Below are 57,671 nucleotides of genomic sequence, written 5' to 3'. Positions count from 1 at the left end.
GATTCTCAAACAACAATTCGCTGGGTATAGGGATGAGCTCATTATCTCTTCAAAGGCAGGCTACCATATGTGGGATGGTCCCTATGGTGAATGGGGCAGCAGAAAATATATTATTTCCAGTTGCGACCAATCATTAAAACGCTTAGGAACAGATTATGTTGATATTTTCTATTCACATCGCTTCGACCCAAACACCCCGCTGGAAGAAACCATGATGGCCCTCGATCAACTTGTTCGGAATGGCAAAGCCCTTTATATTGGTATTTCGTCCTATAATTCGCAACGCACCAAAGAAGCTTATGCGATATTGAAATCATTAGGAACACCGTTTATTATTCACCAACCCAGCTATTCAATGTTAAACCGATGGGTTGAGTCGGACGGGCTATTGGACACATTGGATGAAATCGGAATTGGCTCCATTGTTTTTTCACCACTCGCTCAGGGCATGCTCACGGATAAGTATTTATATCATATTCCACAGGATAGCAGGGCATCACAGTCAAAATCTTTGCAGACCAAGTTTTTGAGCGAGGAGAACAGACAGAATATCCAGGCACTTCATGCTATTGCGCAACGTAGAGGACAGTCTTTAGCCCAAATGGCCATCGCTTGGGTATTTCGGAAACAACAGGTAACTTCAGCACTAATCGGCGCATCCAGACCTCAACAGGTCATCGACTGCGTAGGCGCGCTCGAAAACCTATCGTTTACTTCGGAAGAAATCCGAGAAATTGATCTATATGCGAAAGATGGCCACATCAATATATGGGCACAATCTGCTGAGCTTAATAAAGCTTAACGAAATATGAACTACATTAAAAAAGTGTATTGATGTTCGGAAGACAAATCAATACGCTTTTTTTAATAGACTTCATGAAATAAACTCAAATTGCGCTAATGCATGAGTTTTAAAATTTTCTCAAATGTATTTACATTCCTACTGGTGAATTTATCCTTCAGGCTTTTCTTACCTAATATTTTCCCAAATGTTGAATCCAATGTATTTCCTTTGGGCACATACCAGTAAAACAGTCCATTGACCACATCAGCTTTTTCATTATCTGCTTTTATACTACGATTGAATTCGTCCATCAGCACTTCTTCTATTCCCTGTAAACCTACAAAAGTATAAATATGAAAATCAGGATGTCTTTCAAAAGGAATACTACTCCAAAAAAGAGCAGTTTCTGCTTGCGACTTAATAAAAAGGAAGGCGTCATAGGAAAAATAATTGGACATCGCTTCTTCCAAAATTACTTTAAGTTCGTCGACAGATCTTTCTGAAGAAAAAACAATATTTCCAGAAGCCAGCACTGAGCTCACATCGTCCATTCCAGCTTCTCTAAAGACCCGGCATACATCGGCCATCTTCATGTTTGTCCCCTTAACATTTACCCCCCGTAGAAATGCACAGTATTTCATCTTTTATCAATTTTATTAAATTTCATCCATTGGATTCCAAAATATCTTTTTAAAATCCTTAATGCGGAGATTGTTAATTACAACGCCTTCGTTTTCCAATTTAGCCTCAAATGCAGGGACCGACAATACTCCACTGCTCGAAATCACCCGATGTGCAGGCACATCTTTGGGGCATCCCCCCATCGCTTTTCCAACATGGCGGGAATGATTTGGATAACCTAGCGCTTTCGCAATTGCTCCATAAGTTGAAACACGTCCTTTTGGGATCAGTCTTGCCAATTCGTACACTTGCTGTTTGAATATTTCATCCATATTCTATCTATTTAGATCATTAGTTCAACTGCCAGTTGGACCTTAAAAAATTTCCTTCGGTCAGCAATAATACGCCAAACCGAGTATATTTCAAAGTTGACTAAAGATACAAAAAACGAATACCTAATACCTTATAAAAGCGCTGTGAACTTATTTAGTCAACCAATTTAATCCTCTGCCTACGTTTCTACGTAAAAAACAGTTCTATTTTTTATAAAAGGAACAAATTGAAAAGAAAACGCGCAGTGTAAATATTTTATAATTGAGTCGATATCCAGCTCATATAGGCTATAGATACTAGTAAATAAAAAAGTCCTTAATATTCATATTAAGGACTTTTTGCGATTCTGTACGCCAATCAGGATTCGAACCTGAGACCGTCGGTTTAGAAAACCGATGCTCTATCCAGCTGAGCTATTGGCGCGTCGTTTTCGGTAATGCAAAAGTAGACATTTGTTCAACAATTCCAAAATATCATCTGCTTTTTTTTGCGGTTTTCCAATAACTGATTGCTTTTCAACAAGATTATTTTATTGATCTAGGTCAAACAAAAACCAAAAGGTTGCTGTTACCTTTGTGTTGTAAACAAATAAGAAAACACAAAAATTATGGCACAAGGAAAATGGGAATTGGACGCTGCACATAGCGAAATAGAATTCAAAGTAAAACACATGATGATCACTAATGTCAAAGGAAACTTCGACAGTTTTAAAATCGATCTTAATACAGCGGATGATACCTTTGAGAATGCACTTGCAAAGGTAACTATCGAAACAGCATCCATCAACACACGAAATGAACAAAGGGATGGGCACTTAAAAAGTGCTGATTTTTTTGATGTCGAAAAATATCCTGCAATAACATTTGAAACAACGAGCTTAGCGAACGAACAGATTAAAGGGAATCTGACTATCCGTGACGTAACTCGTCCTGTGGTTTTTGACCTGGAATTTGCAGGAATTCAAAAAGACCCTTGGGGAAATAGCAAAGCGGGATTTGTCGTAGAAGGGAAAATCAAACGTTCAGAGTTCGGGCTTAATTGGAATGCAGCTTTAGAAACAGGTGGTGTCATGGTGAGTGATGAAGTAAAATTTAGTGCTGATATCCAGTTTATAAAAGCAAATTAAGAAGTATTTCTGAAATAAAATTTGGCAGGAGAGCAAAAATTCGTACTTTTGTCGCGGAGAGTTGGCAGAGTGGTCGAATGCGGCGGTCTTGAAAACCGTTAACTGTCACAGGTTCGGGGGTTCGAATCCCTCACTCTCCGCAGAACAAGCCTTTCAGAAATGAAAGGCTTTTTTCATTGTATTCGAATTCGAACCAGAAGCGCTGGCCGGGGTTCGAACGCTATCATCGCGGATTATAGCAAGGGGATGTGGGACGCGATAAATCCCTCACTCTCCGCCAGCAAAAATAAAGCCCGACGATAGTCGGGTTTTCTCGTTTATAGACTTTTGCAAACAATGTTTGAGAACAAGCCTTTCATTTCTGAAAGGCTTTTTTCATTGTATTCGAATTTGAACCAGAAACGCTGGTTGGGGTTCGAACGCTATCATTGCAGATATTATTCAAATACTTATCAACGTAGAATAAAAATAAGCCTACAAATCGTAGGCCATCATTCGTTGGTTAATAGAATAGATTACTGGTTGGATCCTATGAGATATATTTATTTACGATACCTTCAAGATCATCCAGATCAAAAGGCTTGGACAGGAAGTCGTCTGCTCCGGCACGGGCAGCTAATGACTCTATATCATTGTTAGCGGACACATAAATAACCGGGATATGTTTAAACCGGTCATCTGCCTTCAAAAGACGGGTCGCTTCTACCCCTCCAATATTTGGAATCCAATTATCCATCAAAATAAGATTAGGTTCTGTAGACTCCACCTTCTGAATAATATCATGAGATGTCTCCGAAACCTCAACCTGAAAACCCAGATCTGTTAGCACGACTGTTATTACCTCCAAAATAATCGTATCATCTTCAAATATCAGTACAGTTTTTCTTTTACTCATATAGCTTAATTTATGTCTTTTATAGGGCTACTATGGATTAAATGTCATTCCATTGTTAAGTATAACCATATTATAACGAATAAAGTTTTTTCCAAATTTTTTGATCTCCTATTGGGGTGAAATTCTGCTGGATACTCGAGAAACGGATAGTCTCTTTACTTCCCAGGGCCAGATATCCCAAATTTTCCAGACTCGCATCAAAGAGCTTAAAAACACGATCCTGTAAATCCTTATTAAAATAAATCAACACATTCCGACACAAAATCAATTGAAAGCTGTTAAATGAGGTATCTGATACCAGATTATGGGTTGAAAGGATGATCTTCTGTTTCAATTCGGGATTAAATTTCGCCCATTCGTAATTTGCCGTATAATAATTAGAAAAGTCCTGCTTCCCGCCTGACTCCATATAATTTTCTGAAAATAACTTAATCTGATTTAATGGATAGATTCCATTACGTGCTATTTCCAACACCCGCGGATTGATGTCTGTTGCATAGATTAAGGATTTATGATGCAGGTTAGCCTCCTTCAATAAAATCGCAAGTGAATAGGCTTCTTCGCCACTTGAACATCCTGCTACCCAAATACGGATAAGCGGATAGGTTCCCAACTGCGGCAAAATCTCCTCACGCAACTGGCGAAAAAATAAAGGATCCCTGAACATTTCCGTCAAATTCACTGTAATTTCTTCAACAAAATGTTGAAGAAACGCTGGATTGTCCTTCAGCGCGAATCGCAGCTCCGCAAAACTTGTAAATCGGTCGTTCGTCATGATTCGATTGATCCTTCTCTTAATCGATGCCCGACTATATTGCATGAAATCGTAGCCATAGCGCTGGTAGATATCTTCCAATAAAATATCTATCTCCTCATCCTTAATAATATTATGGCCCAACATAGCTAGATCAACTGTTCAATTTCAACTATTAACTTATCCACATCAATAGGTTTCGACACATAAGCCTGTGCACCCGCTGCAAGACATTTTTCGCGATCTCCGCTCATTGCTTGAGCAGTAACCGCGATAATCGGAATATCTTTAATAACTGCTGAACTCCGAATCAAACGGATAGCCTCATATCCGTCAATTTCGGGCATCATCATATCCATCAAAACTAATGAAACATGATTGTCAGCCGTTAATAACTCAATTGCATCCTTTGCCATGGTACAACTAAGGATCTGGTATCCCTTCGCTTTTAATGTTAAACCCAAAGCAAAAATATTCCGATTGTCATCGTCTACAATTAATATTATTTTATTTCTATTCATTAAAGCCGCTCAATTAATTTTCGTATAACCATACCCGTAACAATGACAAAAGCTGATCTACATCAACAGGTTTTGATATATAATCTGAAGCTCCTGCTTGTATACATTTTTCCCGATCACCAATCATAGATTTGGCCGTAACGGCAATAATAGGTAATGTAGCAAATGAAGCTTCCTGTCTAATATTCCGGATCGTTTCGTACCCATCCATTTCGGGCATCATCATATCCATTAGGACAATATCAATTGTTTCACCTGAATTTAGCACTTCCAGTGCCTCCTTACCGTCCATTGCTGGTATGACTTGCACCTGAAATTTTTCCAATGCTTTTGTCATAGAAAATATATTACGCACATCATCATCAGCTACCAGTACTTTCTTCCCTTTTAATACATCTGTCAGCGCACCCAGACCATTGTTTTTCCGGCGTACATCATCCGAATTGTTGGTTTCAATCAAATGTAGGAATAAGCCTACTTCATCGAGAATACGTTGATAGGAATGTGCGGTCTTGACGACTACAGAATCTGCATATTTTTTAATCTTTAGTTCCTCGGATTTTGATAGATTTTTGCCCGTAAATATAATTATTGGCAAGTTTTCGAGACCTTCATGCTGTTTTATCGCTTCCAAGGTATTATATCCCATTTCATCAGGCACACCCATATCCAAAATTACACAATCTACCTCAGCAGTCCCCAGTGCATTGATGCTATCTGTAACATTATCTTTTACTTCAAGTGAAATATCAAAACTGCTTAAAAAATAAGCCAATGCACGTGCATGTTTCGGATTTTCTTCAACAATAAGAACCTTTTTTGGCGATTTACTTAAGGCGGATTCAATTTTCTGAAACACCGATGTCATCTGCTCGAGGGCCACGGGTTTATTGATAAAATCAATTGCACCTTTAAGCAAACTTTCCTTCTTCACTTCAAGTGACGACATGATATGTACTGGAATATGGCGTGTCTCCTTATCACCTTTTAACTCGTCCATCACCGCCCAGCCGTCCATAATCGGTAACTGAATATCCAACAATACAGCCTGCGGATGATACTTCTTGGCGGCCGGTAGGGCATGATCTCCCCGTACCACAACAACACCCTTGTAATGCTGGCTATGTGTATATTTCAATAATGCTTTGGCAAAATTGATATCATCTTCAACAATCAGGATAACCTTGTCTCCTTCAGTAATATTATTTCGATCATCAGGTAATTCTTCTGGTATACGTATGGTAGCCGGATTATAAGTATCTTCTGTGACGAGCTCACGTACCTCCTCAACTTCAGAGTGGATCTCTTCCACAAGCTGTTGCTCCTTTGTTTGGACTTCACCAAGTTCAACTTTATGATCCGGTATGATAAACGAAAATGTACTACCTTTTCCTTCCTCACTCGTCAACTTGATTTCTCCTCCAAGCAAACGGGCGATCTCCCTACTAATCGATAAGCCCAGCCCAGTACCACCAAATTTTCTCCGGGTCGAACCATCCGCTTGTTGGAATGCCTCGAAAATTATCTTTTGTTTCTCGAGGGGTATTCCGATACCGGAGTCTACTACAGCAAAGACAAGTTTATCTTTTGTCGCACTATCGCCATAAATATCCAATCTAACTTCGCCAGCCGCAGTAAATTTAATTGCATTGGAAATCAGATTACGCAACACCTGATCTATCCTAAGCCGATCACCCTGAAAATTTCGTTTGAGTTTCGGATCAATATTGATTGTGAAGGCCAAACCTTTCTCCTTGACGATTGGCAAAAATAAGTTATTCAGATCTGCGCATATATCATTTAAATTCAGGTTCGTATATTCCAAGGTCATTTTACCGGATTCAATCTTTGAAAGATCCAATATCTCATCGATTAATGTCAATAGACTCGTTCCGGAACTTTGGATCACTTTGGCCGATTCGATTTGATCCGCATTCAGGTTCTGTTCATTATTTTCGGATAGCAAGCGGGAAAGAAGCAGAATAGAATTTAACGGTGTACGAAGTTCATGAGACATATTTGCCAAAAATTCGGACTTATATTTTGTACTCAATGCGAGTTCTTCGGCCTTCTGTTGGATTTCCAGGTTCCGTTCAGCAATCATAAGATTTTTGTCTTCCAACAATTTTGAACGTTCCTCCAATTCCTGATTAGATTGCATCAATTCTTCGTGCTGAACTTTAAGTTCCTCCTCAGACGACTGCAAACGCAAGGTCTGGGCCTCCAACTCTGTATTTAGGTTCTCAAGTTCAGCGTGCTGTGACAACAACTCCTCCGATTGAACCTGTGTTTCCTCCAAAAGTGCCTGGATTTTGGCGCGGCCTTTTGCAGATGCAAGAGCGATGCCAAGTTGTCTGGCAGATTCGGTCAGGAAAATCACTTCTAATTCAGTAAACGGCTGACGGTGTCCTATTTCCAAAACACCCAACACTTGATCTGCAGATACAATGGGGACAAAAATAAGATGTGGCACATTGATTTTTCCAGAGGCAAAACTGACCAAATAATCTTCTTCACGGATATTATTGATCACTTTTGTTTCCTTATCGACAAATACCTGTCCGACATACCCCTCCCCTGGAAGAAAATAGAGCTGCGCTTTCGGATCCAATCCATAGCAACCCGATCGTTCAAGTTTCTCCTCATTAAAGATATATATTGCTCCAGTAATTGCACCAATATAATTTACCAGTCCTTTTATTGAATCCGTTGCAAGCAACCTTTCGGTTTTATTACCGACCAGGCCTGTGTAGAGATCAGCATAGCCCATATGTAACCAGTCATTATCCCGAAGCTGATCAAAGGACTTTTTTAGGGATTTTGACATCCGGTTCACAGATTTTGCGATCGCACCTAGATCATCATCTTCAATATCCTCCGCTTTTACATCGTAGTCTCCAGAAGCAATACGATTGGTAATATTTTGAACCAGATTTAACCTGCGTGCAATTCCCTCATCCTTTTCAACCAGCGATTTTTCCAGTGCCAAGCGTCTAAGAAAATCTGCCCTTAAGCGAAAATAAAAATATGCTGTAATAATCAGCGATAGTAAAGCGCTGATAACGATAAACAGGGTCGTAATAAATGAAGAATTATCCAAATTGGCAGCTTTCCGGTCTATATCATCATCTTCATAATGAATAATATCCTTGATAATATTACGGCATTTATCCATCGCTGTTTTACTTTCATCCAACTTCTCCACAGTGACAGTCCCGCCCTTTCTTTTGGTGTCTACGGACTCCTTTAAAACCGCCAACCGCCATTGAACAGCAGTAAACAAGCTATCTACTCGGGTCCGCTGGATCGGATCCGCTTCCGTAAGTTCCTTTATTTCATTTAATTCGTTCGGCAAACTCGCTAGAGCCATATTAAATGGATCCAGGTAATTCTCTTTACCCGTAAGCAAATACCCTCGGTTTCCCGTTTCGGCCCCCTGTAAGGAATTCAGTATAATATTTGATAAACTGATTATTTTTCGGGTGACAGTGAGCTCTTCGCGATGTTTATTTTGATCTTTAATTCCCATGTAAGAGGCTGTAGAACTTACCAGTAGTACAAATAAGGACAAGCCAATTCCTATGGATAAATTATTCAGTGTTTTATTTGACATCTATAGGCAGATTTAATGGTAATGTAAAATAAAATGTGGCCCCTTTCCCAGCTGAACTTTCGACAGCTATCGTGCCTTGATGGCTACGGATAATTTCCGAACAGATATAAAGGCCTATTCCCAGCCCCTGAAAATCAAAAGAGGTTTCTTCCACACGGTAAAACTTATTAAAAACTTCAGACAGCTTGCTTTCAGGTATTCCGATCCCGAAATCTATTACACTTATTTTGACAAAGTCATCCACGACCCTGCAATCAACGATCACTTTCTCTGTCCCAGCTGCATATTTATATGCATTGGTCAAAAAATTAACCAGCACCTGTTCCAGTCTTATTTCATCCCCATATACCATTAAGCCCGAAATATCTCCTTGCCTATGGAGTTCCATCCTGCTCTGGTCATGGGTCTGCACGATGGAATCAACAGCGTTCTGAACCATACGCTCGAGCGAGAAAACTTTTTTGTTTATACCTAATTTGCCATTGTCGATTTTCGATAAATCGAGCAGATCTGTGATCAGACTATTGAGTTTCTCCACCTGATCCTGAACTCTATTAACGTATTTCGCCTCTGCACAGTCTCCGTCAAGTTTTAATTTTCGGTCAAGTAACTGCATATACGCTTTTATACTTGTCAACGGAGTCTTGAGTTCATGGCTGGCAATACTCAAAAATTCATCCTTTTCTTTTTCAGCTTTCTTCTGAGCATCTATATTGGTAAAGGTTCCAACCCAATTATTTTCCCCATTTTCTAGAATCGGCCATACCCTTAACAATTGATAAGAATAACCCGGTTCGTCCCGCTTCTTGACCCGCACCTCCATTTCCAACGGCTTACCTGAATCAAGGCTTTCCTGCAACTCGGCAGCAATTGGCTTATCATCGGGATGAGTCTGTGGGAATGCCTGCTCATTATCCGAAAATTGAAACCAACGACCATTAACAAATCCGATATTCCCACGATGATCGCAGGTAAATGCAATCTGAGGCAATGATTCCAATAGCGTATGTAGATAATCTACTTTCGAACGGAGTTCTTTCTGCGCCTGTTTCCTTCCTTCTACTTCCTTTTCCAAGGCTAACTGGATATCCTTTAAAGCCTGTGTCTGTTCATACAACCGATAGAATGTTTTGACTTTGAGCATCAGGATATCTGGATCTACAGGTTTGGTCACATAATCCAGGCCTCCAGAATCATAACCTTTGGTAATAAAGCGTTTATCTGTGTTGACAGCAGACAGGAATATAATAGGTGTTTCCTTTGTCTTGCTAAATCCCGCAATATTCTCGGCAACCTCAAAACCATCCATATTGGGCATCTGTACATCCAATATGATCAAAGCATAATTATATTTTAAAATTTTCTTTAAAGCTTCTTCACCTGACTGAGCGGTATCAACTTTAAAATTTTTGGACTCTAATAACTTTTGTAACGAATAAATATTATCTGGGTTATCATCAACTATTAATATCATAGAGAGCTAAAACTAAGGATCAACGTAAACAAATGTAAAAAAATTAACTGAATCCACCTTATAATGATTGCAGGCAAAAAATCTCCTTAGCCCGGAATGTAAATACTGTGATCGGCTTTCGCTAAAAAATAAACAAAACTTTAACTTATGCCTACCTGTTTGAATACATAACATGCTGCAAACAGCAGTCATGTTGTCAAAAACAAGGATTCGCTATGATTCAATTCACATCAAAAGGCATTTATTGTATTCCGGGCAAATTTTACCTAGATCCCTGGCAACCAGTTGATCTTGCCATTATCACCCATGGACATGCAGATCATGCGCGACCGGGGATGAAAAAGTATCTTTGCCATCATTTTACAGTTGGCATATTGAAAAGCCGGATTGGCGCAGATATTCAGGTGGAGGGCATAGCTTACAACCAAACCATCCGTATTAACGGTGTAAAAATTTCTTTACATCCTGCTGGGCATATTATTGGCTCGGCTCAGATACGTATGGAATACAAAGGAAAAGTAATTGTTTTCACCGGAGATTATAAGCTTCAGGATGACGGACTCTCCACTCCTTTTGAACCTGTAAAATGTCATGAATTAATTACTGAAAGTACTTTTGGTCTTCCAATCTATCGTTGGGAAAGTATTGGGAGCCAAAATCAACGTTTAAATACATGGATCACGCACAATCAAGGATATAAAAAAACTTCCGTATTTATTGGTTATTCATTAGGCAAGTCTCAAAGGATATTAAATGCGGTGAAAGATATGGGCGAAATATATGTACATTACAGTATCGCTAAGTTAAATATGGCCTATAGGGATGTGGGGATAAATTTACCCTCTTATCACATTATCGACCCAACGACGGACATGAAGCAACTGGATGGTAAGATCGTACTACTACCACCAGCATTACTGGACACACAACTACTTCAAAAGATACCACATGTAGCCTATGCGATCTGTTCCGGTTGGATGCAGATTCGTGGCGCACGAAGATGGCGTAGTGCAGATGCCGGGTTTGCCATCAGTGATCATGCGGATTGGAATGGATTGCTGCAGGCAGTAAAGGAAAGCGGGGCCGAAAAAGTCTATGTGACGCATGGACAGACAGCTTCATTTAGTAAGTATCTGAATGAAATAGGTATTGCTGCTGAAGAGGTTAACACGAATTACGGGGAAGAATTAAGCGTATGATAGAATTTGCAACTTTAATCAATGCCTTGGACAGCAGCAATAAAGCCAGTTTAAAAAAGGAAGCGATTATCCGCTTTCTAACATTTGCCCCTGAGAAAGACAAACGCTGGTTTTTGGCCTTAATGACGGGTAAACGGCCTAGACGTCCGGTTTCGACAAAGGATCTCAAAACTTGGGCATTGGAAATCACAGGTATACCGGAGTGGTTATTTATCGAATCCTATGCAGCTGTTGGAGATCTTTCCGAAACCCTATCTTTGATATTGCCACCACCATTGGAGAAAACAGACAGAAGTCTAAACGACTGGATGGAAGATATTCTGCTTATAGGAAATGCTTCACTCGCAGAAAAAAAAGAATTTGTACTCGCCTCCTGGAACAGGCTCAACACAATTGAGCGTTTTATTTTCAACAAACTGCTGGGCGGTAGCTTTCGTTTGGGGATCTCTTCCAAAGGATTAATAAATACCATTGCGACACATTTTCAGATCGAGCCGAGCATTGTTACCCATAGCATTATGGGCGAGTGGAATCCGCATGACTTCGCGTTTGACAAACTCGTCCGCGGAGAATATAGCAATACCAACCTGTCAAAACCTTACCCCTTCTGTCTGGCTTACCCCATTGAAAAAGAAGTGGAAGAACTTGGTCCAATTTCGGCATGGCAATGCGAATACAAATGGGATGGGATACGTGGACAACTGATCAAAAGAGGAGACGAAATCTTTATCTGGTCCAGAGGAGAAGAACTGGTCACCTCACAATTCCCGGAAATTAGCGATGCACTGAAACAATGGAATGGGAGCTTTGTGTTAGACGGCGAAATTCTGGCAGCGAAAGACGGACAAATATTGAATTTTAATGAACTACAAAAACGCATTAATCGCAAAGTGATATCCAAATCTTTGCGTGAAGAAGTCCCTATTGTTGCCTATCTCTATGACCTATTGGAGTTGGATGGTAAAGACCTCCGGTCAGAAACGCTACAGCACAGACGCAAATTATTGGAACAGTTGTATCAACCTAATGTTGGACCTACAATCCAATTGTCACCACTTATCCATTGCGAAAATTGGGCCGAGCTACGAACCTTACAAGCTACATCGCGTGAGTTAAACAGCGAAGGCATTATGCTTAAAAAGAAAGACTCGGTTTATTATGTTGGCCGGAAAAAGGGTGGCTGGTGGAAATGGAAAGTCAATCCGATGACCATTGACGCAGTATTAATATATGCACAAAAAGGCAGCGGACGTAGAAGTGCGCATTACACAGATTACACTTTTGCCGTTAAAGATGGGGATCAATTAGTAAGCATCGCAAAAGCATATTCAGGCCTTACAGATAAAGAGATACTTGAGGTTAGCCGCTATGTCCGACAGCATGCAATAGAGAAATTCGGACCTGTACGGACTGTCAAGCCCGAGCTGGTATTTGAAATTGCCTTCGAGGGAATAGGTTACAGTAAACGCCACAAATCTGGTGTAGCCTTGCGCTTCCCACGAATTTTGCGTTGGCGCAAGGACAAAAAGGCCGATGAAATAGATACATTAGAGAACATCAAAAAATTAATACCATAAAGTTGAGTCAGAAGATCATACACAGTGAAGGATTCAAGATCGTCAATCGTTATTTTGAATCCTTGGGCAATACTCCTTTTGGCTTCCAGGTCAAGACTTGGGACCGATATATGCTGGGGTACAGCGGAATGGTCATTGCCCCTACAGGATTTGGCAAAACGTTTTCGGTGTTTATGGCTGTCTTGATCGATTACATGAACCATCCTGAACACTATCAAAAAGGATTAAAATTACTATGGCTCACGCCTTTGCGCTCTTTGGCAAAGGACTTGGCCCGAGCAATGCAAACCGCTATTGACGATATTGGATTAGATTGGGTTGTACAGGTGCGTAATGGGGACACCGATCCAAAGATCCGAGCGCAACAGACCAAAGCAATGCCCGATATTCTTTTGGTGACTCCGGAAAGCCTGCATCTCCTGCTCGCCCAAAAACAACGTGACAAATATTTCAAAAACATCCGCTGCGTTACTGTAGATGAATGGCACGAACTTATTGGAAATAAACGCGGTGTCATGGTAGAACTGGCCTTGTCATATTTAAAACATCAGCATCCGCATCTTCGGATCTGGGGTATAACTGCCACCATAGGCAATCTGGATCAAGCAATGGATGTACTGCTGCCATTAGAAAAAAAACGGGTTCAGATTATCGCAAAGGAGAAAAAGAAAATTGCCATCAAATCGATCTATCCAGATAAAGTAGAACTACTTCCTTGGGCAGGACATCTTGGTGGCAATCTCGTGAATCAGGTCGTCCCCATTATTCTCGAAAGCAAGAGTACGATCCTTTTCACCAATACGCGTAGCCAAAGTGAATTATGGTATCAGCTATTACTGCAAGCACATCCTGATTTTGCGGGACAGATTGCGCTGCATCACAGTTCAGTAGATGCCCATATCCGCGAATGGATAGAAGAAAATCTGAGCAGTGGAAGGCTAAAAGCAGTGGTATCCACATCATCACTCGATTTGGGGGTGGATTTTAAGCCTGTTGATACCGTCATCCAAATCGGATCAAGCAAAGGTGTCGCCAGATTTATGCAACGCGCCGGAAGAAGTGGCCACAGCCCTTTCGAAACATCCATTATCTACTTCGTTCCGACACATTCCCTGGAGCTTATTGAAGTCGCTGCTTTAAAGGAAGCGGTCAAAACCCAAACGATAGAAAACCGCGACCCCATGGTCCAGAGTTTCGATGTGCTGGTCCAGTTTATGGTGACAATCGCCCTTGGAGGCGGCTTCCAATCGACTGAGCTCCAGCAGATCGTTGCGGGGACCCACGCATTTAGCTATATGGAAGATGAGGAATGGCAGTGGTGCATGTACTTTATCACTGCGGGAGGTAAAATCGGCAAACGCTATGAGGAATTTCACAAAGTAGTACAAGACAGCAATGGTAACTGGATTATAAAAAATAGGCGCATCGCCCTTCTCCATCGGCTGAATATCGGAGCCATTGTTGGCGATGCCATGATGCGCGTAAAGTTCCTCTCGGGCGGATATATCGGTATGATTGAGGAATATTTTATCAGCAAACTGAAGAAAGGCGAACGATTTAACCTTGCTGGCCGTATTCTTGAACTTGTTATGGTTAAGGATATGACTGTATTTGTCAAAAATTCTTCCGGTAAGGCCATCACTCCAAGCTGGCTGGGAGGCAGATTGCCCCTTTCATCCAACCTCAGCCATTTTTTACGTAAAAAACTTGCAGAAGCGAAAGCTCCCAACCATACAGAAAAAGAACTGCGCTTCCTGGCGCCATTGATCCAGCAGCAGCAAAGTCTTTCGGCTGTTCCCAATGAATCACAATTTCTGGTCGAACATATTAAGACCAATGAAGGTCATCATTTATTCTTTTATCCGTTGGAAGGCCGTTTGATCCATGAAGTCATGGCTGCCCTGATCGCTTACCGCATCAGCAAACGCTATCCCATTAGTTTCTCCATGGCCATGAACGACTATGGTTTTGAACTCTTTTCAGATAAAGAAATTCAATTGGATCAAGCGCAATTAACCGAGATATTGAGCCGGGAAAATCTGATGCAAGATGTGATCAGTAGCATCAACTCCGCTGAAATGGCAAGTCGCAAATTTCGCGATATTGCCGTAATTTCGGGATTGGTGGTCCAAAATTATCCCGGCACCCAACAAAACAACAAATCCTTACAAGCTTCTTCGGGCATTATATTTCGTGTCTTGATGGATCATGATCCTGACAATTTATTGTTAAAACAAGCTTTCACCGAAGTATTCAATCAGCAATTGGAAGAATACCGTCTGATAAAAGCATTTGAAAGAATAAATAATAGCCAAATCATCTATACCTTTGTAGAGGAATATACTCCGCTGAGTTTCCCGATCAAAGTGGACAGTTTACGGCAATCCCTTTCCAGTGAAGCCTTGATTGAACGAATTCAACGCATGGAGCATGCAAATAAATCAAAACGCCGACGAAGAAAATGAATATACAGGAACAGCTTATTACATTCAATAAACAACAACTCATCCTTAATAATCAACGGACTATCTTTTGGCCAAAACAAAACACCCTGATTCTATCAGACCTTCATCTTGGTAAAGCTGCTCATTTTCGTAAACATGGCATTCCTATTCCTTCGGATACAGCTAACCAAGATCTGCAAAGATTAGCGACATTAATAGATCACTATAAAGCAGCGAATATTTTGGTTGTCGGTGACCTTATTCATGCGGGGATCAATCAGGAAGTTTTTTTGTTGAAAGAGTTTAAACAAAAATATGTCGATCTCAATTTTCATCTGGTCTTGGGTAACCATGATCGAATGGTGGAGAAATTAGCGAAGCAGATTGATTTGATCTATCACAAGGACAAGTTCGAACTGGAGCAGATCTCCTTTGTACATGAACCGACAACTGCCCCTTCGGCTTTCAGCATCAGTGGACATATTCATCCAGGTGTTAGTATCAGACTTCCTCCCAACAAGCATCTCCGTTTGCCCTGCTTTTGGGTCTCTGCACAACAGATTATTTTACCGGCATTTAGCAAATTTACAGGATTGGATAGCCGAAAAATGCCGTTGGAATATGCATGTTATGCTGTCCACGATGAAATAATCCTACCGCTAAAGAATAGCTAATTAGGTTTTAAGTTCACCCGGCGAGATTCCATAGTATTTTTTAAAGGCGCTGCTAAAGTTATTCTGATGACCATATCCGGTCAGCAAAGCAACTTCATAAACCGTCATCTTATCATCCAATAGATAACTTTTGGCTTTTTCCATTCGTATTCTCGTTAAATAATCATGGATTGTCACCGAAAAATATTCTTTAAAGTCCTTTCGCAGCTTGCTTTCACTGGTTAATACCTCTGCCGCCAGCTCTTTTTGTGTCGGTGGATTGGCAATCCGCTGTTCGAGAATATGTCGTGCCAGTTCCAGGCGCTGTATATCCTCTTCGTGGAATAAAGATGCTGCCTGTTCACTTTTTTCGTTATATTGTTCAAATTGATACATCAGCAATTCAACAATACGAGACTCTGTATGAAGCCGCCGTATCTCACCTTTTTTCTTGGATTCAATAAGCTCGGCGATGGTATGCTGCATCTCATAGGTTGCCATCAGATCCTCTTCTGAAAACGATGTGTATTCTCCTTTTTCAATTTCATGCACAAACTGCTGGTGCAATAAAGAATCCCGCTTGATGAGGTTGAGATAATACTCCTTGGATATGACTGCAATAAAATAGGTATATTCTATACCTGGCTCTACTTCATGTATCGATTTAACAGAGGGTATATACCTGATATTGTGCCGGCTCATGCCATAAGGCAGCTTGCTGTCAGCGGGTTTAAAAAAAATAAACTGACTGGTAATGGTTTCCCCTTCAATCTCAGTCAATATCTGTACAGGTCGATCAAATTGCATTTTCGAATGCAATATAAACAAGCCTGAGGTAGAAAGCTGAAAATTTTCCATGTGAACGGTCTCCGTATGGATCGTGATTTTATTTTCTACCAAAGGTTTGTCAGGCACATAGCCGTCTGGAATTTCCTCCTCAAAAAGCCAATCAACCAACTCAACTATTTTACTTTTCACCAACATGATTACAATCCAAATAAGCCCACAGCAGTTAAAATTAAAAAATTAGGGCGGTAATTAAAAATTATTTATAATCTATCTAAATAACTAAACGGCCTATTCTAGATCAATCTCCATCTCCTCCAATTGTACGTAAGGTTTCAAAGTGCGTGGATTCATGATCACATTGGATTCAACCGAAAAAATCGTATAGATTTCCTTCCGAGCCAATACCTCCACTGGTGTGCCATGAAAAAGTTTGCGGCCATGCTTGAGCATCAGGATCCGGTCGGCATACATTGCTGCAAAATTAACGTCATGCACAATCAAAATAACCATAAATCCCCTTCGAGCGAGTGCCTTGGCAATAGCTAGCACCTTTTGCTGATAATGTAAGTCCAGGGCAGAGATAGGTTCGTCCAATAATAAAAGGGCATCGGGATTATCCCAAATTTGCGCTAAAACGCGGGCAAGGTGAACGCGTTGCTGCTCCCCTCCCGAAAGACTCAAAAAATCACGATCGGCGAATGCTGCCACACCACAGAGTTCCATTGTCTCGGCCACCACCTTATAGTCCTGTGCAGTTGGAGTATTTTTATAATGGGGGTATCTGCCCATTAAAACGATCTCGTCCACTTTGAAACTCAATGTCATCTGTTGCTGTTGAGTCAGCAGCGCCCTGCATTTGGATAAGGTCGCTGCATCATATGCCGATAATGGCTTTCCATTAAAATGGATATGTCCAGAATCAGGTTTCTTCTCCCCACATAATATCCCCATCAAAGTGGACTTTCCAGCCCCATTGGCGCCCAGTACAGCCAAGAGTTCACCTTTCCGAACCTGGAAGGTAATGTCTTTCAGCAATTTTCGGCCTTTCAGTTCATAATTTATTTTCTCTACACGCAACATAAGACAATATTAGTTAGACATCCGAAAGAAGACTATTTATCCTTGATTAAAATATACAGAAATACGGGTGTCCCCAGCAGTGCAGTAATCACGCCGATCGGTAATTCTATCGGCGCTACCGACACTCGAGCAATAACATCAGCCAACGTCAGCACCAAAGCGCCTAAAAGCAGCGAGCCCGGAAGTACAAAACGATGATCCGAACCTCCCATCAAACGTATGGTATGCGGGACGATAAGCCCTACAAAGCCAATAATTCCCGATACGGCCACCGAGGTTCCGACGGCTAAAGTCGATAAGATGACCACCCACCTTTTCACCCGATCAGTACGCATCCCCAATAAATCAGCCTGAAGTTCGCCGAGGGCAAATGCATTCAAAGATTTGCCAAAAAAAGGAAGAATAAGCACGGAAATACATATAAATGGGCCTACAGCCAATACATTATCCCAGGTTGCGCCGCCCAAGCTGCCCAGCATCCAAAAGGTAATGGTACGAAGTTGCTGTTCTGTGGACATATAGGTCATTAAGCCTGTTAGAGCGCCAGCAAAGGCATTAATGGCAATGCCTGCCAACAACATTGTTGTCACGTTGGGGCGTCCACTTTTGCTAGCAATACGATAAACCAGAAAGGCGGTCAACCCAGCTCCAACAAAAGCCCCAAAAGCCAGCATATAATAACCCATCCATGCGGAAAGCGATCTTAGCAGAAAAGTTTCAAAGGCGATAATCAAAACCGCGAATAAGGAGGCGCCAGAAGAAATCCCAATTAAACCAGGTTCGGCCAAAGGATTGCGGAAGATCCCCTGAATGGCAGCGCCTGAAATACCTAGGGCAGCCCCGACCATAAGACCCAGCAATAAACGCGGCATGCGAATCTCAAATAAAACATCAACATGCATGTTATTTCCAAGCGGAGATTCAGCTGGATTTATCTTCTGTATTAACATGGATAGGATATCTTCTGTAGGTATGTGATAAGCCCCCAAGCCTAATGCAATAACACAGGTAATGACCAATATCAGGCTCAAAGCCAACAATATTACTTTCTGTTTCTTCTGCACCTGGTCTATTTTGAGTTCATCACTTTTCCAAATCCACGGTGTAGCTCCAGAATTGCGTCCGGCAGGCGATTACTGAAGTTAACGAGCAGGGAAGCATTCATAACCAATATACGTTCATTTTTACCTGCATTCGTGATGCGCATCCCCGGCAATCTCAGAATAGCTTCTTCGCCCCCCAGACTACTGGCTCCAAAATCGAACAGCAATACAATATCCGGATTAGCCTGTACCAATGCCTCCGTTGTATAGGGTTTAAAATCTGAGAATTCCTGCACGGCATTCCTCCCTCCGGCTAAATTAATCATGGCATCCAAACTACTGCCCTTTCCCGCAACACTCATTGTACCCGTCCCACGGGCATACAAAAACAATACTTTCGGTACCGCTTTACCCTGATTCTCTTTTTTTACCAATTCAAGGGTACGATCCAGACTTATTTTTGTACGCGATACCAAGGCTTTTCCCAAAGCAGGTTCTCCAATAGCATCCGCCACCTCTTGAATATAGTGTAAAGCACCAGCAGCAGAATAATTCGGTCTGACCGTAATAAACTTTACCCCTGCGGCGCGGATCTGCTGAATTACCGGATTGGAGACATCCCCTTCATTTGCCAACACAAGTGTGGGTTTAAAGGACAATAAACCTTCTGCTGATACAGAACGATTTTTGCTTACCCTAGGTAATGCAGCCGCAGCTTTCGGTGATATACTGGTCACATCTGTCGCAATCATACGATCCCCGATCCCGAGCCCATAAATTGTTTCCGTCAATGAACTGTTCAATGTAATAATCCGTTGCTGTGCACTTACCCATCCGCCAAGATGGAGCAAACAGCAGAGCATAATGATGTAAATTCTACGCATCTCTTTTTTGACTCTATTAAAAACGTGCAATATTTTGTCCCTTATCCTCATATCTGGGAATCATATTTGTCACAAAACAAATCAATAATCAGTCTAAATACAAATTATTTTAATTCCGTATCTATGCGGTAATATTATCGAAAAAGCCCCCTATCGGTTTATAAAACAATGGAATAAGCCATAAAACAAAGTACGTGCTGAATGACAAAAATCGAATTAAATAGAATTTATGACAATTTGCATATATAAAAATCCGATCGTATTATCGTCTTTTGTAACATTATTTAGAATGATTAAAAATAAAAATAGTGTTTAATAGTCACACTTTTATTCAAACAAGTATAGTATTCGTCCTGTGCAGCTGGCAGACCATTGCGTTGCATGCACAGGAAAAATGGAAGCTATCCGGAACTTTAAAAAACGAGTCGAACAAAGCCATAACCAATGCAACTGTTTACCTCTATCCGGATAAATTTGCATTCAAAACAGATACCGCCGGAAGATTTCACTTTAATAAACTTTATGCTGGCCGATATGAGCTTGTTGCCCAGGCACTAGGTTATAAACCGCTACGGCAGTTCGTCGAATTATCAGATAAAAACCAGGAGTTGACGCTTAGGTTAGCGATTGATAACCGTCAAATTGCCGAAGTCGAAGTAAACCGTAAGTTGGAGGCAGTTGATAACCTGGTCAAAGCGGAAAATGCCGCGATGCCGGTCAAGGTGATTACAAAAAGGGAAATTGAGCTTATGGGGAGTCGTAGGCTAGACGAGGTGCTAAAAGAACAGACGGGTATCGCTATTGTCAATGATATTGCTGGCGGTTCCAGAGCCGTTGGTGTACAGATTCAGGGATTTAGCAGCAACTATGTCATGGTATTGGTGGATGGGCAACCCATGCTCGGCCGCAATAGCGGGAATTTTGATCTTTCCCGTATTTCGGTGACCAATATTGAACGTATTGAGATTATCAAGGGTGCTTCCTCCTGTCTCTACGGCAGTGATGCACTTGGTGGTGCCATCAATATCATTACCCGCCATGGCGCCATCACACCACAGGCACATGCTTCCCTGCTCTATGGTAGCTTAAACACTATTGATGCAACATTGGAAGGTGAAACACCTTTTTCAAATCAACGGGGTAGCGCCGTTGTTTCCGGAAATTACTACCGTACAGATGGATTCAATACCGACAAACAATATCTCACCTCAAATAGTACAACATTTCCGCCTTATACCAACTACAGTTTTCAGGGGCGCGTACGCTATCGCACGGGCAAAAATGGTACCGCGGGAATGACGGGGCGATTTGCTGCCCGCGAATCGGAAATGATCAATGCCTGGTCTGAGGACCGCACCTTGCAGGACAAGCAAAAAGATCAGGACATCAATCTGTCAGCTAGCTACGACCATAATTTTGAATCAGGACTGCGCAGCATGACACGCTACTATTTTTCCAGGTTTCATTCGCAGATTGCTGCGCAATGGTTACGACAAGGAGTTTTAGCCAGTGCTGAAGAGTTCGGACAGAATGTACACCGCATCGAACAGCAATTTGCCTATAATCCCATACAACAAGTTAAATTTACCGGCGGAATCGGTGGTAGTCTAGAGCAGATGGACAATCAAGACCTGGATGCCAAACGCTCACTCAACAGTGCATTTGTCTACCTTCAGACCGAGTGGAAGCCGATAGACCAACTTTTAACGACATTCGGACTTCGCTATGATCAAACCAACGTATACAATGGCCATCTGAGCCCGAGTCTAGGTGTACAGTATCATATCAATCCGACCCTATTGATTAAAGGTGGCGTTGGTGTAGGTTTCAAAGCACCGGATTACAAGATGCGTTATCAGGTATTTTTCAATCCAGCAGCCAATTATTTGGTTGTAGGCAGCGAACGGGTAGCCGATGTGGTTGCTGCCATGGACCAAACGGGTGAATTGAGTTACAAGAACAGCTATATGCTTAATTTAGTTGCAGGCAACCTAAAGGCCGAAACGAGCCTTTCCAACAATATTGGGCTTACCTGGAATCCTTCAAACAAATTTCAGGCAGATTTTTCTCTTTTCTATCATCGCATCAACAATCAGATCAATACAGTCAGCGTGGGTAATGGGACCAGCATCGCGCAGATCTATAGTTACCGTAATTTACCGAAAGCAATGAATAAAGGTTTTGAGCTCTCCTTGAACTATCAGGCCAGCAAGGACCTGCAATTCTCCATGGGTTATCAATATCTTATCGCAAAAGATCTTAGTGTATTGGATAGTATTGCAGCAGGTCATTACCCCTATAATCAAATAAACGATGCTGCAAGTGATCTCTATCGACAGAGCAAAAAATCAGATTACTGGGGCATTGAGGACCGTTCGCGTCATATGCTCAATTTCAAAGCACAATATGAATACAAACCCTGGGGGGTCAATGTCAATGCCCGTGTCAATTTCCGCAGCAACACCCCTTTTCAGGAGAATAATGGAAATCAATTTATTGACAAGTATGACATCTTTATCCCCTATCATACGCTTCTGAACATGACGATCGAAAAAAGCCTGATGAACCGGAGGTTAACCTTTCGTCTGATCGGCGATAACCTGTTCAATTTTACGAGCCGCTACCTATTGGGTCAGCCTGGTAGAGTGATTATGGGCGGAGTCAGTTACCGATGGATGAAGGATTAGCGATTAGCGATTGGAGATTGGAGATTGGAGAATGGAGAATGGAGAATGGAGATTGGAGAATGGAGAATGGAGATTGGAGATTGGAGATTGGAGATTGGAGATTAAAGCTAAAAAGAAGTACACAAAATAGTAGATAAAACAATGAGAACATTTAACATCATTATAGCGGAATGCAGCATCTGGCTTTCATTCCATAAGATTGGACGTTGTATTTTTTCAGGTTTTCTGGCACTTATGCTCCTTTCCTGTGGGAAGGACAAAGACTATACGATTGGATTAGAAGATGGCAAAAGTGTCGTTATCAAAGATCTGGCTGGTGATACCGATGCCGCCATGGGTGATGGTGCTGAAGGTAAAGAAAAACGACCATTCAACATGTTTCTTTTTCGATTTAAGGACAAAAAGCAAATCTGGATCAAGACAAAGGCCGACTCCGCACAATGGTTAAAAACAAAAGATTGGGATATTGCCTTTACGGGTCCCTACAATTCTGAAGTCTTTGTCAATAATGCTGATGATGAGTTCAATCCAGGTTATCAGGGCGAAGCCAACAATACAGCTGTCATGCTATTAAAGCAATCTTACCAAAGCCTGACTGTAGCACCTTCGGACGAAGAATTTAATAAAAACGGAACGGGCAAAATTGGTTGGGCATCCAACTCGGAGTCCCTGGGATGGTTTCAGTATAGTCTGAGTACCCATATTATGCAAGCGCTGCCCAATCGCACCTACGTTATCCGGCTTCCCGATGGTAAATATGCCAAGTTACAATTGATCAATGCTTATAAAGGAAATCCATCGGCAGTGACCAATATGAACTGGCCGGCTCCCTATTACACCTTTAAATATTATGTACAGGAAGATGGCAGTAAAGATTTAAATACAAACACATTATAAATAAGGAAAAATTACAATTAAATTAAAGATGAACAAATTATTTACAACAGCGGTACTTTTATCTGCATTGAGTCTAGGTTTTACTTCCTGTAGCAAGGATGATGATAAAGTTGAGGAGAACAAACTTAGTGATGCTACAGCTGTCACAGCCACTGCAACGATTGAAGTACCCGCAGGTGCAAAAGTTTTTTATGATTTCAAGACAAATAGTGTTCAGGAGGAAGCAAAAAGTATGATAAATCTATCCGGCATGTATGGTTCTACTTTGCAAAAAACATCAGCTGAAAACTATAAAATGGGATATTTCGATCAAGAGAATACAAGTATTGAAAAATTGACATTAGCGGCAGTATTAGGTTCCAACATAACTTCCACAGATAAATTAGGCATAGACGCTTCCAGTGCTGGTGCTCCAGCAACAGGACCCACATGGATAATCTATGACTTTAAGAACAATCATGCAGTATACCCCACCCCTAACCGTTACATCGTCATGTATAAAGGCGAAAAGCTAAGCGAGAAGAGTGATGAGCTTTTCGTTATTCAGGCAGCTGGAATTACTGCTCTCAATGGAAATGCGACGTACAATATTAATTTTAAAAAGTTTGTAAAATAATTTATAAAAGGTACGATCAATCTTCTTAAAGATAATGTCTCCAAATATATTCAAATCAAAAAACGTATATGAATTAAATTTGGAGACACAATATTGTTTCTCCTATCAAAAAGCTCCTAATTGAAGTTTCATTAACATGATATGCAAAGACATATTACATATTAAGTTAAACGGTTAAAATCAAAATTAATATATAAAATATCATTTTTCATACACAAGTAATAGGGTAAACTCTTTACCTTTACCATTATTTAGAATGATTTTAAATAAAAACAAACACACAACAAATGAATATAGCAAGACAGCTCAACAGAACAAAATATATTGCATTGCTTTGCATTGGTCTAGCCATCCATACTTCTTGCAGCAAATCGGATCCAACAGTAGAACCTGTTGTCGAGCCACCGAAAGAAGAAGAGAGCAATGCCAGCCTATTCAATAAACTCATTCAAGTACGCAATTTTGCTGGTACAGCTAAAAATGACGGCAACAACGCTGCTCCTACGGTCTATTATAGCCTAGAGACAAACAAAGGCATTCTAGAAACACACCGTCAGACCCGAAACTGGGATATCGCATTCAGCAATATTTTCAACAGTCATGTATCCGGTAATAATGGCACGAACAACACAAATTTTGGTTATGGAAACAATGCGACAGGCGGTATCCTGATCGTCGAAAAAGCATTTGATGAAGTCATCGAAATTCCCGCAGATTCCCAGTTTAAGCTTATAGGTGATGCTATCGGCATGGATCAAAACGGGGACGAGGGAAATGGTATGGGCTGGTTACTCTACGATTTTTACGGCAAACTGGTACGCGATCATACCATTCAGAACGAGCACGTTGCTTATGCACTAGGAAACGGATTGACACTAAAAAGTGGAAAAGTGATTAAACCCCGAACTTTGATTGTCCGCACAGCCAAAGGAAATTATGCCAAGATTAAACCTGTTTCAATGTATAAAGATCTGTATACATCGGATAAATGGTTTAAGGACTCCCCCCACGTATTTATCTCATTTGATTATGTCCTTGTGCCAAAAGGGAGCAGAACTTTTGAAATAAAACCGTAAATCGTACAATTCTTATTCAAAAAAAAACCGGATATACGGTCGAGGTACATCCGGTATCAAATTGACTAATTAACATATATTTATTAACTAGCCCACTGTAGAAGTGGCAAAATTACGAAAAAGAAATGAAAATCAAATTCAGAACTTTATCAATTGCCTTCGGTATTGCCGCGATTGGCATGACCGCATCATGTAGTAAAGACAATTCACTTGCACCTAGTGGAGACGAGCAAACATTCAGCAAACGCGCTGCCACACCTTCAACAACCATAGGCGGTACAGTAAACTTTACTGCGACTGGCACAAAAGGATATTTAAAAACTCTTGCTACAGGCACTTATGGTGCACGTAACTTCCATCAGGGTACAGTACCGGACCTTGTCGATACAACGCAATGGAAAAACCCAGCGAGCACTTATTATTATGATTTGGTCAATAACGATGGTGGCACATCGGCTGGCTACGACTTTCAATTCAGTGGCACAGCCAATGCAAGCCTGACTGTAAATACAACAAAATACAACCTCTATTACGTCAATACAGCTTTTGATGCTGTGACGGCAGCGACATCAGGTACATTGATTTCAACAGGTACTGCAGGTTCTAATAGCATCAACGGCGCCGGAAACCCATCGAGTGCAGGCTGGTATATCTATAACTTGAGTAATCACATTATGAGCAGCTATGGGCCAAGAACATATATCCTGATCAATAAAACTACGGGAACAAGATGGAAATTGCGTTTAAATAGCGTGTATAAGGATGAAGTACCTAATGCTCCTTATGCCGCAACTAATTTCCCTTTTATGAGTTTCGACTACAAAAAGTTGAACTAATAGGTTAGCACACTCTTTTTTTGATAAGAATTGTAAATTTTAAATCCGGTATCAGCTACGCTGATACCGGTTACTTCCCAGATAATAATGAAAACTCAATTATTAACTCTACAAAGATCAATATTAACTTCAGGTGTTTTAATAGGAAGCCTATTTATCTCCTCCTGTACGAAAACTGAAACTCAGCCTTATGAAAAAGAAGAAATGGCTCGAATCAGCAGCTTTAAAATTATTAATACCAATCAGAAAATTATTGGTGCTATCGATAATAGCAATAAAACCATTACCGTCACTCTTCCAGCAAATCTTTATATGACAAGCTTGGAACCAGAAGTAAAGGTCGCTTCCGGAGCTACTTTAAAGCAAGGGACAGATACTTTGATCACCAATATGGTGGACTATTTCAGCAATGGTCGCATCATACAATACCCTGTGACAGCCACAGATGGAAGTAGTGCGACGTATACCTTAACCATAAAAAGTGATCAAATCCCGCTCAATCCACAGGAAGTCAGCACAGATTTAAATAATCCCATCGCCTATGATCAGACCTTTTGGTATACCCGAAATGATATCTACGTCCTTAATACCCTTAGCTCATACCCCTATATCGCTACACCAGAAAGTGACCTCGAACTGGCCAAGGCAAGTTTAGTCGATAAAAACGGAAAGGAATATGCATTTAAAAGTATCTCATCAGCAACTTCTCCATCGGTAGAAAAAGCCTACATGCTGCTTAATCTAAACGACATCGAGGGACGCGTAACAGGAAGCGGACGGGATATTAAATACAACAAAGTACCTGCTGCTGGCGACTATTTTATTAAGCTTCGTTATTACAGCCGCGAAGTGACCTTAAAAAATCCGATACGGATTTTTTACAATAATTGACCATCCTAAAGTAAACCAATAGATCGTAGTCAGATTAATTAAATTAAGAATATTTTATTCGACTACCGAAAGTCATGATTAATATGAAAACAAGATACAGCATATATACCTTTCCTGCTCTGTTGCTATTGGCAGGAATACTCTTCTCGGCCTGTAAAAAAGAATATGAGATTGCTCCTACTCCTTATGCCGAAATTACTTCCTTTAAAATCCCTTACAATGCAGGTAAAGATACGATTGTAGCCATAGTGAATGGGGAGAACATCCATGTCTCCTGGCCTGGGTCAACTGAATGGCCTATTCCGGAGACGATCAGCCCTGTTATTCACATCTCAAAGAATGCCAGTATTAGCCCAGCCTCAGGAACAGCAATTGCACTCCATGATGGCGCTCAGTATCAGGTAAAAGCGCAGGATGGTACGACCAAGGTCTATACAATCAAGCTTTCCAATGGAGCCGTGCTGCCTTCCTTTGTGGATGAAGAGACAGTGCTCCCGCTTGCAGTGGGCGGTACTTATTCGATCCCATTCCGTAATCTTGCTACCGATGGCAGTGATAGCCTTTTCCTGGTAAATGATCAGAATAAATTATTCACATTGATCGCTGCGTCACGAAACCAGCTCAGTAGCTTTCAATTTATTGCGGACCAATATGACGGGACAGGCATTCCAGCCGGTGATTATTATGTTCAAGTAAACAATAAATACCAAGTCCCTGTCAGAAGCAGTAAAAAAATAGTTCATATTACCTCAGGAACAGCCTATCCCTATCCTTATTTCAATCATCCGAAAACCTGGGAAGTAAAAAGAGGAGATGTGATCAGTATCCCCGTTCGACATCTAGCAAAACAACTTTTGTTTTCCGCTGTTTCATTTAATTTTATAAACGAATCGGGCTATCCTGACGCTTTTCCTTTGGAATTTTTGGCTATTTCAGAAGACCTAAAGTCAATTCGTGTCAAGATTCCAAATGATGCCCCCACAAATGTATCAACTTCGCTCAGTGGCGGGATATCACTTAGTTTATCGGGTGATTGGTCTACTTTCTTAGCATCGCCATATTATCAATATCCGATCAAAATCGTAGAATAAAAATCCTGTCGCTTTTCATAGATGATAAATCAGAAAACAGCATAGATATTTGGAAATAAATACGAATCTTTGTATAGAATCGTTATAAATAAAAAGAAGAACATGTTAAGTCAACATATCAAAGAGCAGACGCACGCTGCTCACCAAAACGTAGAAGGAACGATCGTGCGTCAATTGAAAAATATTCGTTCTGAAGCAGATTATGCTGAAGTATTAAAAGGATTCTATGCTTATTTCCGTGCGGTGGAAGATAACATAGCCCCTTTCGTTACAGCCGAAGTATTACCTGATCTGGCAGAACGCCGCAACTCGTCTTATATCAAAAGTGATATTGAAGCCTTAGGCGGTAATCTCGATAATCTTCCGGATGCAACAGCTCCAGTTGTAACCAATATACAGGAAGCACTCGCATCACTATACGTGCTAGAAGGTTCTATTATGGGTGGGCCGTATATCGTACAGATGCTGAACAAATATGGTGTCACCAAGGGAACCTCTTTCTTCGAAGGTTATGGTGAAAATAGCCGCGAGATGTGGGCTGGCTTCACGGCTGTATTAAATAAATATGCTGAAGATTCCACAACTTATGATCGTTCTGTAGAAATTGCGAACCAAACTTTTTATAACTTTGGAGACGTATTCACGCCGATCACAAGTGCAAACTAAAAAGGCCTGATATTGTTTAATCCTTCAGATGGAGCAAAAAGACAACAATAGAGACAATAAATCAAAATGGTTGAAGCGTGCCGGCATGGGGGCATTTCTCTTCTTCCTTGCCAAGGGACTTGTATGGCTTGCGGTATTTTTCTTCGCGGCGAAGTCCTGTAGCGTATCTATTTAGTTTTAATAGACAGGTTTTGATAAAGTGTATAAGTTATAGAAATGTGGAGTTCAACCGGCTTCACATTTTTTATTTTCTATCCAATTTAACATGCTTTTATTAGGGTAGTAAAACACTGAATATCATACTCATTGGGATATATCTCTACTAATGAAACCGTTAATGGCAACCTGTTATCTGATTTTTTAGGTCGCTGAAATCAACAGAAAACTGATTCGCCAACCGCTATCTCTTGTCTAGCTTTACCCAATTAATGAAGCACCGGAACCAGCGAACCAAATAAACAGGATAATCAGCCATTGAATAGCAATACAGATCCAAAAAGGTTTATTATCTGCCTCGGTCAGCATTTCCAATACGCTGATAAATTTGGATTTTACAAGATCATAAAAATTGTTGTTATTATCCAGATCTAAACTGTCGAAACTCATCTTGTTTAGCCCAAATACCACAATACGCTTGATCCAGGGATTTTCAATCCTTGTGTTTTTCACTTCGTTGATCAACTTGAGCTTAGCAAAAGTATAGTCACCAGCATTTTGAATAAGATCGGGCTGGTTGGATTGAAAGACCAGTAACACTTTATCCAAAGCAGGAATAATTAAATCATCTTGCCGCTCTTCCACTACCTTACTGGCGACAGTCGAGAAAACATATTTATTACTAAATAGGAAAAGTAGGATCGGCAACAAGATCAACCCGATCAACCACAGGAACTTTCCAATGGCTTGTAAGGAGTCCGCCGTTGAAAAAAAGGAGCCGCCCGAATTGCTCCCGAGCAGCAGATACCCAACAACGAGATAAAACACTGTTGACAGTATAGCCAACAAATAACACTTAAATAAGGTTTTTGTTGCCAAAACGGTTAATTTTTTAAGATAGGATAAATGCGTATTCATAAAGTTAAACCACTAATGTATATGCTAAATTAATACTATTGTCTTCAACTTTACAGGTCAATTCCAATTCGCTGGATACCATTTTAAATTCGCTATACTTTCGCGTCTATTCGAATCTCCGTACTGAGCAAACCCATAGAACGAGATCTTGTCTTTACTTTATCCCTATTTCATCAGTTGAAAGTTTTATTTTTTAGGTAAAGGACGCATTACCCATTAAATATATGCGGGCAGGTTGGAGGTTATAAATAATAAGGTCCAAATCCATAAAGAACTTGAACCTTATTCATGTATTGGCCCCGGGGTTCCAAAGCTTAATGTATAACCTCAGTTGCCAAAATTTGTTATTTGAGATAGCTCTCCTGTTAAAGCGGCTGGGCTATTGACCCTTTTTTTTCTCAAGATCGGTAATTGCCGTCCACAAAACACCGGCTTCTCCCCTGAAACTAGCCGAACCCTGTGGTTTGTTATCAGGCGTATACCACTCGTAAAAACCTTTATTTTTAATAACGCGGTCCAACATAGGCTCAAGCGCCTCCCGGGCTTCATCCATCAGATCATAGCGAATCAACTGTGAAATCATCCGTCCACCAAACCAGGTCCAGTCACCACCATTCTGATAAGAATATGGCCCCATACTCCCATTTTTAAAGAACCCCTGTGGATATACCGGATAAATTGTCAATCCGATGGTTGCCGCATTTGCTTTCTTAACGTTCTCCTGCATCTTTCTGTAGGCTACTTTTACTTCAGCCTTACTGAGCAATCCCGCTTCTATTGCCACAGCTGTTCCGCCGTGATAGTAGATTTCAGATTCATTGAATGAAGCTGGAAAAGGCGAGCCGTTCAGATAAATATGTGGTATAAATTTCTGATTCTTTTTATCCCAAAGATGCTTACGGACATTCCTCGCAATTTTGTCTTTAATAGACTTCCAATGTTTCTGTTCAGCTTTGCTCAGGTCAGCAATTTCCAGAAAATCATTAATGGCTATGATAAACATTGCATTATCATAGATATCAATTGTCAGGTGGGAATTCTCATCCAATACAACTCCCCAGTCATGTTCTGGTTGGACATCGCCCCAATCGACAGTTGTCGCTCCCCATAATAATCCGTATTTTTCATTATACCGTTTTGTCAATAGAAAATCCATTGCCCGCTCAAGCCCCTTCTGTACAGAAACTCCACCGATTTTATTATTCAAAATACTTTTGTCCCCAGTACTTCTGATATACTTTGCCACTGCTTGGATCAATGAGGTCTCCTGATCCGTCTCCACGGTATTCTTGTGCCCTGCGTAGTCAGGCGCCAACGTCGAATGATAATAATTATACGGAACAGCTCCTTTCTTGATGGGCACATAACCATCTAAAATACCGCCGTCGGGCTGTTGAAACTGAAAAAAGGTAAGTAAATGTTTTTTTATCAATTCCTTATCATTAACTGTACTGGCAACGGTGACAAAAGTATTCAGGTCTCTTATCCAGACTTCACCGTAACCATCACCAGCAGTAAAACCTTTTTTGACCAATTGTTCGGCCATTGTTTTCACAGCGTCTGCTTTGGATTTAATTTCAACTCTTCCTGAGTTATCCATGGTTCTCACATCCTGGCCATAACTGCTCCTACTACCAGTAAAAGCACATAGACCTGCTAGCACTAACATTTTTACATTCATTTGCATCTTATAATAGTAATTGATTTAGACTTTTTAATTATTCTTATCTCTCGTATATACGCTCAGCTCACCTATTGTAGTAAAAATAGATTGGCCCCATGTTTCTAGTACCTTGATACGGATATACCTTACCTTTGGTAAACCTTGAGGTAAAATAAAATCCTCGCCGGCCTTCGCAAAGGCAATATCTGTGTCGTTTTTTTCTGTACCGGGTAGCCCCGATGGCTTGCGCGATTCACAGCTTGCCAACTTTGTCCAGTTACCCCAACTCCCGTCACCTGCAGGCATATCGCTTCCCCAAATTTCAAATTTTCGCATATTCTCCTGTGCATAAATCCGATCTGCAGCCTGCCAGATCTTAAATTTACTTGGCGTAGCCGAAACTCCCATATCAAAGGTAAACCATTGTGGCATTTGATTAATGGTCGCAAAGCCATTGCCAGGATCGTAATTACCATCCCACATAAATGGCATTAACCATCCATGATTGGTAGTAGCGTCTGTTGGAAGCACATATTCTTTAAATTTAGCTTTATCAAGTTCCCGTTCAAACCCAGGAACCGCAAGTTCAACATATGCTACAGAAAAAGTGTCCACAGCATTTGAATCTGGTTTAAATAGTGTCCTATATCTAAAATTTGTACTTGCGTCAAAGTCTGTCAACGTTGTATCAACTTTGTTCGACACGAACATCTTAGTACGCATAGCCCCATCTTTGTGCCGATACAACAGCTCAACACCGATATCATCGAGATTGGGGCTCGCCCAAGAGAAATTAAGGATATTGTCGTCGGCGCCATATTTAAGTGCTTTTAACCTTCTATTTCCCAGAGAACTGCTGTAGCTTTCGCCATACACCGTACCCGACACATTCAATGCGACGGAAGTGCGGTTTTTATCATCATAGGTATGGATAACAAAATTATAAACGCCCTCATTCAGATTGTTGATCATTAAATTCAAGGTGTCTTTTCCGCGCTCCCGTGTTATGGTTTGCACCAAAGAGTCTTTACCCTCGTTCCAGGAGACCTTAATCTTCGATACCAGTGGATCATCCGAAAGTATAGTAGAAAGCAATATTCTTCTATTTCCGGGATGCACAATGACTTTGTCAACCCTGCTCGCATAGATCAGTTCTCCATCTCCAAAAAATTTCTTGTACTCGTCTCCTTTTCTGCAGGATGAAAATGCAGCTATACATAGAAGTATTGCCCAGCTTGCAACGATATATTTATGTTTCATTTTGTTCTGCTTAATATGATAAAACTCGGTTAATCATCGTGGGTCGCCCCAAGCCTCCAGTTCATTGAAATTTACATAGGTTCCATTGCTCCAATTTTTCAGTGTTTTGAACCTGATATAACGCACTTTGGGTGCCTCTTTGGGAATGGGTACTGATTCTCCGGCCTCCGCAGCCGCCTTATCGGCCTGTGAAAGTTGTCCTTCGGGTAATCCCGAAGGTTTCACTGCAGTGTATTTTGTCAGCAATACCCAATTTGCAAAGCTCCCATCAGCTGAAGGGTTATTGGAACCCCATATCTCAATCTCGCGTGGATTATGCAGACCATAATAGAATGCCTGCCGCATAAAGTAAACCAGACGGCTCAGCTTTGCGGTAACTCCAAGATCAACCGTAAACCACTGTGGCATCTTTGCTTTATTATCCGAATGGTAGAACGTACCGTCCCCTACACTTCCATCAAACAACCCAGCCATAGTTCCACCATAATCCAATCCGGCATCCGTAGGCAGCATTAGTCCTTTCATTTTCGTCCTATCCAATTTAGTTTCAAAATATGGGGTTAGTTTCAGATACAAGGTGTCCGAACGGTTGCCCCATCGATCACGGACGAAAACACCAAATCGAGCCTCCTCTGCTTTTAGATTTCTAGTCGGAAAAACACTTTTCTTAAGATTAGTATAATGTGTATTAACAGGTACAAAGCGTCCCAAGGAGTCGTTGGTCATTACCACTATGGCCATATTGGCTGCCGTTGCATTTTCATAACTGACGTTGACGCCGCCAAAGTCTGGGGTTACCTCAATAGTCTCTTTGACCAACTTCATAGGCGGTTCTTTGGGATTGACGGTCACATTCACGATAGCTGAGGCATTTTCCCCTTTATCTACAGCCGTTAAGCTGACGACATAAGCTCTCGTATCACCAAAACCCTCCACCAATACTGTATTTTTGTGCTTACTGACCTTTGTCTCCCGAATCTCTCCATTTGGCGCAGTATATACCGCCTTAACATAGAGCAGATCCGGATCCTTGGGAGCATCGTAAGTAATTTCTGCTGCACCGTTTAAATTTTTCACTATTATATTGCTGACTGGACCCGGAGCGATTCCGTCATTCTGAATAGGACCGATTTCATCTTGTTTGCAGGCATATATAGATAGCAATAACACCGTGCCTAAAACCTTATATATCATCTGTTTCATTATTCCTATGATTTAAATTGAATATCAATTATCTATTTTACCAACCTGTATTTTGAACCAGATTGGGATTGATCTGAAGGGCATAATCATTGATAGGCCATAAATAATCACGCGGGGCAATAAATCGTTGATTAAACAAAAATACTCGGCTATTATACTCCTCTATTGTTTCCTGTGTAATATTCCAGCCATAAACGGGTTCATTGAGCAGTTTCGATGCTGTTTTCCACCGTCTAAGGTCCCAAAAACGGCTCGCTTCAAAGGCCATCTCGATACCACGTTCGCGATGGATAATTTCCCGCAGTCCCGCTACGGTTGTGTATTTATCTGGTCGTTTGGAATGTGCTGTCCATGATTCTTCGATGGATTTAAGTCCTGCACGCTCACGGATCTGATTGAGATAAGGTAATGCTGCGTTCGAATTTCCACTTTCATTTAATGCCTCAGCATATAGCAAATAAAGATCTGCTAAACGCATAATTGGCCAAGGATACGATTCTACGGTAGTTGAGGTTTCGGTAGCTACCAAATTCCAATTGACGAGCTTTTTCGTATAATACCCTGTAATGGAATACATACGGGGTTGCTTTTTACCGCTATGTTCACCCGATTTACTCTTGATCTCATATTCTTTATTTGACATCAGCCATTTAGAACCGTCAAATGCGATGTCGGCGTAAAATCGTGGCTCGCGGCCAAAATGCAAGCCAACAGTACGATACCCCTCCTGCATGCCCTTATCCTGGGCACTAACCGTTTTTAATTCATATCGGTTTGCATAATCCCAATCCTTATCCTCATCGATGGGAACTCCATTTTTAGTATAGAACAGTTCGGCCATTTTCAATGTCGGTGCATATTTACCTTTGAGTTCCCTACTGATATTATTGGGATCCAACTGTGGACAGGCAAAAAGTTGTATCCAATAAGTTGGTGATCCATCTGCAGTCGATCCCCAGATCAGTTCCTTATTCCATTTTTCACAAACTGCATTACGGATATTCATCTCAATCTGGGTGTCTTCATTTACCGTACCGGCTTTCGGAACAAAACGATATAGGGCGACATCCGACTCCAAAGCCATATCAATGGCTTTTTTACAGGCTTCAGCTGCTCTTACCCATTTTTTTTCATCGTAAACAGGGTTAAAGAGCGGCTTTCCATCGTTATTTTTTAGATTAACATAATCAGTATTCCCATTAAACAATGGGCTCGCCGCAGTAACTAATAACCTCGCTTTGATAGCCAATGCCGCCACCTTGGTCACACGACCCAGCTCAGTAAAACGATTATTTATTTTAGCCGGTAAACCCACATTGGCATTTCCGAAAGATGCCGCATCAATTAAATTTGAAATATAATTAACAACGGAATCGACTGGCTGCCGATAGGTTTTTACTTCTTCAGGTGTCGCTGTCGTGGAGAAATTCTTGTCAAGAATAGGGATAGGTCCATACATTCTAAATAAATACCAATGAAAATAGGCTTTTAGGAATTTCACTTCAGCGACCCACCTATCTTTTACATAAGGTTCTAGATCAATCACTTTATCGACATTTTCCAGAAAAATATTGCAATTGCGAATTCCGGTCCATAGCGAACGGCTATCATAACGATCCCAATAGTTCATTTTTGGATTAACTTTGGTCTGTAGCCCCCGGGCAATTTCATAGGAATCCAATGAAAAGAAATCCAGCGTCATTGGCCAGTAAGTCCAGGTTTCATCTCCTCCGTTGAAACCCGGGTTCATATCAGGATTCCCCTCCCGCGGTAGATAAGAATAACAGGTAAATAAATATTTTTCCGCTTCAACCCGATTTGCAAAGACATGATCTATGGTCGCCACATTGTCCGGGACTACGTCTAAAAAGCTTTTTTTACAGCCTGAGATGATTAAGATAGTGACAAATAGGCAATATTTCCCGATGTTTCTGCGTAGAAAATTAGACTGTTTCATAATTAGTTTAATTGAACATTTACTCCTATATTAAATACTTTTTGAATCGGATAACCCAATCCATTCCCACCTTGCTCCGGATCCCACATTTTAAAGGCACTGATTAAAAATAGATTGCTTCCGTTCGCATAGATACGCATGCCCCCCAAACCAAATCTTTTTGCTATTTTCTCATGCAGATTATATCCGATTTCCACGGTTTTTAGACGCAGAAAAGATCCATTGCGCATCCACCAGTTGGACGGCTTATTATTATTCTCATTTCCGGTTGCGCTGAGACGTGGCCAAAAAGCATATAAGTTATTATTATCCTCGGACCAATGATCTTTGGCAATTACATCCAGAAGTCCGCTCTGCATACCGTCTTTAAGAATAAACGGCGAAATTGCTTCCGGATTTATAAATAAAGATGATCTTCCGGAACCTTGAAAAAAGGCACTGATATCAAAATTCCTGTAACCGAAAGAAAAGCCAAATCCATAAGTAATCTCAGGTGTTACGGGATGCCCCAGCCCATTAACCATATCCAGATTCGTAATTTCACCATCACCGTTCAAATCACGGTATTTAATATCTCCGCCTCTTACTTCCCCGAAATTCTGCCTTGGTGAGCTCCTTACATCCTCATCATCAACAAATAAACGTTCGGCAATAAAACCATAATTTTGAGCCAATGAATGCCCTACACGGGACAGGTAATACATATTCTCGGGATAAGCAGGCTCCTCATTCACCAATAATTTACTGGTCGCATAGGTAAATGTACCCCTTGCCTGAATCCAGGCATTTCCAAATGTTTTATGATAATCCATTGATAGGTCCACACCCTTCCCCTCTGCCTTGCCCACGTTTGCACTAATTTTAGGTTCTAAACCGACTGTCGTCGGGATATAAACTCTTTCCATCAAGATATTACTTCGACGTTGCTTATACACTTCGACCACAAGATTCAATGAATTTAATATACTTAGGTCCAACCCAAGATTGGTTGTATTCCCCTTTTCCCAGGTAATATCATCGTTGGCATATCTGGAGACGGATACACCGGGCCTGTAATAGCCATATTCCTCACCAAAAAAAGCGCCTCTACCAGCATTATTCAGATTGACATCAGAAAGGTAGAAAAATCGATCTTCGGGTTTTCCTATCTGGTCATTTCCAGCAAGTCCATACGTTGCCCGTAATTTCATTCTTGTAATTATGGGGGCAATTGGTTTAAAAAAAGCCTCGTTACTCAGATTCCACCCCACTCCAATGGAAGGAAAGAAGCCATATCGTTGCTTTTTAGCAAAACGTTCAGATCCATTGTAACCAAAATTGGCTTCGAGCAGGTAACGGTTATCATAATCATAGGTAAATCGTCCAGAGAGTCCCAGGTTTCTAAAGGGTAAAGATGCCTGTAGATTTCCGGCATTACCGTTCAGGTAATTTTTCATAATCGTGATCAATAGACCACTGATATTGTGTTTTTCACGAAATGTCCGGTTATAATTAACCGCTGCTTCAGCATAAGTATTTGTATTGACTATTTTAGCCCCCTCACTGTAATTCAAATATTCGGTAGCTGTTTTCTCATTCAGCAATGATAAATTATACCCCTTATCATTTGTATTTGTGGGATTTGCCTGATAAAAAAATGGATTGTACTGACGGGTCAATGTAAAATAAGAATAACGTTGTGTATACGCCATCAGACGACCAGTCAGCCCTTTCGTCAGAAAATTAAAATCCTGTTTAATCTCCAGCTGAACATTTAAAGTAGACGTATTATACTCCTGGAAGCCTGAAACCATGGAAGCATAAGGATTGTTATAGAACTTACCGTCTGCCAGAGCTGCATTTCCAAATAATGGATGATTTACCTTGGGCAGGTCTGAAGCAGGAAAGATTGCAGGAAACAATACCGGATTAGAAGTTAAAACACTTCTAAATATAGAACCTCCGCCTCCTATTGGACCCGTATAATCGTCAAAGCTTCCAGATGTTTTAACAGCTCCATCGGTCGTAGGCGTCAACTTAACATTTACATTGGAGCGGATTTCATAACTTTTAAGGTTGATATTATTATTGAAGTTATTTTGTTTATTGGTTTTTAATATACCATTGTCCTGATTAAATGTTCCCGAAATATAATATTGAGCGGCCTTCCCACCCCCATTCATATTAAAGTTGAACCGTTGATTCATCGTACGGTCTCTAATCATTAGCCCTATCCAGTCGTTATTAGGATATAACAGAGGATTGTCGCCGGCAATCGTACGATCAATCTTATTCTGGGAATAAGGCAATTCACCTATAGGGTTTCTTGTCAGTACAGCCTCATTGGCCAGCCTCATATAGGTAATGTTATCGGCGAGCTTAAAGTTCTGCGTATTGGTGGAGATTGAGTTCTCCAGTCTAAAGTTAAATTTGGTCTTTCCATCTGAACCGGTCTTGGTCGTCACCAGGACAACACCATTTGCTCCTCTGGCACCGTATAAAGAAGAAGCTGCTGCATCTTTAAGAACTGAAAACCCCGCAACATCATCCGGTTGGAGCCTTGCCAAAGCCGTTGGCGTGGATTCCATACCGTCAATCAAAATCAATGGATCTACTTTACCACTGCCAAAAGATGTGATTCCGCGGATAAAAAACTGCGCATTGTCTGCGCCAGGCTCACCGCTGCGTTGATAAGCTATGACACCGGATAGCCTGCCTGCCAGCATGGTTGTCAGGTTGCTGGTAGGTCCTTTTAATTCTTTAGGATTGATCGTCGTAATCGAACTGACCATACTTTCCTTTTTTTGGTGGCCATAAGCCACGACAACAACCTCTCCAAGCGCACTTTGATTATCTTTTAAGATAACATCAATCTGATTACGCCCTTTGATTTCCTCTTCGGCCCCCATATACCCGACAAAGGAAAAAACAAGAATACCTTTCGTTTCAGGCACCTTGATCGTATAGCTCCCAATGGAGTCAGTCGTCGATCCAGTCTTAGTATTTTTCAACAATACACTTACTCCCGACAAGCCCTTCCCAGCTTGATCCACCACTTTCCCTCTAATTGTAAAACTGCCAGACTGAGCATTGCATAATTGCGCAAAGATCCCCATCAAAAACAGACAGAGGAGAGCGCGCATCCTAAAGTAAGAAATGATACTTTGGCTCATAATTTTTGGTTAGTTAAAAACAGGTTTGTATTAAATAATCTTTATTTGTACATACATAGTTACATATTAAAATTTTAATTTCAAATTTTTTGTTATTTTTTTAAGAAAAAAGCTCAAAGCAAGCGATTGCATAGAAATACCGTTGTTATATAGGCAAACAAACACATTATTATCACCTATCCTTTTTATAGAAAAAATAAAGTCAACTCAGAAAAGCCATCAATACCATTAAATTCGGATTAACAAAACAATCAATTGTACATACATATTAAAGAATGTTTATACGTATTAAACATCCATTTAACATCCTAAAAATTCATATAATTAATCCACACCTAATCCAATCGCTTATTCCGACCTAAAACGAGGAAAAAAAATATAAAAATACTTGCGTAGTTAAACGGCAACACATAAATTTGTAGTCAAATAACTTCACAATGAATTTAAGAAGAGATGTTTTCCAAGCTATCGCAGACCCAACCAGAAGAGCCATTCTCCTTCTTTTGGTGTCACAATCCATGACCGCAGGAGCTATTGCGGCAAACTTTAACACCGCAAGGCCAACGGTATCCAAGCACCTGCAGATTCTTAGCGAATGTGAACTTCTGAAATCCGAGCAACATGGGCGCGAAATTTATTACCGGCTCAATCCACCAAAAATGAAAGAAATCGCTGATTTTATTGAACCCTTCCGCGACATGTGGGATGATCGATTTAACAAATTGGAAGAAATTATGAAAAACTACAAGGACAAATAAGATGGAAAAGAAAACAAAAATCCATGCCGAAGAGGCTAAGCAGGAAATTTTGATCACTAGGGAATTTGATTTACCGCTATCACTTTTGTTTAAAGCATATGAAAAAGCTGAAATCTTTGAACAATGGATGGGAACCAAAGTTCTGAAATGGGATAATCAAAAACATGGCTCCTATGCCTTTGAAACTTCCCACAATAATAATGTTGTATTTAAAGCGAACGGCACAATACACGAATTTATACCAAATGAGAAAATCACGAGAACATTTGAAATGGAAGACAGCCCTTTCCCGGTGCAGTTGGAATATCTGTACTTCGAAAAAGTAACCGACAATAGCAGCAAACTCCGCATGCATATTATATTTCAGTCCATTGAATTCCGTGACAAGCTCCTTCAAATGCCCTTTGCACAAGGCATTAATAGCGCCCACAACAGACTTGAGGAAGTCGCGGCCAAACAGATCTAACACGCACAACTAATTAAACCAAAAACAATATCATGAACCTAAAAGCAGCACACTTCTTCGAGCATGCAAAAAAATGGAACGAAGAATTTAATTTATTGCGAGAAATTGTCACAGAAAACCAATCACTCATAGAGGATTACAAATGGATGCATCCATGTTACACCTATGAAGGAAAAAATATTGTTTTAATTCACGGATTCAAAGATTACTGCGCCTTATTATTCCATAAAGGCGCCCTCTTGAAGGATAAAAAACAGTTATTGATTCAACAGACTGAAAACGTCCAAGCAGGCCGACAACTCAGATTTACGAACATTGAACAAATTGCAAATTTAAGGGAAACAATCGTAAATTATATCCAGGAAGCTATCGCGATTGAAAAGTCGGGGGCTAAGGTTACTATGCGAAAAACGGAAGACTACCCGATTCCTGAAGAATTCGCAAAGGCGTTAAATGAAGATAAAGAATTTCAAGACGCATTTCGATCCCTTACTCCGGGTCGTCAAAAAGGATATTTATTTTATTTCAATCAGGCAAAACAGTCAAAAACGCGTGTGGCCAGGATCGAAAAATATTATCAGCATATTTTGGATGGAAAAGGTATAGATGATTAAAAGAATCGAACGATAATGTTTAAAATTGTGATAACAGACTAGTAGCATGTATTCCCGTATTTTTAAGATATCGATTTCGGGCTATTAGCAGTATGCAGTTGTCACAACCCTGCATTCATTCCACTTTAAAAAGCAGACTTTTGGCGATCACAATATGTATATCGCTGGAATTTGGTAGCTTTGTTATGCAAGGCTGGACAAAACCTAAACCAGCATCTGTACGATCATGCATTAAACGCAATTAATAGCACACATAAGGGAAATATACATGAATAAAAAACTATTTTGGTTTATCTGCGGCCTACTACCATTTATCACACAGGCTCAGCAAAAAATCGATAATAAAACACGTCCAAACATTATCTTTATCCTTACTGATGACTTCACTGCGCAAGCCTGGGGTGTTTATGGCGGAATTTTAAAAGATATTGTAAAGAATCCTAACATCGAAAATCTTGCTAAACAAGGCGCAACGCTTAATAACGCATTCTGTACAAATTCCATCTGCACACCTAGTCGGGCAGCCATTCTTACCGGACAATACAGCAACAAAAACCAGGTTTACACCCTGGATGATGCCCTGAATCCGGAAAGGGAAAATATCGCCAAAGACCTACAACGTGCAGGCTACCAAACAGCTGTTTTCGGAAAATGGCATCTTAAAAAGAAACCTTCGGGATTTGATGATTTTAAGGTCCTGCCGGGACATGGTGTCTACCATAATCCAACCTATCTTTCCAACGATAACTGGAATGATAATGAAGAGGCCGGCAATCCCTACACCGGTTATGTAGATGATATTACAACACAATTAAGCCTTGATTGGCTATCGCAGCGCAATCCTGACAAACCTTTCTTTTTACTATGTCATTATAAAGCGACACACGAGCCTTTTGAATTCGCCGATAGATTCAAGGATTTGTATCAGGATATTGAATTCCCCTATCCCGCAACTTTCCTGGATTCTGGTGCAACGACCACCGGACGATCTTTTGAAGGCCAGCCTCTGGAAGAACTTGGTCAGCGTTATGAAAAGGCATCCACTGGTCCCTTCTGGACCACCTACCCCGACCTTCCTTTCTCCACTAAAGGCATGAATGCCCTGGATGCCCGCAAGAAGATTTACCAAAAGCTTATGAAGGATTATTTGCGCTGTGTCGCAGGCGTGGATGATAATCTCGGGAAAATTATGCATTATCTAAAAACAGCCGAAATTGACGAAAACACCGTGATTATCCTTGCGTCAGACCAAGGCTATTTTCTGGGAGAACATAATTTTATGGACAAACGACTGATGTACGAAGAATCGCTCCGTATGCCATTTGTCATCCGTTACCCAAAAGAAATTAAAGCAGGTACTAAACTCGATGATATGGTCCTTAATATTGATTTTGCAGCCCTATTTGCGGACTATGCCGGCATAAAAAAACCAGCATATATACAGGGAAAAAGTTTTCGCAAAAACCTAGCGGGCGACACGCCAGCCAATTGGCGTAAATCAATGTATTATCGCTATTGGCAACATGCCCCTATACGTCCAGCCCACCTGGGTGTTCGTGACGAACGCTATAAACTCATCTATTTTTATGGTCAACCGCTGGAAATGACCGGCAGTGATAAAAAAACTACGACACCCGCATGGGAATTTTATGATCTGCAAAAAGATCCCATGGAAACACATAATGCGATCCATGATAAGCAATACATAGAAGAGATAAATCGATTAAAAAAAGAACTCATTAAACTCAAAAAGGAAGCTGGAGATAGTGATGCAAGCCGTCCTTCTTTCCAACAGCAGTTGATCAATGAAAATTTAGCGAACAAATAAAAAGATAATGACTTAAAGCGACACTCTATTTCCATTGATTATATATCCATTAGCTATCGAGATGGCTGATAAAAAGGAGCGGCACCATCATAACATACGGTGCCGCTCTTTTTTATATAATAGACTTTGTAAACTGTATCCCTACAATTCATCAAACTAGTTTTGATCCCGAAGCTGTGGGTATTTTTGATACAACCTGTCCAAAAAAAAGCGTCCCATCAATTGAAGTTTCGACTGTGTTTCAAACATACCTGAGCCTGGAGATATAATGCCATCAGGCATCCGTTGAACAGTGCCATAATAGATAATATCAACACTATTTCCATTTATATCAAGATGCATTTTTTTAGGCTTCAGCCCCATAATGGACCCCATACGCGTAACCTTTTCTGAATTACTGATTTGAGCTGGCCGAGCGTTCAACAAGGTCTGATGATCAAAAATCAAATGATCTTTGGCTTCACCATCATCAAAAAACACATAATGCAATTCATTGTTGCTAAGGACAAGAAAGGAGGCGTTGTCACGCTCGGTATATCTTGCCTTCACGCCAACTGCAGCCCAAGCCACAGTTTTCGCCGCGGTTGCCGCTGCCGAAGCAACCTTATCACCTACAGTAGCGATATAAGCACATTGTGTAAAAGCTTCAATTGGCGCTCCATTCATTTGTTTGCTTAATTCTCGAAACTCCTGGCGCAACAGTTCATCCTTAATACCTGAGGCCAAAGCAATTCCGGCCTCTCCTTCATACTTTCTGGCCGTCTCTTTTTGCTTTTTCATCATCATGATTGAGAAAAAAACACAGACAACTACGATCACAGCAAAAATACCGATGTATAAAATCATATTAATTATAATTTAGAAAATGGTTAATAATTCAACAATAAGTTTAGCAACAAAAAAGAGGATACTGAAATCATTATCCTCTTATCGTATTTCTTAACAACAAAAATTTTGCCAATTAGAGTAGCCGATCTGGATAGTGGATATTGTTTAACGCAGTTTGATGCATATCTACCCAAATATCATTGTAAGGCTGTTGCAACAACCAATTTGGAGAACTACGCATATCCGCGTCTTGATCATTGTTGTAAATAGAGGGAAACTCAGATTCCTTGGCACGGAGCAACACCACTATCGTCCCCTTCATATGCAGTGGGAGATCTCCCAAAATGAGATTATAAAACCCTTCTTCGACTAGCCCGGGGCTAAATCGCTCAAGGCTATCGTAACTCCTTTCCAGTTTACCAATGAGCTTTTCCAGTTCCTGCGGATAATGTTGTTCGACGTAAGACTCAAAAAGTCCTGTGCCTTTATTATAAAACCCCGCTTTCATTAAGTTGAGCGCCTCATTGCGGTATACCTGCAGCAGACGATCTCCGTTTAGGTCGGCATAGCCTCCATCCAAAGGTTTACCATCACGATGCAAAGCCCATATCCGAAGTTCTTTAAGTCTTTCTGATTCAGTAAAACTATTTGCTTCCATACCTTAATTATATTAATAGCTATATTTTAGGATAGCTTTAATGCTAATGTTCTCGCTCTTTTAGTTCCAACTGAAGTAGAATATCCCGCTTCTTTCCCTCAATCAAGGATAAATTACCTGCTACGAAAACCCCTTTTTCTCCCGAATTCCGGCTTATCCCATATACTGTAGACTCATCATCGGGATCTGAGGCTCCCTCATAGCGAAATAGGTAATCAATCTTAAATTCATCTGCATGCGCCAATAAATCCTCAAATTCAATGTTGTAATCTATCGTATAGCCTAAGCCGCTTAACTTTTCCAGTGCCACGCTAGCTGACGAGTATCCATGCATTCTCTCCATAACTGATTGTTCTTAAGTTGATCTAAATAATCCTTTTTATTATAAAACGGCCAGCTCCTCACTTTTGTTTTCCTCAATTTCAAATAGTTTATTCGAAATCATATTTCTATTTTTGTAGCACGAAAACTCAATATCATATGGCAAATCTAGCAGCTCCGGCTTACCAGCATACCCCCCAACTTGCATTCCAACGTCTACTCGATGTTTTATATACCCTAAGACTTGAATGCCCTTGGGACAAGAAACAAACCATGGAATCTTTGCGTCATCTAACGATCGAAGAGCTATATGAGTTAACAGATGCTATTCTGGAACAGGATTATCCTGAGATAAAAAAGGAGCTTGGCGACGTGCTGATGCATCTATTGTTCTATGCCCGTATTGCAGAAGAAGAAGGGCATTTTGATATCGTGGATGTCCTAAATGCTATTTGCGATAAGCTGATTACCCGCCATCCCCATATTTATGCTGATGCAAATGCAAACACCGAAGATCAAGTGAAGTCCAACTGGGAAGCCATCAAACTTAAAGAGGGCAATAAATCGGTTCTTGCCGGTGTTCCAAAAGGATTATCTGCTCTTGTCAAAGCCTACCGCATCCAGGACAAAGTAAGAGGAGTTGGTTTTGATTGGGAGGACAAAAGACAAGTTTGGGAAAAAGTTGAGGAAGAACTCGCGGAATTTAAAACAGAATTCAATATCGAGACCACCGAAGCCATTGACCGTGAAAAGGCGGAAGCTGAATTTGGCGACCTTTTATTCTCGCTCATAAATTATGCACGGCACATTGGTATCAATCCTGAAAATGCTCTGGAACGTACCAATAAAAAGTTCATCAGCAGATTTACTTATCTGGAGCAAAAAGCGGCGGAAAACCAGCAAAAACTACAAGATATGAGCCTCGAAGAAATGGACGTCTACTGGAACGAAGCAAAAAAAATAAAAAAATAACAACAATCCATTAAAAGGCACCCGACTCACGGAATTTAATTCTACTTTGTCAAATTTATCCGTAAATTCGCAGGAATATGGAAACAGTTGTTAGTGGTATCAGAAGTACCGGAAAATTACATTTAGGAAATTACTATGGTGCATTGAGCAATTTTGTGAAAATGCAAAATGAATATAATTGCTTTTTTTTTATTGCGGATCTGCACTCTTTGACGACACACCCGACCCCTCACGGTCTTCAGGGCACTGTACGTCAAGTCATCGTTGAGTATTTGGCGGCAGGCATAGACCCTGAAAAATCAACTATTTACGTTCAATCTGATGTCCCTGAGGTTGCTGAGCTTTACTTGTACATGAACATGAACGCTTACTTAGGCGAACTAGAGCGTGCAACAGCTTTTAAGGATAAAGTGCGCAGTAACCCTGACAATGTCAATGCCGGCTTGCTGACCTATCCTGTGTTAATGGCTTGTGATATCCTAATCCATCACGGAACGAAAGTCCCTGTTGGAAAAGATCAGGAACAACATTTAGAAATGACACGTACTTTTGGCAATCGTTTTAATCGTTTATACAATGTCGATTATTTCAAGGAAGCTTTTGCTTTCTCCTACTCGGACAAATTAGTGAAGATACCAGGATTGGCAGGACAAGGTAAAATGGGCAAATCCAATGGTGAAGCTGATTGCATCTATCTTTCGGATAGCGCGGATGCCATTCGTAAAAAAGTAATGCGTGCAGTCTCTGACTCTGGTCCAACGGAGATGAATCAACCTAAACCCGAAGCGATCCAAAATTTATTTGATCTCATGAAAGTGGTTTCGACGCCCGATACATTACAGCACTTTGACGAGCTTTACAATAAATGTGAAATCCGTTATGGCGACTTCAAAAAGCAATTGGCCGAAGATATGGTATTGGCAACAAATGATGTACGCCTTCGTATTGAAGACATATCAAACGATGATGCCTATATTGCAAAAGTTGCAAAATTAGGCGCCGAAAAAGCAAGTGAGTCTGCGCGTAAGACATTAAAAGAAGTTCGCGAAATTATTGGTATCAAGAGATTTTATTAAACAAGGAAAGAGCATATGCATATAGCTATCGTAGGAAATATAGGTGCTGGAAAAACGACGCTAACGGAATTATTGGCGAGTCATTTCAAATTCGAACCTCAGTTTGAGGCCGTAGACAATAATCCCTATCTTGAGGATTTCTATTCGGACATGAAACGTTGGGCCTTTAATCTCCAAATCTTCTTCTTAAATAGTCGTTTCAGGCATATTGTAAAACTTCAGGAAACGAAAATCGATATGATTCAGGACCGTACAATTTACGAAGATGCTTATATATTTGCCGAAAACTTATATGATATGGGCTTAATGAGCGCCCGTGACTTTGAAAACTATAGCAACATATTCCAAAGTATTATCCATTACATTAAACCACCCGATTTATTGATCTACTTAAAAGCTTCTGTTCCGACTTTGGTTAACAATATCCAAAAAAGGGGCCGTGACTATGAATCAGGCATCCGGTTGGATTATTTATCTAAATTGAATGATAAATACGATAAATGGATCAACAACTACAAAGAAGGTAAAGTCATGATCTTAGATAAAGACAATCTTGATTTCACCTCTAATCCAGAGGATCTTGGCGAAATCATACAAAAGATAGAAGCTGAGTTATTTGGGTTGTTTGAATAATAAAAAGACCACAACTAGATAAAAGCCTGTAAATTGTTGATTTTACAGGCTTTTTAATAAAGAAAATCCGCAAAGTATCATGAAATTTTTAGGCATTATACCTGCCCGATATGCTTCAAGCAGATTTCCGGGCAAACCATTGGTCGATATTGAAGGCAAGACTATGATCCGACGGGTATATGAGCAAGTTAAGAAATCAAAAAAATTGACCGAGGTAATTGTTGCTACCGATGACCAACGGATAGCTGCAGAAGTACTGTCCTTTGGTGGTAATGTAGTGATGACATCCAATACTCATCAATCCGGTACGGACCGTTGCGCCGAAGTTATTGCACATGACCATCGGTATGACGTCGTCATCAACATTCAAGGGGATGAACCTTTTATCAATCCTGAACAGATAGATCTTCTGGCCTCTTGTTTTGAAAATCCACGCACAAACATTGCAACCCTCGTGAAAGAAATTGAGACTGCAGCGGAATTGTTCAATCAGCATATTCCCAAAGTTGTCCGAAACACTTTTGGTGAAGCCATCTATTTCAGTAGACAGACAATTCCCTTTTTAAGAGGGATTGATCAGGAACAATGGCTGACGAAACAGACCTTCTACAAACATATTGGTATTTATGCCTATCAAGCAGAAACGTTAAGATCCTTGACAAAGTTACCGGTATCTAGTCTCGAAGAAGCTGAAGCACTCGAGCAGCTGCGTTGGATAGAAAATGGATATGTAATTCAAACTGCAGTGACCACACATGAAACCGTCGCAGTAGATACGAAAGGAGATCTCGACAAAATATTAAAACTATTTTTTAATAAATAGACACTTAGCGGTGTTCGGTATAATATAAAGACCGGACACCGTCCAGTAATTTCTTCTTATCTACCTCATCCAATTGCCTGAGCTGCTGTTTTGTCAATAGCAATTCATCCAACTGTAATTTAGTACTAATCCCTACCACAGCGGTTGCGACAGCAGGATTAGAAAGCACATAAGAGAGCGCTTCTGTCGCTCTGTCTTTTCCCGAATGTTTTGCTAGGCTGTCCAGATTGCGGAGTACATGTGCCACTTCTCCTGAACTATATTGAAGATAAGCTTCTACTCGTTTATTTACTAAAAGCCCTTTCGCCAGTGTCCCCCGGGCTAGGATGCCAACATTGTTCGTAAGCAACAATGCATCCATCTCTTCCTCAATCCGCCTATCCAATAGATTATACTGCATCATCACCGATGAGATCGCTGATTTGGCCAAAAATTCTTTAATAACATTGGGACGAATAGACGATAGTCCATAAGCCCGTATCTTGCCTTGTTTCTTTAATAATTCAAATGCCTCAACGATTTCATCTATTGGATCTTCAATGGTTCCGCCGTGTAATTGATAGAGATCAATATAATCGGTTTTCAATCGCGAAAGTGACCCTTCGATAGCCCTAACGATATAATCTTTTGATGCTTTCCAATCCCAGCCTGAGCCATCAGCCCGCCAGAGGTTACCTACTTTACTGGCCAGGACAATCTGCTTCCTAAACGCCTGCACGCTCTCGCCGACGACCATCTCATTTTGTCCTTTATCATAAAGATCAGCAGTATCAAAAAATGTGATTCCCTGATCGAAAGCTTTTTGGATAATATCCTTGGATTGTTTGGGCTGATTGCTTTTTAATGACATACAGCCCAAACCAATTTCCGAAACCATCAGGTCAGTATTGCCTAATTTACGTTGTTCCATTCGTATTAAAATCAAGCAATTCCACCTCAAATACCAAGGTACTATTGGCCGGAATTTCACCCGTAGCTCTTTCACCATAGGCGAGTCGGCTCGGTATAAAAAATTTATATTTAGCCCCTTTGGACATCAATGGGATACCAATTTGCCATCCTTTAATCACCTGACCCAATGACAGTTTCAATGGCTCATTGCGATCGTACGAACTGTCAAATTGCTTGCCGTTCAATAAAGTCCCGCGGTAATGTACGGTAACTTCGTCATTGGCTGTAGGTTTTGCACCTTCTGCCTGGTTTAATACGATATATTGGATTCCTTCAGCTGTCGTTTTCATTCCTGCTACTTTTGCGTTTTCAGCAAAGAATTTATCTTCTTGAGCACGACTTACAGCCTCCTTCTCAGCACGTATATCCATGATGGCTTTTTGGATAACTTCCCTTGTTTGTCCATCTTCCAATAAGGTTTTCTCATTTTTTAGTGTGGCCGTAATTGCTTTTGCAATAACATCCGCTTTTAAATAAGCTACTTCGGTAGATTTCAACGACTTTCCAATATCCATACCGAATGCATAGGATACGGAGTCCGCTTTGGTTGGCAATAGGTTGGTTGAACTCGTTTTTGTTGTCACTATCTTTTTTTTGACCGTACCGGTCTTTTTTTTCTGCTGGGCAAATGCTGCCACGCTTGTCAGAGACAATAGGGCTAATGTGATGTATTTCATGTTTTACTTAACGGTGCTTTTGCACAATTTCATCAATAATTTCCTGCGTTATATTAGGGTAATCAACTTCAACCCTTGATTTACTGTTTAGCCAGGCTTCTATAGCCAGCATATTTTTCTGTTTTAAACTTGAAATCACCGGAACCCCCATTTCTTCCAGTGATGCGGCATTTAGATGTTGCTCATACTGATTTTTCATTGGGACGACCAATAGTTTCTTTTTCAAATATAAGGCTTCTGCCGGGGTTTCAAAACCCGCACCACATAAAACTCCGGAGGATGAAGCCATACTTTCAATAAAAGCCTGATTATTGATGGGTTTAATGGTTACGTTCTTCATCTCAAAAGGCCTCGAATTATGTTTGCTAAAGACATCCCATTTTACATCCGGAAACTTCATTAAATGTTTCAACAGATGTGCATCGTCGTAGGCAGGCAAATAGACCGTATAATGTCCTTGGTCTGAAACCGTTAGATCGCGTACAGCATTCCGGATAACTGGTGGATAAATATTTTTAGCATATCTTTTAAAATGAAAACCATAAGAATACGTCGAAGGAGCATAATTCTTCATAATAAACTTACCCAACATATCACTTTCTTCAGGTTTGGGACTCGCAGGATCCAATGCCCCGATCTGATGACTCAGACCGATGCAGTCCAGATCTTTAGAATGACATGCCCAAGCTGAAATAGGTTCAAAATCGTTAATCACGAGATCGTAACCTTCAATTGGCAAGCTTTTTATCTCGTTGGTAAATTTACGAATAGTCGAACTCATAAAGGTTTTCCACAGATCTACCCCGCCCGATTTACCAAAAATAAAGCTTAAACCATGAAAACGATATTTCACTTCAAAAGGCAATGAGAGATCGGCCTGAATTCCGCTGACCAGGACATCCACTTCCCCCAAGGCTTTCAAACAGGGGACAATATCCATCGCACGGCTCAGGTGCCCGTTGCCAGTCCCCTGTACGGCATACAATATTTTCATAACGACTGTATTTATGCAGGCAAATTAATGAATTTTAACGACTATAAATATTATTTTATTGTTTAGCTATGTTAAGAAAAGATAAATTAATATAATGAATCCATCGCTTTAACCGCTTTTTTATTCGTTTTTATGTATCTTTAATATTAACAATTATTTAATAACCAATTTACTATGAAAAAGTCTCCTCTCCTTTGGATACTTTCCATTGTTATGCTACTTATATTTAATTCCTGGGGATTTTTTGCACATAAAAAAATCAATCACTATGCGGTTTTTGCGTTGCCAGCGAAGTTAGCCAATTTTTATAAGGCCAATATTGATCTTATTACCGAGAAAGCGGTTGACCCTGATAAGCGTTGTTTTATCGACAGCACCGAGGGCCCGCGGCACTTTATTGATATTGATGATTATCGCGAAGATCGACAGATCGATTCAATACCCGTACATTGGTCACAAGCAAAGGAGAAATTTCAGGAACGCCAACTACTTAAAAACGGAATTATCCCCTGGCAAATCAATTTTACCTATCTAAAACTTGTGAAAGCGTTTCAATCTAAAGACTACAATAAAATTATCAAACACTCCGCAGATTTGGGCCATTATATAGCTGATGCACATGTCCCCTTACATACGACTAAAAATTATAACGGACAACTGACAGATCAGATCGGCATTCACGCTTTCTGGGAGAGCCGACTACCCGAAATGTTTGCCGGCAAGTATAACCTGCTTGTGGGAAAAGCCATTTATATTAAAGATCCCCTAACTGAAGCATGGACTATTGTCCGCGAAAGCAATCAACTTGTCGATTCTGTGCTCAGCATCGAATCATTCCTTAATAAAAAATTTAAAGCCTCTCAAAAAAACTCATTTATCGAACGGAATAACCAATTACTATGGACCTATTCCGATAATTATGCAAAAGCCTATCACCATGCATTGAATGGAATGGTAGAACAGAGAATGCGTAAAACAATTCTTCGAGTGGCCTCCTACTGGTACTCTGCCTGGCTCGAAGCTGGCCAGCCTAACGTTGCCCATAATGCCAAAATCCACCTTGAAAATAAACAGGATAGTATCGCTACACAGGGTAAAAAACCTATTGGGCGTGAGGAATGGATGTAAATCAGCCGGACTACATACTATATTAATACCGGACTATTTACTTTCTGAATCAAGTGAACTAGTTTTGCGACGTAAAACCTATGAAAACTTTAGCGTGATTTTTATAACAGCGAAATCATGAAAAAGGACTGCGATCGACAAAAGGTAGTAAGGGGCATCAGGTCTCTTTAAAGCCGGGTCCGTTTGTGAGTAAATAGGATAATTAATGAAATTATGTTAAACAAAAAAATAGCGCTAACAAAGCTTGCCATTATGCTGACTGTGAGTGCCTCCTATGCACAAGTGAGGGACACCACAGCATTAAATGAAGTCGTTATCAATCAGAACAGGCTCCAGATCCCATTTTCTAAGCAAAGTAAAAATATACATATACTTACACAGGAGGATATTCAACGCTTGCCAAACCGTTCGATCAATGAACTGTTGACAAATATACCTGGTGTAGATGTACGTCAAAGAGGCCCCTTTGGTTCACAGGCTGATGTCAGTATAGATGGCGGTTCGTTTGAACAAACTGCGATCCTTTTAAATGGTGTTAAAATTATGGATCCACAGACCGCGCACCATAACATGAATTTCCCCGTACCGGTGGAAGCTATTGAACGCATCGAAATAATCAGAGGTCCGGCATCACGTATCTTTGGCATCAATGCACTAACTGGTGCTATCAATATCGTTACAAAAAAAATCGAATCCAACCAGATTAGTACCCAGGTCTATGGCGGCTCCTCATTTAAAGATAATGAGCAGACAAATTCTGGCAAATATTATGGTAAAGGAGCCCAATTGGGCGCACAATTCAGCACTGGAGTGGCGAGCCATGGAATCTATTTCGGGCATGAAGATTCCAATGGCCAGCGCTACAATACTGCCTCCAATAACAACAAACTGTATTACGACGCGACTTATCAACCCAATGCGTCCAATCAAATAAAAGCAAACTTCGGCTATATTAACAATCAATTTGGTGCCAACGGATATTATGCTGCCCCAACGGACAAAGAGGCCTATGAACAGGTTAAAACAGCATTCTCGTCCCTGCAGTCGAAACATCAGTTGAGCAAGGACTTTTCCATCAGCCCCCGACTCAGCAACCGATATAATGAAGATGAATATTGGTATTTGGGAAGACAGAGCAGTAAAGGACGGTCAAAACATTATAGCAATGTTTTTGGGGCCGAAGTAAACGCCGCTTTAGAGCAGCACTATGGAACTTTTGGCCTCGGATTGGAAAGCCGGTTCGAGCGGATCAACAGTACTGCCATTGGATCCCACAATCGTGAAAACTACGGCGGTTATTTCGAGTTCAAGACCGAAGCAATTGCCAGACTAATGATCAATGCGGGAGCCTATGTAAATTATAACTCAAAATTTGGCTGGCAGGTATTTCCGGGACTTGACTTGGGCTATAATCTGACAGAACAGCTAAAATTTGTTTTGAGTGCCGGATCCGCCCAACGTATCCCATCCTTTACTGACCTTTATACCAAACAAACAGCCAATATCGGGAATCCAGAATTGACTTCAGAGAATGCTTATCAGATTGAAGGTGGAATCAAATACCTTTCCGACCGAATCGTTGCCCAGGCAAGCTATTTCCACCGAAATATAAATGATTTTATAGATTGGCAAAAGACAGACGCTCCAGCGGCCGAAGGAACTGTTATACCCTGGAAACCTTCAAATATTGGAAAAAATACAGTTGATGGCGTTAATGGATCTTTTCGTTATCAGCTCAGCGACCCAATGGCCAGCACACGCTATTACACCACATTAAGTTATAACTATCTAAATCCGAAAATCAGGGTTGAAGATGGAATCCGATCCAAATATGCCATTGAAAATTTAAGGCATCAGGTTATTCTCAATTTTACGGTGAGCCATAAAAACTGGATGCTGACAACAGCCAACCGCTTCAACGAACGCATCAGTTACAAGAATTATTTTATCGCAGATGTAAGAGCTTCGTATCAGCTTAATGAGCTCAATATTTTCGCCGATATGCAGAACATTTTTGATAAGAGCTATATCGAAGCTGCAGCCGTTCCTATGCCCGGAAGATGGTTAAGCCTAGGTGCAAAATATAAATTCACTTACTAGAAGTTAAGGCGGCAAAGATCCCCCTCTTCCCTAAGGCGAACAACTGTCTCCTCTGCATAAAAATACCCCATCATTGATAATCAATGATGGGGTATTGGATATATTATCCACGTGACATCTAAAACAAACAAGTTTAATATCTCGACAAGTAATTTGGACTGCTTGCGCTATTTTTTCGGAAGTACAGATAAAATACCTCCAATCAGATGTTTTTGAAACGCCGGCTCATCGTATGACTCTTCTGTGTGCCCCAATCCAGTATAAAACACCTTTCCACCATCATAATTTTGACTCCATGAGATGGGGTGATGATCCCCCATTTTTCCCCCGTTATAACTTTTCTCATCCAAATTCATCAATACATGTAGACCATCTTTGACGTCTTTAAAGTTATACCATTCATCCTTATGCAGCCATGTAGGCTCAAGATGTTTGGTAGCCGCATGTTTCCGATCGAGAACATCTATCTTCGCTTGCTGTACAGCTGGATGAGATGTAAAATATGCCCCCACCAAACCGTTGTACCAAGGCCAGTCAAATTCGGTATCCGTGGCTGCATGAATCCCTACAAAACCTTTGCCCGACTGAATATAACGCATAAATGCATCTTGCTGGTTGCTATCTAAAATATCTCCGGTGGTGCTTAAAAAGATAATCGCATCGTACTTTTTCAAACCTTGGTCCGTAAATAGGGCCGCATCTTCCGAATGGTCTGAACTGATCTTTTCCTTATCTAACAGTTGTTTAAGAACCTGAGCCCCCTTTTCGATACTACCGTGCCTAAAGCCCTTTGTTTTACTAAAAATCAGCACCTGTTTTTGGGCATTGGCGGTCAATGTTACCGTAAAAAGAAAAAATAGAAAAATGAAGAGTTTTCTCATGATATAAATGGTTATAATTAGAATTTAGTTTAGGTTATCCCCACAAGTTTAATTCACAGCACTTTTTTATGTATTAAAAACGTAGAGCATCATCAAAAAAGCTGTGCACTCTCCCTGTACACAGCTTTCCCAATCTTCTAGCCGCTGATTAGTTCACGGTAGAAATCAAGGCTTTCGATAATATCGTCCTCAGAAACAAAAATATCATACTGACAGCTACCTATTTTATCAAGGAGCGCAAAGCCGATCTGATTGGATAAGTTTTTCTTATCGTTACGCATCAGATCCAGCAAAGTTGTATCTATAGCTGAACTAAAGGCATAATCCGCAAAGTATCTTCTGAACGTGGCAATTAGATCATTCAATTCATCCAGTGAAAGGCCATTCAATTTATAAGAAAGATAACCTTCACAAATCATCCCAATGGCAATAGCTTCGCCGTGTAATAAGGGATTGCGATCATTCAACAACGAATAGCCCTCAATGGCATGACCGATTGTATGTCCAAAATTCAGAATCTTGCGAAGTCCTTTTTCTTTGGGATCATCCAGGACCACTTTATTCTTTATAGAAACGGAATGTTTAACCAGCGTATTATCGACCTGCGTTATATTCAGTATTTTCACACGCTCATAATATGCCCGGTCAAAGATCAGCCCGTGTTTGATAACTTCTGCAAATCCGGACACCAATTGTCTCTGATCCAATGTTTTTAGAAACTGGCTTGAGATAAACACAGCCTGAGGTTGAGCAAATGTTCCGATTATATTTTTCACACTTCCCATATCGATTCCGGTCTTTCCGCCGACAGAAGCATCTACTTGCGAAAGCAAGGTTGTCGGAATCTGGATAAAGTCCATGCCACGTTTAAAAGTAGATGCCGCGAAACCGCCCATATCAGTGACAACACCTCCGCCGAGATTAATCAGCAGCGAATGTCGGTCAGCACCAAAATCAAGCATATTCTGCCAGACACCTATACAGAAATCTATATTTTTATTCTCTTCACCCGGATCTACTTCTATGACATCATAGTTGGATAAATTAGGTAGGGCCTGTTGAAACAAAGGCAAACAATTGTCTAAAGTATTGCTGTCTACCAAAACAATGATTTTTGAATAATTACGTTCAGCTAAAAACGTCTCCAAAGAGGCCAACGTATCATCAAAATATACCTGATAGCCCAAACTTTCTATGACTTCCATTCTACGATTCTTTAAGGTTTAAGTTTTCTATTTACCAATATTGTTTAATATTACACCAATTTTACTTCCATCCCATCAAATTCCACAACATCTCCAGGCTTCAATTTCAGTCTTTTCCGATAATCAATCTGACCGTTATGCTTCACATAACCTTCAGCAACAACCCACTGAGCCATAGCACCATGGTCTACCCAATTTAAAGCTTTAAGTAACTGGATAAGCTGTATATATTCCCCTTCAATTTTAAATTCTTGCATTTCACAAAAATAGTGCTTTAACCGAGGAATACAAGAATAATCATCGTTTTAATGCTTACTAAATTGCTACATTTGCCTTATTGCAAATAAAGATTATGATTGAGAATTCTGAGCCCAGAACATTGTCCTTTGATAATACAGAGATCGCTTTTAAAAGTAAAAGCGATAAGGATTTAGAAAGAGCGTATTGGTTATTCAAAATAATAGCGAATAACTTTTTGACAAAAGTAGGTCCATCCATGACCAACTTTGCGCTGAATATCGGATTACCGATCCAGGGTATAATCCGTAGTACGATCTTCAAACATTTTTGTGGGGGAGAAACCATTGAAGGCTGCGAAACAGCCATCAATGAATTGGGTGAAAATGGTGTTGGAACCATATTAGACTATTCGGTTGAAGGCGAAGAGACCGAAAGTGCTTTTGATGCCTGTTGCAATGAAGTACTGCGTACAGTCTCCGCAGCGAGCAAGAATAAGTATATCCCATTTTCAGTTTTTAAACCGACGGGATTAGGCCGTTTTGAATTGTTCGAGAAGGTTAATGCGAAAGAAACATTAACAGAATCAGAGCAGGCAGAATACCAACGCATGCTTGACCGTACCGACCGCATCTGTAAAGCTTGTCATGAAGCGGGTGTAAAGGTATTGGTCGATGCCGAACATTCATGGATCCAGGATGCTATCGATGACATCGCGCGTGAGATGATGGAGAAATACAATATGGAAAAACCTATTGTGTATAATACCTACCAATTATACCGTAGCGACAAGTTGGCTTCTTTGAAAGCTGATTTTGAATATGCCAAAGTCAGAGGATTCCATATGGGGGCGAAAATAGTACGTGGAGCCTATATGGAGATCGAACGTGCACGTGCTGCGCAAATGGGATATGCAGATCCGATCCAACCAAATAAAGCGGCTTCTGATAGAGATTACAATGAAGCCATTGAATTTATATTGGATCACCTGGACAGCTTCGGACTGATGGCGGGTACGCATAATGAAGACAGTAGCATGTTATTGGCAGAGGAAATAGACAGACGTGGTATCGACAGATCAACAGATCGTATCTATTTTGCACAACTGCTGGGAATGTCAGACAATTTAAGTTTTAATCTGGCAGCTCATGGCTACAATGTCGCTAAATATATGCCTTATGGTCCGGTTAAAGCAGTAATGCCTTACCTATTTAGAAGAGCACAGGAAAATACCTCCGTTGCAGGAGCCACTGGTCGTGAACTAGGGCTGTTGATCAAGGAAAAACAAAGAAGAAAAGCTAGTCGTCGATAACGACTAGCTTTTCTTTTTCATTTCAACGTTCCATCAAACATCGCATTCCGACACCCCCGTCTTTTCTTCAGATCTGGGTTCCGCTTGTCTCATGCCTGCTCCCTCCATTCACTTTGAGATAATATAAGCTTCAAAAAATAAACTTATGCCTACTTCTGGATATGCGAACGAGCTAATTACAAATTGATTCCCAATTATTGAAACAATTATTTATGTTTGCAAACTTTTCCCCTGAAATAAAGTTCATAGGAAAAGGCTGTTCTCACGGAACAAAAAGTATATATATTTGAAATGGAAGAAAAACTTAGATTATTTGATCTTGCCCGTCAGCAAGTCAGCAAATATCCCGA

General features: G+C 40.6%; 53 protein-coding genes and 2 tRNA genes (2 of these 55 only partly in view). 28 read left to right on the top strand and 27 right to left on the bottom strand.

All coding sequences use genetic code 11. From position 1 onward, the window contains the following. Positions 1–802 carry the 3' portion of an L-glyceraldehyde 3-phosphate reductase gene (gene mgrA / locus ABDW32_RS02920; RefSeq protein ID WP_343559143.1) on the top strand. Its footprint begins 236 nt before the window's first position, so the window shows 802 of its 1,038 coding nt (coding positions 237–1,038); its start codon lies beyond the left edge, outside the window; the stop codon is at positions 800–802. Between the two features lie 95 nt (positions 803–897). Here mgrA and ABDW32_RS02915 read toward each other — a convergent pair whose 3' ends face one another. From ABDW32_RS02915 to ABDW32_RS02905, 3 genes are all read right to left on the bottom strand, one after another. After that, complete coding sequence (locus ABDW32_RS02915; RefSeq protein ID WP_343559141.1) at positions 898–1,425, bottom strand: DUF1697 domain-containing protein; 528 nt, start codon at positions 1,423–1,425, stop codon at positions 898–900. Between the two features lie 15 nt (positions 1,426–1,440). Then, positions 1,441–1,737, bottom strand: a complete 297-nt coding sequence (locus ABDW32_RS02910; protein ID WP_343559140.1) for an MGMT family protein — start codon at positions 1,735–1,737, stop codon at positions 1,441–1,443. 350 nt (positions 1,738–2,087) lie between these two features. Beyond that, a tRNA-Arg gene (locus tag ABDW32_RS02905) sits at positions 2,088–2,161 on the bottom strand. A gap of 184 nt (positions 2,162–2,345) precedes the next feature. On the opposite strand from ABDW32_RS02905, the gene ABDW32_RS02900 reads away from it, so the two are divergent. Next, positions 2,346–2,864, top strand: coding sequence for a YceI family protein (locus ABDW32_RS02900; RefSeq protein WP_343559139.1), 519 nt, complete (start codon positions 2,346–2,348; stop codon positions 2,862–2,864). A gap of 55 nt (positions 2,865–2,919) precedes the next feature. Further along, positions 2,920–3,004: transfer RNA gene (locus ABDW32_RS02895), tRNA-Ser, on the top strand. A gap of 389 nt (positions 3,005–3,393) precedes the next feature. Here the strand turns inward: ABDW32_RS02895 and ABDW32_RS02890 are convergent. From ABDW32_RS02890 to ABDW32_RS02870, 5 genes are all read right to left on the bottom strand, one after another. Beyond that, positions 3,394–3,759, bottom strand: a complete 366-nt coding sequence (locus tag ABDW32_RS02890; RefSeq protein ID WP_077432993.1) for a response regulator — start codon at positions 3,757–3,759, stop codon at positions 3,394–3,396. Between the two features lie 70 nt (positions 3,760–3,829). Then, positions 3,830–4,660 (bottom strand): protein-glutamate O-methyltransferase CheR, encoded by an 831-nt coding sequence (locus tag ABDW32_RS02885; RefSeq protein WP_343559138.1) that lies wholly within the window; start codon positions 4,658–4,660, stop codon positions 3,830–3,832. A 2-nt stretch (positions 4,661–4,662) separates the two neighbouring features. Beyond that, entirely contained in the window at positions 4,663–5,034 is a 372-nt protein-coding gene (locus ABDW32_RS02880) for a response regulator (RefSeq protein WP_077432990.1), read from the bottom strand. Between the two features lie 13 nt (positions 5,035–5,047). Continuing rightward, the gene (locus ABDW32_RS02875; protein ID WP_343559135.1) at positions 5,048–8,647 is read right to left on the bottom strand and encodes a response regulator; all 3,600 of its coding nucleotides are present in this window, start codon (positions 8,645–8,647) and stop codon (positions 5,048–5,050) included. Further along, positions 8,637–10,121 carry an ATP-binding protein gene (locus ABDW32_RS02870; RefSeq protein ID WP_343559134.1) on the bottom strand — a complete coding sequence of 495 codons (1,485 nt, stop codon included), beginning with the start codon at positions 10,119–10,121 and terminating at the stop codon, positions 8,637–8,639. The genes ABDW32_RS02875 and ABDW32_RS02870 overlap by 11 nt, the downstream gene beginning before the upstream one ends. A 215-nt stretch (positions 10,122–10,336) precedes the next feature. Between ABDW32_RS02870 and ABDW32_RS02865 the strand changes: the two genes are divergently transcribed. The 4 genes from ABDW32_RS02865 to pdeM are packed head-to-tail and all read left to right on the top strand — an operon-like array spanning position 10,337 to position 16,015. Next, the gene (locus ABDW32_RS02865; protein ID WP_343559132.1) at positions 10,337–11,320 is read left to right on the top strand and encodes a ligase-associated DNA damage response exonuclease; all 984 of its coding nucleotides are present in this window, start codon (positions 10,337–10,339) and stop codon (positions 11,318–11,320) included. Continuing rightward, entirely contained in the window at positions 11,317–12,897 is a 1,581-nt protein-coding gene (locus ABDW32_RS02860; protein WP_343559131.1) for an ATP-dependent DNA ligase, read from the top strand. The genes ABDW32_RS02865 and ABDW32_RS02860 overlap by 4 nt, the downstream gene beginning before the upstream one ends. Before the next feature lie 2 nt (positions 12,898–12,899). Next, a complete protein-coding gene (locus ABDW32_RS02855; protein ID WP_343559130.1) occupies positions 12,900–15,362 on the top strand; it encodes a ligase-associated DNA damage response DEXH box helicase in 2,463 nt (820 codons plus the stop codon). Further along, on the top strand, positions 15,359–16,015 hold the full coding sequence (gene pdeM / locus ABDW32_RS02850) for a ligase-associated DNA damage response endonuclease PdeM (protein WP_343559129.1): 657 nt from the start codon (positions 15,359–15,361) through the stop codon (positions 16,013–16,015). Before ABDW32_RS02855 ends, pdeM begins: the two co-directional genes overlap by 4 nt. Here pdeM and ABDW32_RS02845 read toward each other — a convergent pair whose 3' ends face one another. The 4 genes from ABDW32_RS02845 to ABDW32_RS02830 form a co-directional block, all read right to left on the bottom strand. Next, a complete protein-coding gene (locus ABDW32_RS02845; protein WP_343559127.1) occupies positions 16,016–16,978 on the bottom strand; it encodes an AraC family transcriptional regulator in 963 nt (320 codons plus the stop codon). It abuts the gene before it with no gap. Between the two features lie 93 nt (positions 16,979–17,071). Continuing rightward, positions 17,072–17,863 carry a heme ABC transporter ATP-binding protein gene (locus ABDW32_RS02840; RefSeq protein WP_343559125.1) on the bottom strand — a complete coding sequence of 264 codons (792 nt, stop codon included), beginning with the start codon at positions 17,861–17,863 and terminating at the stop codon, positions 17,072–17,074. Between the two features lie 32 nt (positions 17,864–17,895). Next, complete coding sequence (locus ABDW32_RS02835; protein ID WP_343559124.1) at positions 17,896–18,927, bottom strand: iron ABC transporter permease; 1,032 nt, start codon at positions 18,925–18,927, stop codon at positions 17,896–17,898. A gap of 5 nt (positions 18,928–18,932) precedes the next feature. Further along, positions 18,933–19,790, bottom strand: coding sequence for an ABC transporter substrate-binding protein (locus ABDW32_RS02830; RefSeq protein WP_343559123.1), 858 nt, complete (start codon positions 19,788–19,790; stop codon positions 18,933–18,935). A 308-nt stretch (positions 19,791–20,098) separates the two neighbouring features. Between ABDW32_RS02830 and ABDW32_RS02825 the strand changes: the two genes are divergently transcribed. The 9 genes from ABDW32_RS02825 (at position 20,099) to ABDW32_RS02785 (ending at position 28,725) form a co-directional block, all read left to right on the top strand. Continuing rightward, positions 20,099–22,477, top strand: coding sequence for a TonB-dependent receptor (locus tag ABDW32_RS02825; RefSeq protein ID WP_343559121.1), 2,379 nt, complete (start codon positions 20,099–20,101; stop codon positions 22,475–22,477). A gap of 141 nt (positions 22,478–22,618) precedes the next feature. Further along, the gene (locus ABDW32_RS02820; protein WP_343559120.1) at positions 22,619–23,374 is read left to right on the top strand and encodes an HmuY family protein; all 756 of its coding nucleotides are present in this window, start codon (positions 22,619–22,621) and stop codon (positions 23,372–23,374) included. 28 nt (positions 23,375–23,402) lie between these two features. Beyond that, positions 23,403–23,990, top strand: coding sequence for a hypothetical protein (locus ABDW32_RS02815; protein WP_343559119.1), 588 nt, complete (start codon positions 23,403–23,405; stop codon positions 23,988–23,990). 287 nt (positions 23,991–24,277) lie between these two features. Next, complete coding sequence (locus tag ABDW32_RS02810) at positions 24,278–25,066, top strand: HmuY family protein (protein WP_343559117.1); 789 nt, start codon at positions 24,278–24,280, stop codon at positions 25,064–25,066. Between the two features lie 125 nt (positions 25,067–25,191). Then, positions 25,192–25,902: a hypothetical protein gene (locus ABDW32_RS02805; RefSeq protein WP_343559116.1), complete on the top strand. Its 711-nt coding sequence runs from the start codon at positions 25,192–25,194 to the stop codon at positions 25,900–25,902. Between the two features lie 87 nt (positions 25,903–25,989). After that, positions 25,990–26,793, top strand: a complete 804-nt coding sequence (locus ABDW32_RS02800; RefSeq protein ID WP_343559114.1) for a hypothetical protein — start codon at positions 25,990–25,992, stop codon at positions 26,791–26,793. An 83-nt stretch (positions 26,794–26,876) separates the two neighbouring features. Then, positions 26,877–27,884 carry a hypothetical protein gene (locus ABDW32_RS02795; RefSeq protein WP_343559112.1) on the top strand — a complete coding sequence of 336 codons (1,008 nt, stop codon included), beginning with the start codon at positions 26,877–26,879 and terminating at the stop codon, positions 27,882–27,884. Positions 27,885–27,986: 102 nt separating this feature from the next. Further along, the gene (locus ABDW32_RS02790; RefSeq protein WP_343559111.1) at positions 27,987–28,550 is read left to right on the top strand and encodes a biliverdin-producing heme oxygenase; all 564 of its coding nucleotides are present in this window, start codon (positions 27,987–27,989) and stop codon (positions 28,548–28,550) included. A gap of 28 nt (positions 28,551–28,578) precedes the next feature. After that, positions 28,579–28,725 carry a hypothetical protein gene (locus ABDW32_RS02785; RefSeq protein ID WP_343559109.1) on the top strand — a complete coding sequence of 49 codons (147 nt, stop codon included), beginning with the start codon at positions 28,579–28,581 and terminating at the stop codon, positions 28,723–28,725. 242 nt (positions 28,726–28,967) lie between these two features. Here the strand turns inward: ABDW32_RS02785 and ABDW32_RS02780 are convergent, their stop codons facing one another. From ABDW32_RS02780 to ABDW32_RS02755, 6 genes are all read right to left on the bottom strand, one after another. Then, a complete protein-coding gene (locus tag ABDW32_RS02780) occupies positions 28,968–29,624 on the bottom strand; it encodes a hypothetical protein (protein WP_343559108.1) in 657 nt (218 codons plus the stop codon). 379 nt (positions 29,625–30,003) lie between these two features. Next, complete coding sequence (locus ABDW32_RS02775) at positions 30,004–31,293, bottom strand: hypothetical protein (protein WP_343559106.1); 1,290 nt, start codon at positions 31,291–31,293, stop codon at positions 30,004–30,006. 45 nt (positions 31,294–31,338) lie between these two features. Then, complete coding sequence (locus ABDW32_RS02770) at positions 31,339–32,547, bottom strand: DUF4998 domain-containing protein (RefSeq protein WP_343559105.1); 1,209 nt, start codon at positions 32,545–32,547, stop codon at positions 31,339–31,341. Between the two features lie 33 nt (positions 32,548–32,580). Continuing rightward, the gene (locus ABDW32_RS02765; RefSeq protein ID WP_343559104.1) at positions 32,581–33,750 is read right to left on the bottom strand and encodes a DUF5000 domain-containing lipoprotein; all 1,170 of its coding nucleotides are present in this window, start codon (positions 33,748–33,750) and stop codon (positions 32,581–32,583) included. A 37-nt stretch (positions 33,751–33,787) separates the two neighbouring features. Then, on the bottom strand, positions 33,788–35,707 hold the full coding sequence (locus ABDW32_RS02760; protein WP_343559103.1) for a RagB/SusD family nutrient uptake outer membrane protein: 1,920 nt from the start codon (positions 35,705–35,707) through the stop codon (positions 33,788–33,790). Positions 35,708–35,709: 2 nt separating this feature from the next. Continuing rightward, positions 35,710–38,859, bottom strand: a complete 3,150-nt coding sequence (locus ABDW32_RS02755) for a TonB-dependent receptor (RefSeq protein ID WP_343559102.1) — start codon at positions 38,857–38,859, stop codon at positions 35,710–35,712. Positions 38,860–39,296: 437 nt separating this feature from the next. On the opposite strand from ABDW32_RS02755, the gene ABDW32_RS02750 reads away from it, so the two are divergent. The 4 genes from ABDW32_RS02750 (at position 39,297) to ABDW32_RS02735 (ending at position 42,525) form a co-directional block, all read left to right on the top strand. Further along, complete coding sequence (locus tag ABDW32_RS02750; RefSeq protein ID WP_343559100.1) at positions 39,297–39,617, top strand: metalloregulator ArsR/SmtB family transcription factor; 321 nt, start codon at positions 39,297–39,299, stop codon at positions 39,615–39,617. A 1-nt stretch (position 39,618) separates the two neighbouring features. Further along, positions 39,619–40,083 (top strand): SRPBCC domain-containing protein, encoded by a 465-nt coding sequence (locus tag ABDW32_RS02745; RefSeq protein WP_343559098.1) that lies wholly within the window; start codon positions 39,619–39,621, stop codon positions 40,081–40,083. Positions 40,084–40,115: 32 nt separating this feature from the next. Then, on the top strand, positions 40,116–40,697 hold the full coding sequence (locus tag ABDW32_RS02740) for a YdeI/OmpD-associated family protein (RefSeq protein ID WP_343559097.1): 582 nt from the start codon (positions 40,116–40,118) through the stop codon (positions 40,695–40,697). 268 nt (positions 40,698–40,965) lie between these two features. After that, the gene (locus ABDW32_RS02735) at positions 40,966–42,525 is read left to right on the top strand and encodes a sulfatase (protein ID WP_343559096.1); all 1,560 of its coding nucleotides are present in this window, start codon (positions 40,966–40,968) and stop codon (positions 42,523–42,525) included. A 156-nt stretch (positions 42,526–42,681) separates the two neighbouring features. Here the strand turns inward: ABDW32_RS02735 and ABDW32_RS02730 are convergent, their stop codons facing one another. From ABDW32_RS02730 to ABDW32_RS02720, 3 genes are all read right to left on the bottom strand, one after another. Next, on the bottom strand, positions 42,682–43,371 hold the full coding sequence (locus ABDW32_RS02730) for a hypothetical protein (RefSeq protein WP_343559095.1): 690 nt from the start codon (positions 43,369–43,371) through the stop codon (positions 42,682–42,684). Positions 43,372–43,486: 115 nt separating this feature from the next. Continuing rightward, positions 43,487–44,011: a hypothetical protein gene (locus ABDW32_RS02725; protein ID WP_343559094.1), complete on the bottom strand. Its 525-nt coding sequence runs from the start codon at positions 44,009–44,011 to the stop codon at positions 43,487–43,489. Between the two features lie 43 nt (positions 44,012–44,054). After that, positions 44,055–44,354 carry a hypothetical protein gene (locus tag ABDW32_RS02720; protein ID WP_077432964.1) on the bottom strand — a complete coding sequence of 100 codons (300 nt, stop codon included), beginning with the start codon at positions 44,352–44,354 and terminating at the stop codon, positions 44,055–44,057. A 137-nt stretch (positions 44,355–44,491) separates the two neighbouring features. Between ABDW32_RS02720 and mazG the strand changes: the two genes are divergently transcribed. The 4 genes from mazG (at position 44,492) to kdsB (ending at position 47,836) form a co-directional block, all read left to right on the top strand. After that, complete coding sequence (mazG, locus tag ABDW32_RS02715; RefSeq protein ID WP_343559091.1) at positions 44,492–45,304, top strand: nucleoside triphosphate pyrophosphohydrolase; 813 nt, start codon at positions 44,492–44,494, stop codon at positions 45,302–45,304. A gap of 77 nt (positions 45,305–45,381) precedes the next feature. Beyond that, positions 45,382–46,380, top strand: a complete 999-nt coding sequence (trpS, locus tag ABDW32_RS02710) for a tryptophan--tRNA ligase (RefSeq protein WP_343559090.1) — start codon at positions 45,382–45,384, stop codon at positions 46,378–46,380. A 15-nt stretch (positions 46,381–46,395) separates the two neighbouring features. Further along, complete coding sequence (locus ABDW32_RS02705) at positions 46,396–47,013, top strand: deoxynucleoside kinase (RefSeq protein WP_343559089.1); 618 nt, start codon at positions 46,396–46,398, stop codon at positions 47,011–47,013. 79 nt (positions 47,014–47,092) lie between these two features. Next, entirely contained in the window at positions 47,093–47,836 is a 744-nt protein-coding gene (gene kdsB / locus ABDW32_RS02700; protein ID WP_343559087.1) for a 3-deoxy-manno-octulosonate cytidylyltransferase, read from the top strand. A 4-nt stretch (positions 47,837–47,840) separates the two neighbouring features. On the opposite strand, the gene ABDW32_RS02695 is transcribed toward kdsB, so the two are convergent. From ABDW32_RS02695 to ABDW32_RS02685, 3 genes are read right to left on the bottom strand one after another with little or no spacing between them, the layout of a single operon-like run. After that, positions 47,841–48,746: an aldo/keto reductase gene (locus tag ABDW32_RS02695; protein ID WP_343559086.1), complete on the bottom strand. Its 906-nt coding sequence runs from the start codon at positions 48,744–48,746 to the stop codon at positions 47,841–47,843. Next, a complete protein-coding gene (locus ABDW32_RS02690; protein WP_343559085.1) occupies positions 48,733–49,464 on the bottom strand; it encodes an FKBP-type peptidyl-prolyl cis-trans isomerase in 732 nt (243 codons plus the stop codon). Before ABDW32_RS02690 ends, ABDW32_RS02695 begins: the two co-directional genes overlap by 14 nt. Before the next feature lie 7 nt (positions 49,465–49,471). Then, positions 49,472–50,458 carry a glycosyltransferase family protein gene (locus ABDW32_RS02685; RefSeq protein WP_343559084.1) on the bottom strand — a complete coding sequence of 329 codons (987 nt, stop codon included), beginning with the start codon at positions 50,456–50,458 and terminating at the stop codon, positions 49,472–49,474. A 174-nt stretch (positions 50,459–50,632) separates the two neighbouring features. Between ABDW32_RS02685 and ABDW32_RS02680 the strand changes: the two genes are divergently transcribed. Continuing rightward, positions 50,633–51,586, top strand: a complete 954-nt coding sequence (locus ABDW32_RS02680; protein ID WP_343559082.1) for a zinc dependent phospholipase C family protein — start codon at positions 50,633–50,635, stop codon at positions 51,584–51,586. Between the two features lie 213 nt (positions 51,587–51,799). Beyond that, entirely contained in the window at positions 51,800–53,686 is a 1,887-nt protein-coding gene (locus tag ABDW32_RS02675) for a TonB-dependent receptor (protein ID WP_343559081.1), read from the top strand. Positions 53,687–53,853: 167 nt separating this feature from the next. On the opposite strand, the gene ABDW32_RS02670 is transcribed toward ABDW32_RS02675, so the two are convergent. The 3 genes from ABDW32_RS02670 to ABDW32_RS02660 form a co-directional block, all read right to left on the bottom strand. Then, entirely contained in the window at positions 53,854–54,567 is a 714-nt protein-coding gene (locus ABDW32_RS02670; RefSeq protein WP_343559080.1) for a ThuA domain-containing protein, read from the bottom strand. A gap of 137 nt (positions 54,568–54,704) precedes the next feature. Next, entirely contained in the window at positions 54,705–55,772 is a 1,068-nt protein-coding gene (gene aroB / locus ABDW32_RS02665) for a 3-dehydroquinate synthase (RefSeq protein WP_343559078.1), read from the bottom strand. A 50-nt stretch (positions 55,773–55,822) separates the two neighbouring features. Continuing rightward, the gene (locus tag ABDW32_RS02660) at positions 55,823–56,029 is read right to left on the bottom strand and encodes an RNA-binding S4 domain-containing protein (RefSeq protein ID WP_343559077.1); all 207 of its coding nucleotides are present in this window, start codon (positions 56,027–56,029) and stop codon (positions 55,823–55,825) included. A 95-nt stretch (positions 56,030–56,124) separates the two neighbouring features. Between ABDW32_RS02660 and ABDW32_RS02655 the strand changes: the two genes are divergently transcribed. Further along, positions 56,125–57,321 (top strand): proline dehydrogenase family protein, encoded by a 1,197-nt coding sequence (locus ABDW32_RS02655; protein WP_343559076.1) that lies wholly within the window; start codon positions 56,125–56,127, stop codon positions 57,319–57,321. Positions 57,322–57,612: 291 nt separating this feature from the next. Then, a protein-coding gene (locus ABDW32_RS02650; RefSeq protein WP_343559075.1) for a long-chain fatty acid--CoA ligase crosses the window boundary here: on the top strand, positions 57,613–57,671 show its 5' portion. The gene runs 1,720 nt beyond the window's last position; 59 of the gene's 1,779 nt are visible here — the first part of the coding sequence; it begins with the start codon at positions 57,613–57,615; the stop codon falls past the right edge of the window.

Origin of the sequence: Sphingobacterium sp. (genome assembly GCF_039596235.1) — a bacterium.
In the GTDB taxonomy this organism is placed as follows: domain Bacteria; phylum Bacteroidota; class Bacteroidia; order Sphingobacteriales; family Sphingobacteriaceae; genus Sphingobacterium.
Note: the sequence above shows the minus strand (reverse complement) of the source record. Positions and strands in the feature narration are given on the sequence as shown.

Coding starts and splice junctions, on each gene's coding strand:
- ABDW32_RS02840 (WP_343559125.1), bottom strand. CDS start 17,863: ATGTTGCGTGTAGAGAAAATAAATTATGAACTGAAAGGCCGAAAATTG.
- ABDW32_RS02890 (WP_077432993.1), bottom strand. CDS start 3,759: ATGAGTAAAAGAAAAACTGTACTGATATTTGAAGATGATACGATTATT.
- ABDW32_RS02695 (WP_343559086.1), bottom strand. CDS start 48,746: ATGGAACAACGTAAATTAGGCAATACTGACCTGATGGTTTCGGAAATT.
- ABDW32_RS02775 (WP_343559106.1), bottom strand. CDS start 31,293: ATGTTAGTGCTAGCAGGTCTATGTGCTTTTACTGGTAGTAGGAGCAGT.
- ABDW32_RS02910 (WP_343559140.1), bottom strand. CDS start 1,737: ATGGATGAAATATTCAAACAGCAAGTGTACGAATTGGCAAGACTGATC.
- ABDW32_RS02685 (WP_343559084.1), bottom strand. CDS start 50,458: ATGAAAATATTGTATGCCGTACAGGGGACTGGCAACGGGCACCTGAGC.
- ABDW32_RS02845 (WP_343559127.1), bottom strand. CDS start 16,978: ATGTTGGTGAAAAGTAAAATAGTTGAGTTGGTTGATTGGCTTTTTGAG.
- ABDW32_RS02670 (WP_343559080.1), bottom strand. CDS start 54,567: ATGAGAAAACTCTTCATTTTTCTATTTTTTCTTTTTACGGTAACATTG.
- ABDW32_RS02725 (WP_343559094.1), bottom strand. CDS start 44,011: ATGGAAGCAAATAGTTTTACTGAATCAGAAAGACTTAAAGAACTTCGG.
- ABDW32_RS02755 (WP_343559102.1), bottom strand. CDS start 38,859: ATGAGCCAAAGTATCATTTCTTACTTTAGGATGCGCGCTCTCCTCTGT.
- ABDW32_RS02880 (WP_077432990.1), bottom strand. CDS start 5,034: ATGAATAGAAATAAAATAATATTAATTGTAGACGATGACAATCGGAAT.
- ABDW32_RS02820 (WP_343559120.1), top strand. CDS start 22,619: ATGAGAACATTTAACATCATTATAGCGGAATGCAGCATCTGGCTTTCA.
- ABDW32_RS02915 (WP_343559141.1), bottom strand. CDS start 1,425: ATGAAATACTGTGCATTTCTACGGGGGGTAAATGTTAAGGGGACAAAC.
- pdeM (WP_343559129.1), top strand. CDS start 15,359: ATGAATATACAGGAACAGCTTATTACATTCAATAAACAACAACTCATC.
- ABDW32_RS02780 (WP_343559108.1), bottom strand. CDS start 29,624: ATGAATACGCATTTATCCTATCTTAAAAAATTAACCGTTTTGGCAACA.
- ABDW32_RS02720 (WP_077432964.1), bottom strand. CDS start 44,354: ATGGAGAGAATGCATGGATACTCGTCAGCTAGCGTGGCACTGGAAAAG.
- ABDW32_RS02680 (WP_343559082.1), top strand. CDS start 50,633: ATGAAAAAGTCTCCTCTCCTTTGGATACTTTCCATTGTTATGCTACTT.
- aroB (WP_343559078.1), bottom strand. CDS start 55,772: ATGGAAGTCATAGAAAGTTTGGGCTATCAGGTATATTTTGATGATACG.
- ABDW32_RS02900 (WP_343559139.1), top strand. CDS start 2,346: ATGGCACAAGGAAAATGGGAATTGGACGCTGCACATAGCGAAATAGAA.
- ABDW32_RS02750 (WP_343559100.1), top strand. CDS start 39,297: ATGAATTTAAGAAGAGATGTTTTCCAAGCTATCGCAGACCCAACCAGA.
- ABDW32_RS02740 (WP_343559097.1), top strand. CDS start 40,116: ATGAACCTAAAAGCAGCACACTTCTTCGAGCATGCAAAAAAATGGAAC.
- ABDW32_RS02830 (WP_343559123.1), bottom strand. CDS start 19,790: ATGCGTAGAATTTACATCATTATGCTCTGCTGTTTGCTCCATCTTGGC.
- ABDW32_RS02745 (WP_343559098.1), top strand. CDS start 39,619: ATGGAAAAGAAAACAAAAATCCATGCCGAAGAGGCTAAGCAGGAAATT.
- ABDW32_RS02795 (WP_343559112.1), top strand. CDS start 26,877: ATGAAAACAAGATACAGCATATATACCTTTCCTGCTCTGTTGCTATTG.
- ABDW32_RS02800 (WP_343559114.1), top strand. CDS start 25,990: ATGAAAACTCAATTATTAACTCTACAAAGATCAATATTAACTTCAGGT.
- ABDW32_RS02660 (WP_343559077.1), bottom strand. CDS start 56,029: ATGCAAGAATTTAAAATTGAAGGGGAATATATACAGCTTATCCAGTTA.
- ABDW32_RS02675 (WP_343559081.1), top strand. CDS start 51,800: ATGTTAAACAAAAAAATAGCGCTAACAAAGCTTGCCATTATGCTGACT.
- ABDW32_RS02705 (WP_343559089.1), top strand. CDS start 46,396: ATGCATATAGCTATCGTAGGAAATATAGGTGCTGGAAAAACGACGCTA.
- kdsB (WP_343559087.1), top strand. CDS start 47,093: ATGAAATTTTTAGGCATTATACCTGCCCGATATGCTTCAAGCAGATTT.
- ABDW32_RS02865 (WP_343559132.1), top strand. CDS start 10,337: ATGATTCAATTCACATCAAAAGGCATTTATTGTATTCCGGGCAAATTT.
- ABDW32_RS02690 (WP_343559085.1), bottom strand. CDS start 49,464: ATGAAATACATCACATTAGCCCTATTGTCTCTGACAAGCGTGGCAGCA.
- ABDW32_RS02870 (WP_343559134.1), bottom strand. CDS start 10,121: ATGATATTAATAGTTGATGATAACCCAGATAATATTTATTCGTTACAA.
- ABDW32_RS02735 (WP_343559096.1), top strand. CDS start 40,966: ATGAATAAAAAACTATTTTGGTTTATCTGCGGCCTACTACCATTTATC.
- ABDW32_RS02860 (WP_343559131.1), top strand. CDS start 11,317: ATGATAGAATTTGCAACTTTAATCAATGCCTTGGACAGCAGCAATAAA.
- ABDW32_RS02875 (WP_343559135.1), bottom strand. CDS start 8,647: ATGTCAAATAAAACACTGAATAATTTATCCATAGGAATTGGCTTGTCC.
- ABDW32_RS02655 (WP_343559076.1), top strand. CDS start 56,125: ATGATTGAGAATTCTGAGCCCAGAACATTGTCCTTTGATAATACAGAG.
- trpS (WP_343559090.1), top strand. CDS start 45,382: ATGGAAACAGTTGTTAGTGGTATCAGAAGTACCGGAAAATTACATTTA.
- ABDW32_RS02805 (WP_343559116.1), top strand. CDS start 25,192: ATGAAAATCAAATTCAGAACTTTATCAATTGCCTTCGGTATTGCCGCG.
- ABDW32_RS02770 (WP_343559105.1), bottom strand. CDS start 32,547: ATGAAACATAAATATATCGTTGCAAGCTGGGCAATACTTCTATGTATA.
- ABDW32_RS02765 (WP_343559104.1), bottom strand. CDS start 33,750: ATGAAACAGATGATATATAAGGTTTTAGGCACGGTGTTATTGCTATCT.
- ABDW32_RS02885 (WP_343559138.1), bottom strand. CDS start 4,660: ATGTTGGGCCATAATATTATTAAGGATGAGGAGATAGATATTTTATTG.
- ABDW32_RS02785 (WP_343559109.1), top strand. CDS start 28,579: ATGGAGCAAAAAGACAACAATAGAGACAATAAATCAAAATGGTTGAAG.
- ABDW32_RS02815 (WP_343559119.1), top strand. CDS start 23,403: ATGAACAAATTATTTACAACAGCGGTACTTTTATCTGCATTGAGTCTA.
- mazG (WP_343559091.1), top strand. CDS start 44,492: ATGGCAAATCTAGCAGCTCCGGCTTACCAGCATACCCCCCAACTTGCA.
- ABDW32_RS02810 (WP_343559117.1), top strand. CDS start 24,278: ATGAATATAGCAAGACAGCTCAACAGAACAAAATATATTGCATTGCTT.
- ABDW32_RS02730 (WP_343559095.1), bottom strand. CDS start 43,371: ATGATTTTATACATCGGTATTTTTGCTGTGATCGTAGTTGTCTGTGTT.
- ABDW32_RS02790 (WP_343559111.1), top strand. CDS start 27,987: ATGTTAAGTCAACATATCAAAGAGCAGACGCACGCTGCTCACCAAAAC.
- ABDW32_RS02760 (WP_343559103.1), bottom strand. CDS start 35,707: ATGAAACAGTCTAATTTTCTACGCAGAAACATCGGGAAATATTGCCTA.